This is a genomic window from Fundidesulfovibrio soli (genome assembly GCF_022808695.1).
In the GTDB taxonomy this organism is placed as follows: Bacteria; Desulfobacterota; Desulfovibrionia; order Desulfovibrionales; family Desulfovibrionaceae; genus Fundidesulfovibrio; species Fundidesulfovibrio soli.
On record NZ_JAKZKW010000018.1, the window covers coordinates 1 to 55,243 of the forward strand.

Below are 55,243 nucleotides of genomic sequence, written 5' to 3' on the forward strand. Positions count from 1 at the left end.
AAGCCGACATATCGGAAGAATATCGTCATGCGCCGCGCGGGCAGGGCCACACGGCTGACAAAGCGGTTCACGGCGGGGCACGGGGAACAAGGTCTCTCCAAGAGACTTCGATCCGGGTTGGTATCCACAGGGTTCGCGGGATGAACGTGTTGGGACGGGGTATCGCTGTCGGGCGCGAAGCTTAAAAGGGAGTCGAGAGGGAGGAACTCCCTCTCGCGGGGTCCAGGGGCGGCGCCCCTGGCCGCCGGAGGCATCCTTCAGCCTTTTATCCCTGCTTGAGGGCGTCCAGGTCGGCCCGGATGGCCGCGCTGACCTTCTCAGCGAAGGCGAGGGCGATCTTCTGGGCGTCCTCCAGGCTGGCGAATTTGTCCTTGAGGCTGCGCTGTCCCACCTGGACCTTCCAGCCCGCCGGGGTCAGCCTGTCGTAGACCACGGTGACCAGCAGGGCCTTGCCCAGGCTCATGTAGTGGGTGGTGTCGTCGTGCTTGGTCCATTCCGGGGCCATGGGTGACTCCTTGGCAGGGTGTGCTTCCGTGGGTAGCACGCCCCCGGGCGGATGGCTACCCGCGCCCGCCTGGCGCGCTCCGTACCGTTGGCGGAGGGCTGGGCCTAGTACAGGCGGGCGCTGTCGGGTTCGGCGTCAGCCTGGGAGAGGGTCCTGGTGGAGAGCTTCATGACGCCCATGTCCGCGAAGGTGGTGGCCTGCCGCAGCACGATGGAGTCCTTCTCGGTCACGGTGAAGCTCTGGCCCAGGGTCACGGGCGTGTTGGAGGCGAATACCTGGACCATGGCGGCCGGGCCGTTGCCCTGCACGTCGGCCAGTGTGTAGCGGCCCGGGGCCAGCTGCAGCGGCTTGTCCGGCGACCAGGGCACGGTGAGGCTCCTGCCATCCTGGGTGGTGAGCACGAGGGAGTGCACCACGCGGGGCTTGAGCACGATGGTGAATTTGTCCTTGGCCTGGCCGGGGGTCTCGCGGACCACCTCGCAGGTCACGTCGCCGCCCGGCTGGGGCACCAGGAACTTGGGGATGAAGCTCTTGGGGTCCAGAATGATCTCCTGCCCGGCGTCCTGCCCGTCGTTCTTGCCCACGCGGCTTACGTAGCCCTTGAGGTTGAGCACCTCATCCTTCTTGCTGCCCCACACGCCCTCCAGCACCAGCTGGTCGCCCTGCACGGCATGGATGGTGCCGCCGGCGGGCACGTGCACCAGCTTGCCGCCCAGCCAGCACACGAACTTGGCCGGCCCGGACTGCTCCGGCGCGGGCCAGGCGCCTGTCCATTGCAGGGTGGCCTTGGCCAGCACCTGGCCGTCGGAGCGCACGTCCAGGGTCTGGAAGGGGGCCAGGGGCAGGCGCGGGGCCTTGGCCAGGTTGAAGCCCGGCCGGTCGGAGGCGAACACGGCGGTGACGGGGCTCAGGCCCGCCTGGTCCTGCGAGGGCTCGCAGCGCACATCCAGGGTGGCGCCGGGGGCGAGGCTCAGGGCGGGCTTGCGCGAGTCGAGCTCACGGCCGTTGACCAGGATTTTCAGGTCGCGCGGGGGGTAGGCCTTGAGGTCCTGCGGGCGGGGCTCCGGGGCGTCCACCTCGACCCCGAACTGGCGCAGGAAGAGCACCGTGCCCTTGAGCTGGGCCGAGACCTTCCAGTTAAGGTCCGTGATGTTCTTGCTGACCTCCAGGGCCACGGCCGGGATGCCCACGCGGGAGAGGGCGTAGTAGGTGAGGGACTTGCGCTGCTCCAGGTATTTGGAGCGGTCGTTGAAGGTGTCCATGTTGAAGATCTGGAACTGGTACTCCTTGGGGGAGACGCCCTCGTTGAGCTTTGCCAGCACCTGCCTGGCCGCGCGCTCCAGGTTGGCCACGTTCTTGTAGCCCACGGCGTCGATGATCACGGACTGCCCATAGCGGTTGGGGCCGCGCAGGTCCGACACGCGGACCGGGTTGTAGAAGCCCGAGCCCTCGTGCAGGTGGATGAGCGCCTGGCTCTGGGAGACCAGGAAGCGGATCAGGCGGGCGAGCCTGTCCTCGTAGAATTCGTTGTAGTCCTGGTCGAAGCGGCGGTTGAGGTCCACGTTGATGGCGCGCTTGCGCTCGTGGATGGAGGGGGGGTTGGCCCTGGGCACGATGATGACCGTGCCCTTGCGCACCTTGGCCCTGGTGAGCAGCTGCGCCGTGAGGAAGCCCCCCGTCTCGTCGCCCTGGATGCCGCCCTGGACGAACACGGTGGGGCCGGGCTTTTCGCCGCGCAGAAAGTGCACGTCCAGCGCGTACTGGGTGCCGGGGAAGAAGGTGACCACCTCGGCCCAGACCGGCGTGCAGAGAAGCAGAGAGAAGATCAGCGCAAGGCTACTGCGTTTGAGCAAGGGGATAGGTCTCGCTGAAGATTGTTTTGCCCGTACCGTTGGCGAGCACCAGCCTGAACCCGAAGACCTGTGACGGGTCCAGTCCCTGGGGCAGGGCGGCCTGCACGGACACCTGCTTGAAGCGCTGGATGTTGAAGGTCAGCTCGTCCTTGCCGGTCTGCACGGGGAAGACGGATCCGTCGCGGCTGATGGCCAGCAATTGGCCGCCGCCCGCCTGGGGCTGGGGCATCAGGTTGGAGAGGTCGAACCCCGCCTGGATGCCCTTGGCGTCCGCCTTGGAGCGGAAGTTCTCCACGGCCACCTGGCCGAGGTCCACGCGGCCCATGATGTCCGCCAGGTCGAAGCCAGCGGGCTTCTCCACGGCGGGCGCGGGGCTGTTCTTGGCCTGATCCTTGCCTTTGGCCGGCTGCTGCGCGGCCTGGGCGGCCTGGGCGGCCTGGTTCCTGGCCGCGCTGTTGTCGATGCCCAGGCCCGCCAGCAACTGGGCGAGCTCGGTGGGGTCCGAGGTCTGCAGGAGCTTCTCGATGTTCTGCAGGCGCTCCAGCTTGAGCAGCGTCTCGGAGAGGCGCTTCTCCACGTCGCGTTTGGCCGACTGCACTTCCTGGGTGCGCCGCCAGAACTCGGCCGCGCCAAACAACCCGCCGGCGGCGATCAACAGCAGAAGCACCAGGAGGTACGTGAAGGCGCGGATCCAGCCCACGCGCAGCCGGAGCCTCCTGGCCGGTTCCTGGTCGCGGAACCAGATGACGTTGATCTTGCCGCTTGAGGCCATGCTACATCTTGCTCCAGTCCTCTTCGAGGATTGCCCAGCCGTTGCCCACCGGGCCAAGGACCAGCTTCTTGCGGCCCTTGTCCGAGTTGCCGTCCTTGCTGGCGTACTCCTGCACGAACTCCACCTGCACGCCGTCCTGGGTGAGGCTCATCTTCATGTCGCGCAGGGCCACCTTCCTGGGGGCCTTGTTGCCGTTCCAGAGCTGCTGTTTCTGCTCGCGGATGGCGGATTTGCCCCTGCGGTCGCCCTGGACCGCGTTGTCGGCGTAGTACTGCATGTAATCCGACACCTTGCCGCGCTCCCAGGCCTGGCGCCAGGCCTCGACGAGGGTGGTCACGTCGGTGCGCACGCGGGCCAGGTACTTGCCCTCCAGGCCCAGGCTCACCTCGTCGTAGTCCATGCCCACGATGACGAAGCGGCCCTTGTCGTTGCGCTGCCAGTAGAGGCGCTTGATGCCCTCGCTGCTGAGCGTGGGCGAGCGGTAGAGCTGCCCGAAGTAGGTGACCCAGTAGTCGGGGCCCTGCACGGCACGCACGTCGTCGAGCAGCACGTGGATCCAGGGCAGCTTGGCGAAGAGCTGGCGCTTGTGGCTGCGGAACTCGTCGAAGGGCTCGCCCTGGGCGATGGAGAACTTGGCCGCGTCGTGGAAGGCGAAGAAATCCTCGGTCTTGCGGGACCAGGCCTTGGCCCACTCCAGGGTGGCGGCCACCACCTCCTGGGCGTCCTTGTTGGCGGCGGGGGTGTCCTTGGACCAGTGCACCGAGTTGGCGATGACCACGGGCAGGACGCGCTTGGTGAGCATGGGGTCCAGATCCTTGACGTCGCCGTTGTTCAGCGCCACGCAGCCCCGGCTCTCGTTGGGGGTGATGGGCCTGCCGCGGCCGTGGATCCAGATGCCCGACCCCTTGCGGTTGTTGATGATGTCGATGGGGTTGGGGTAATTGAGCGTGAAGGCCAGGTCGCCGTAGAGGCCGAAATCCAGGCCGCCGCTGATGCGCTGCTTGATGAAGTAGACGCCCTCGGGGGTCTTGAGGTCGCCCTCGCGCCACTTGGTGCCAGGCTCCTGCCCTGTCGTGCAGGGCAGCTGCTTCATGGGCTGCAGCGGGCTCTTCTGTTCGAAGAACCAGAAGGTCTGGGAGGACTTGTCCACCGCCAGGAAACGCTCGGGACCGTAAGGGTCGGCCCGGAGTTCGACGGTCCAGCCGTCGTCGGCCATGGCGATGCCGGAAAGCGTAAGCAGGAACAGGGCCGCCGCGATGCAGCCGGAGGTGATGGAACGTGCGTGTGGCAAGGCCACGGTCTTGCTCCTCCTTGAGTAGACGGTGGTCTGAAAGTTCCTCAACTCCCCTTGGCGGCCACCAGGTCCGCCCGGGTGAAGATGGGAAGCAGCTCATACCCGGCGGCGGCCAGGTTCTCGCGGCCGCCTTCCTGACGGTCCAGCACGGTGAGCACGGCCACGATATCCAGGCCGGCGTCGCGCACGCGCTCGCAGGCCTTGAGCAGCGTCCCCCCGGTGGTGACCACATCCTCGAGCATGGCCACCTTCTGCCCGGGGGCGAAGTTGGCCAGGCCTTCCAGGAACTGGTTGGTGCCGTGCCCCTTGGACTGCTTGCGCACGATGAAGCCGGGCAGGGGCCGCTTGCGTATCCAGGAGACCACGGTGACGGAGCTGACCAGGGGGTCGGCGCCGAGGGTCATGCCCCCAACGCCCATGACGTCCACCGATTCGAGCATGTCGCAGAAGATGGACCCGATCAGAAACGAGCCTTCGGGGTGCAGCGCGGTGGGCTTGCAATCGAAGTAGTAGTCGCTCTTGCGGCCGGAGGTGAGGACGAACTCGCCCTCCCGGTAAGACTTTTCCAGAATCAGTTGCGCGAGCCGTTGTTTCACGATCCGAACACCCTTTTGAATATGAAATCGGCCTGTTTGAGAAAATTCGCGGGATTGAAGATTTCGTCGAGCTTGTTTTCACCCAACTTGTTGACGATGGCCCTATCACGGCGCACTTCGTCGGAAAAGAGCTTTTTTTCCGCCCAGCAGCGCATGGCCACGCCCTGCGTGAGCTCGTAGGCCTCCTGCCTGTCCATGCCCGCGTCCACCAGGGCGATGAGCACCGCCTGGGAGAAGAACAGCCCGTAGGAGCCCCAGAGGTTGCGCTCCATGTTCTCGGGGATGATGCGCAGGTTGGAGAGCAGGTTGGCCAGGCGGTAGAGCATGTAGTCCGCCAGGATGGTGGAGTCGGGCATGATCACGCGCTCCACCGAGGAGTGCGAGATGTCGCGCTCGTGCCACAGGGGCATGTTCTCCATGGAGGCCAGGCCGTTGGTGCGCAGCAGGCGGGAGAGCCCGGCCAGGTTCTCGGCCGAGATGGGGTTCTTCTTGTGGGGCATGGCCGAGGAGCCCTTCTGGCCCTTGCCGAAGCCCTCCTCGACCTCAAGCACCTCGGTGCGCTGCAGGTGCCGAAGCTCCACGCAGATGCGCTCGATGCCGCCGCCCAGGAGGCCCAGGGCCGTGAAGTACTCGGCGTGCCTGTCGCGCTGCACGATCTGGGTGGAGATGGGGTCCGGCGCGAGGCCCAGCAGCTCGCAGGTGATGGCCTCCACCTCGGGGGTCACGTAGGCGTAGGTGCCCACCGCGCCCGAAATCTTGCCTATGGCCACGCCCTGCACGGCCCGCGCGAAGCGCTCCTTGTGGCGGGAGAACTCGGCGTAGAAACCGGCCATCTTCAGCCCGAAGCTGGTGGGCTCGGCGTGAATGCCGTGGGTGCGGCCCATGCACAGCCTGTCCTTGTGGGTGTGGGCCATCTCCTTGAGCACGCTAAGCAGGCGGTCGAGCCCTTCCAGGATCTTCTCGCCCGCGCGCTTGAGCAGCACGCCGTTGGCCGTGTCCACGATGTCGGAGCTGGTGCAGCCCAGGTGGATGAACCGGGCCGAGGGGCCCACGATCTCCTCCACGCAGGTGAGGAAGGCGATGACGTCGTGGCGGGTGCGCTCCTCGATCTCGAGGATGCGGTCCACGTTGATGTCGGCCTTGTCGCGGATGGCGCGCATGTCCTCATCGGGGATGCGCCCCAGCCTGTGCCAGGCTTCGCAGACGGCGATTTCCACTTCCAGCCAGACGCGGAACCTGTTCTCCAGGCTCCAGAGGCGGGCCATTTCCGGGCGAGAGTAGCGGTCGATCATGTGTGGGGGGGTGGGGGTATGCCCGCTTTCGCGGGGCGTATAAACAGGCAAGGCAGCCGAAGCTGCCTTGCTGACCAGCACGATTCGTCAGCTGCCGGTTGCGCAGGTCGCCCCGCAGCTGCCGGCGCAGGGCGAAGGCTCCGATTTGGCCGCAGGGGCGGGTTCGCCCGCGGGCGCCTCAGTTTTTTTTTCACCCGGCTTGGAGTAGAGATCCGCATACCAGCCGCCCCCCTTCAGGACGAAGGACGTGCTGGAGATAAGCCTTTCGGCCTTGGCCCCGCAGACGGGGCAGGGCACTTGTCTTTCGGCGAAGTCCCTCTGCCACTCCTCGAAAGTCTGCTGGCATTCGTTGCAGCGGTATTCGTAGATAGGCATGGTTAGCTCCTTGGAAAACAAAAACGTAACAGCACCGGAGATAAGCATCCCCGGAGCCATTGTCAAATATGGCAAAGGCGCGGGCTAGGACTTCTTGGCGGCCTTGGCTTCGCGGATGCGCTCTTTGTTGCGCTCCTCACGGCGTTTGCGGCGGCGGTCCAGCTCTTTTTTGCGCTCGATCTTCTTGTGGGCCATGATGATTCCTCCTGGGCGATGCGAACTCGAAAAAGAGGCCCTATGCCACAGCAGCCGCACTGTCAACAACCAAGACGGCGAGAGTGGGTCGGGCAGATGCCTCCTGACGCGCAGAACCGGGACTGCGCCGGGGAGGGGCTGCCGAAACTTCCCGGACCGGGTTGCCCGCTCCCGGGGTATGCGATAGCGGATCGGGATGCCTTCAGCAGCCGACCGGATCGTGGGATTGTACCGGCGCTACGCCCGCGCCTGGGCGGACGCCCGTGGCGACCGGCTGATCGAGACCCCATGGCTGGACCGGTTCATCGGCCTCCTGCCCGAAAGCCCAACCGTGCTCGACATCGGGTGCGGACCCGGCGAACCCGTCGGGCGCTACCTGATCGACCACGGCTGCCGCCTGACCGGGGTGGATTCCGCCCCGGAAATGATTGCCCTGGCGCAGGGCAGCCTGCCGCAGGGGACCTGGCTCGTCGCGGATATGCGCTCGCTGGACCTTGGCCGAGCCTTTCACGGCATCCTGGCCTGGGACAGTTTTTTCCACCTGCGCCACGCCGATCAACGCCGCATGTTCCCCATTTTCAGAAACCATGCGGCCCCGCGCGCTGCGCTCATGTTCACCAGCGGGCCGTCGCACGGGGAGTCCATCGGCTCCTTCCAGGGCGAGCCGCTCTACCACGCCAGCCTGGCAGGATCCGAATACCGCGCCCTGCTCGACGAGAACGGTTTCGAGCTCGTGGCTCACATCGTGGAGGACCCGGCCTGCGGCCGCCATACGGTCTGGCTCGCCCAGCTCAGGTGAGCGGAGCCGCCTGCCAGCCGTCGGCTCAGCCGCTCCCGGAATCCGTACCCCCGGCCCCGTCACGCCATCAGCTTGAGGGCCTCCCTTGCGGCGGCCTCCACCAGCAGCGGACATTTCGACTTGAACAGCCCCTTGGCGGCGGCCTCCTTGACGCCCGCGTCTGTGGCCATGTCGGTGCCGAGCAGGGCGGAGCAGTCCAGGTCGCCGAACTCGCCTTTCATGGCGGCCACCAATTGCCGCACCTTGAGCTTCACCGCCTCGGGCGAGGCCCCGTCGCTGTCGCGCCCGTAGCGCATGCCCAGGGCCATCATGGCCCCGGTCACGGCCCCGCAGGTCAACCCGCTCCACATGCCCGCCGCGAAGGGGGTGGTGACGCGTGTGACCGCCTCCGGGGTCAGCCCGGCGGAAGGGCCAAGGGCCTCCAGCACCGCCTGCGTGCAGTTCCAGTGGGACAGGAAACGCTCCCGGGCGAAGCCCGGCGCGTCCGCTCCGGGCGGCGGGGCGGCGGGGGGCGAGGCTTTCAGGGATATGCCCGCCACCAGCGCGGCGCCCGCACAGCAGGCCCCGGCGACGAACATGCGACGATTCACAGCCATGAATAACCTCTGAACTGTTGTGACGAACGATTGGTAAGGCCACTTTTTCTTATATATGGTTATCTCCTGGATGGAAGTAAAGGGCTCGATGATTGCTCCTTCGCCGTGAGAGCGAAGCCTATAGCAGGTGCCAGCGGAGGCAGATCTGAAACAAAAAGCTCCCCGCGCCGATGCACGGGGAGCTTTTATTGATTGCTGAGATGAGGCGGCTACTCGGAGACGATGCGCTCCTGCGCTTCGGTCAGCATAAACTCGCCGCGCTCGATCTTGGCCTTGAGCAGCTCGGCGATCTCCAGGGAGAGGGCGTAGCTGGTCAGGGGCACGGTGCGCACGGTCTGATCGTTGACCTTGATCTCGCCGCTCTTGAGCTCCTCGAAGGTGGGCTGGGCCAGCACGTTGTTGATGCCGGCCTGGTAATCGTGCCCGTAGTCGCGCACGGGCATGGTGATGTCCGCGTCGCTGACGCCGGTGAAGAAGGCCATGTCCTCGTCCAGGATGGGGATGGGGATGCCCACGCCCACCGAGAGCGAGCAGCCGTAGCCCAGGATGGAGACGCCGCGCACCCACTTGGCGTCCATGCCCGCCTTCATGTCGCCCTTGAGCATCAGGGTGCCCGAGGCGGTCAGCGGGATGCCCCGCTCGTTGCGCGCGGGCTTGGGGTTGTGCTGCGTGCCCGCGCCGATCACCCAGCCCGTGCCGCCGCCCATCCAGATCTTGGTGCCCAGGCCTATGGTGCGCAGGTAGGGGTCGTTGAACAGGGGCGAGAGCTGGCCCGCGGTGGCGTAGTTGGCGTTGCGCATGCCGGGCTTGAGCGGGCCCATGTAGGTGTAGGCCACGGCGCTGCCCGTGTTCACGGCCACGTTGTAGCTCTGGTAGCAGTTGCGGGGGTTGAGCAGCTGGGCGTACTTGAGGTCCGCCAGGGTGACGGACTTGTCCAGCTCGCGCCTGGGATAGCAGTCCGTGCCGTAGGCCAGGGCCTTGAGGCGCACGGCCTTGCCGCGCAGCAGGTCCTCGATGACGTGGCCGCCGCCGTAGGTGAAGCGCCCGGGGTGGACCTTGTTCAGGGGGTCGTCCGCGCGGGGCTCGGTGCAGCCCAGGTAGGCGTCCACGGCGGCCAGGCCCGCATAGCAGGGCACGTCGTTGAGCCACACCTGCGAGGCCTTGATCACCGGGGGCTCCTGCCCGAAGTTGAAGAGCATTCCCGAGGAGCACATGGGCGAGAAGGTGCCCGTGGTCACCACGTCCACTTCCTTGGCCGCCGCGGTCTTGCCTTTGGAGCGCACCAGGTCCACCATCTCCTCGGCCGTGAGGATGACGGCTTTTCCCTTTTTGATGCGCTGGTTGATCTCCGCTATGGTTTTCGTAGGCTGGGCCATGCCGCTTGCCTCCATTGGAATCTTAAAATGAGGGGGGATCATGTCCAAAATCGCGACGCTTGGCAATGGCCACCGGGCGTCCGCCCGCCGGATGTTGCGGTCCGGCCGGGATTGGACTAGGGCCTAGGCGTCCCCAACGCCGCTCCCCCGGTACGCCCGTGCTCAAGAACACGCTCCGCAGCCATCTTTCGCAGTTTGTCACCGAGGCCGACCTCCAGCGCTGGTTCGACCCCTTGGAACTGCTGCACGACAAGGACTCCTCCGAAGTGGTGGTGGAGTTCCCCCACGCCTATTTCGCCCAGTGGTTCGACGCACGCGTCAAGGAACACTTCGAGAAGCAGCTCGGCCTGCTCATGGGCCAGGGCTGCGTGCTGCGCTACCGCAGCCGTACCAGGGACCAGGCGCTGGACGCCTCCATGCCCAGGCCCCAGCCCGTCAGCGTGGATTTCCCCTTCGGCCACGAATACACTTTCGAGCAGTTCTTCACCAACCACAAGAACCTGTTCCCCCTGGCCTCCGCCAAGGACATCTCCCGGACCCGCGAAGCCAAGTTCAACCCGCTCATCATCCAGGGCGAACCCGGCACGGGCAAGACCCACCTCATGCGCTGCATGGCCAACGAGGTGAGCAAGGCCGTGGACAAGAAGCTCATTTTCGTGGGCGATATGGACGAGTTGGCCGAACTGTACACCTCCGGCCACAGGCAAGGGCAGAGCGTGCGCTCCGCGCTTGCCTCCTGCCGGGCCTTCTTCCTGGACGACCTGCACCGCCTGGAGGACTACCCCCTGCTGGCTTCGGAGCTTCTGAGCCTGTTCAACGCCTTCACCAACGACAGGAGCCTCATGGTCTTCACCACGGCGGCCCCCCTGGCCGCCTGCGGTGGAATGCCCGCTGAGCTGCGCACCCGCCTCGAGAGCGGGCTCATGGTGCAGCTGGCTCCGCCCGACCTGGACGTGCGCATGAAGTACGTCCAGGACCGCTGCCAGAAGAAGCAGCTCCAGCTGAGCAAATCCCAGATGCTCACCCTGGCCCAGAGCCACCGGGACTTCCGCAGCCTGCTCGGGGTGCTCAACAAATTCCAGGCCTTCCGCGAGCTGTTGAAGCGCGACATATCGGACGCGATCTTCGAAAACATCCTGGGCCGCTCCAAGACGGCAAAGGCGGCAAAGGCCACCCCGGATTCCATCCTGGAGCTGGTGGCCGAGCGCTTCAAGGTGGACAAGCGCGACCTGCTCGGGTCCAGGCGCACCAAGGATCTGGTCCTGGCCCGGCAGATCGCCATGCTGCTCTGCCGGGAGGAGCTGGGCCTCTCCTACCCGGCCCTGGGCAAACTCTTCGGCGGGAAGGATCACTCCACGGTGCTCTACGGCGTCAAAAAAATACATAAATTACAAAACGATAGTAACGATATGAAAAATCTGGTCAACACGCTGCGGAAAAGCTGTCAGCAAACCAACGCCTGAGCGGGCTTCTGGCGTCGAAAGATGCAGGACGGTTCCTTTCGCGCACCAGAACATTCCTTTTTTTGCTGCATTATTTCGTTATGTTGGAGTGTTTTCGAACAAGTGCGACCCCTCTACAAAAGCAACTAATTTTTTCAAATCTCCTTGAGTCGTAAGAAGGAATCCCTGTTCCTTTCCCGTGGGACGGTCAGACCGGAACCCGGCACGGATTGCTCGAATAGACACCCCAAGATCGGATGCGGCCCGCGCAGGCTGGCCGGACGCAGGGCAGGGCATTCACCAGGGCTGGCAAGTTCCAGAAGAAGCCCTGCGGTCTCTTGTCCGTAGGCGGGGAGGGCGAGCTCCTGTTGAGGAATTCATACAAGCGCCTGGAAGGAGTGGGAAAATCAAGAGGGGGGCAGCCATTCCAGCCTGGCAAGGTGCCTTCAGTCCTCCGACGGGTACGTTGTCGGTTTGGATCTCCCGCAGCGACCCTAGCCGGGCAATCCGCCATGGAACCCAGGACCTGACCGAGGCCCATGAGGGAGCGTTTTATACGGCCTTTCCAGGGCCTAAGCCCTGGTGAAAACGTCGTGTTGTTTATGACATGCCTCCGGCCCGGAGAGTTCCTGAAAAGGCTCCGCGCTCCCGTTTCCGGGGCCGGGGAGGGCGGTCCGCTGGGGCCGGGGCGGGTCATCGCGACGGGCTGGGCGTGCGGCCCGCAAACCCGCACCATTACTTGATCCACAAGGGCATTGTGCTTTGGTTTTTTTTCCGTATACTCCCGCTTGCCCCAACTATGATCCAGACAATTCCCGACCATAGCCGCCCAAGGAGATGACCCCAATGTTCGTCAAGGTCACCAGAACCGATATTATCGAAGGCCTGCAGAAATCCGCCAACATCATCCCCGCCAAGACCGGTGCGGCCTTCCTGCGCACCATCTGGCTCTCAGCCGAGAACGGCGCCTTGCGGATCATGTCCACAGATTCCTCGCTCGAGTTCGTCGGCTCCTACCGCGCCGAGGTGGTGGAGCAGGGGCTGTGCGGCGTGCAAGGCCGCTCCTTCTTCGATCTGGTGCGCAAGCTGCCGGGCGGCGAGATCCAGCTCAAGCTCGACCCCACCGGCCAGACCCTGCTGGTCAGCCAGTCCGGGCGCAACTACAAGCTGCCCACCAGCGAGAAGAGCTGGTTCCAGCCCTTCGCCGAGTTCCCCCAGGGCGAGCACGTGATGTGGTCGGGCGACTTCCTGCAGGAACTGATCGACCGCGTCTTCTTCTGCGTCTCCGACGAGGACACCATGGAGGCCATGGCCTGCATGTACATGCGCGCCGTGGATGAAAAGGTGGAGGTCTGCGGCCTGAACGGCCACCAGTTCGCCATGTGCGGCTTCGTCAACGACGACGTGCGCGGCATGCTGCCGCCCGAGGGCGTGCTCATCCAGAAGAAGTACGTGCTGGAGCTCAAGAAGTGGCTCACGGCCGACGAGATCGAGCTGGCCATCAGCCAGAAGCGCCTGTTCTTCCGCACGCAGGACCAGCGGGAGACCTTCAGCCTGCCGCTCTCCTACTTCCAGTACCCCGACTACAAGAGCTTCGTTGGCAAGCTCTCCACCCCGGGCGTCTCCGAGCTGCAGGCCGAGAAGGGCGCGCTCTCCGAGGCCCTGGACCGTATTTCCATCTTCAACACCGATAACAACCGCTGCACCTACTTCCAGCTCGAGACCCCCGGCCAGCTGACCCTGCAATCGCAGGGCAACGACACCGGCGCGGCCACCGAGTCCATGGAGGCAGGGTTCGCCGGCGAGCTCAAGAAGATCGCCTTCCCCACACGCGACCTCCTGGAAATCCTGGGACACTTCCACTCCCCCAAGGTGCGCTTCACGCTCACCGGGGCGGAAGGGCCCTGCGGCATCACCGGGGAGGACGACGCGGACTACCTGGTCATCATCATGCCCATGAAGATCGTGGAGGAGACGTACTACAGCGAGGAAGCCTCTGCATGAACCAGCCTTCCCAGCCTTCCGGTCAAACGTACGACGCCGCATCCATAACCGTCCTGGAGGGGCTCTCCGCGGTACGCAAGCGCCCCGCCATGTACATAGGCTCCACGGACATCCGTGGCCTGCACCACCTCGTGTACGAGGTCATGGACAACTCCATCGACGAGGCCATGGCCGGCTATTGCGACCGCATCCGGGTGGTCATCCACCAGGACAACTCGGTCACCGTCTCCGATAACGGCCGCGGCATCCCCGTGGACATGCACCCCAAGGAGAACCGCCCGGCCGTCGAAGTGGTCATGACCGTGCTGCACGCGGGCGGCAAGTTCGACAACGACGCCTACAAGGTCTCCGGCGGCCTGCACGGCGTTGGCGTCTCCTGCGTGAACGCCCTGTCCGAGCACCTCGAGGTTCTGATCAAGCGCGGAGGCTTCCGCTACCGCCAGCGCTACGAGCGCGGCGTGCCCGTGACCCAGGTGGAGAAGCTGGGCGAGGCCGAGGGAACCGGCACCACCGTGCGCTTCCTGCCCGACGAGGAGATCTTCGAGACCGCCGATTTCAATTTCGCCACCCTGTCCAAGCGCTTCGAGGAGCTGGCCTACCTCAACTCCGGCCTGACCATCGAATTCAAGGACGAGCGCACCCAGGAGGAGGCCCAGGTTTTCCATTACGAGGGCGGCATCCGCCGCTTCGTGAAGGACCTCAACTCCGGCGAAATGGCCATCCACGAGCTCATCTCCGGCAGCGCCACCGTGGACTCCACCATGGTGGACTTCGCCCTGCAGTACAACGCGGGCTACAAGGAGCAGATGCTCACCTTCGTCAACAACATCCGCACCCAGGAGGGCGGCACCCACCTGGCGGGCTTCAAGACCGCGCTGACGAGGGCCATCAACGTCTACGTCGAGAAATCCGGGCTCATCAAGAAGCTCAAGCAGAAGCTCACCGGCGACGACGTGCGCGAAGGCCTCACCGCCGTGCTCTCCGTGAAGATTCCCCAGCCGCAGTTCGAGGGCCAGACCAAGACCAAGCTGGGCAACTCCGAGGTGGCGGGCCAGGTGGCCAAGGTGGTGTTCGACGCGCTCAACACCTACTTCGAAGAGAACCCCAAGGACGCCAAGCTCATCGTCGACAAGAGCGTTGACGCCGCCCGGGCCCGCGAGGCCGCGCGCAAGGCCAAGGATCTTGTGCGCCGCAAGGGGGCCCTCTCGGACAACGCCCTGCCCGGCAAGCTGGCGGACTGCCAGTCCAAGAGCCCGGAGCTCTCCGAACTGTTCATCGTCGAGGGCGACTCGGCAGGCGGTTCGGCCAAGCAGGGCCGCGACCCCAAGTTCCAGGCCATCCTGCCCCTGCGTGGCAAGATCCTCAACGTGGAGAAGACCCGCTTCGACAAGATGCTCGGCAACAAGGAGATCAGGGCCCTGATCACCGCCATGGGCCCTGGCATCGGCGAGAACGAGGTGGACCTGCAGAAGCTGCGCTACCACAAGATCGTCATCATGACCGACGCCGACGTGGACGGCGCGCACATCCGCACCCTGCTGCTGACCTTCTTCTACCGCCAGTACCAGGAGCTCATCGAGCGCGGCTACCTCTACATCGCCCAGCCCCCGCTCTACCGCGTGCACAAGGGCGACTGGGAGCGCTTCATCAAGGACGAGAAGGAGCTCTCCGGGTTCCTGCTCTCCCGCGTCACCGAGGATCTCTCCGTGACCTGCCAGAGCGGCGCCGTGCTCAACGACGGCCCCCTGCAGGAGATCCTGGCCAAAATCCAGCTCCTGCAGACCCGTTTCGGCGAGGCGCAGCTCTACGGCATCCCCGAGCCGCTGCTGTGGGCCTTCCTGGACCACCCCACCCGCATCCAGCCCTCCGACTTCGAGGACGCGGGCGACGGTGCGGGCATCGACGCGCTGCGCGCCTTCCTGGCCGAGCGCGAGTACACCCTTTCGCTCGACGTGGAGCAGGACGAAGCGGGCGAGAGCCGCACCTGGTGCGTGTTCGTGAACCGCAACGCCGTCAAGACCAGGCTGGCGCTGGAGTTCTTCTCCTCCAGGGTCTACCGGGCCTGCTGGAACACCCTGAACGAACTGCGCCAGACCCTGGGCGGCGAGGAATTCACCCTCACACGCAAGGAAGCCAGCCAGAGCGTGAAGGGAGTGTTCGTGCTGCTCAAGACCGTGCTGGACGAGGCCCACAAGGGCATCAACATCCAGCGCTACAAGGGCCTGGGCGAGATGAACCCGGTGCAGCTCTGGGAGACCACCATGAACCCGGACAAGCGCACCTTCCTGCGCGTCTCCATCGACGACGCCGTAGAAGCCGACGACATCTTCTCCGACCTCATGGGCGACAAGGTGGAGCCGCGGCGCGAGTTCATCGAACGCAACGCCCTCTCCGTGAAGGAGCTCGACATCTAGGGTGTGCACGGCGGAGCGGGGCGGAACGGGATGGGAGGAGCCTCCGGCGGCCAAAGGGCCTTCGGCCCTCTGGACTCCCTTTTAGGTTTTCGCTTCCCTGACTGCGCCCAGAAGATCGAAAGAACGTTGTTTTATTAAAACGGGATTCCAAAGGGCGCAGCAGGACTTCGTCCTTTGGCCGCCGGAGGCCCCTCCCAGACCTCTTTCTCAACCTCCGGCACCGAACACCATACGAGGCATCACGTGCTCGACCAGAACGCTGAAGACAACAAGAACATCTCCATCGAGGAAGAACTCAAGAAGTCCTACCTCGAATACTCCCTCTCGGTCATCGTGGGGCGCGCCATCCCGGACGTGCGCGACGGCCTCAAGCCCGTGCACAGGCGCATCCTCTTCGCCATGCACGAGCTCTCCAACGGGTGGAACAGGCCGTACAAGAAGTCCGCGCGCATCGTGGGCGACGTCATCGGTAAATACCACCCCCACGGCGATTCCGCGGTCTACGACGCCCTGGTGCGCATGGCCCAGGAATTCTCCATGCGCGACCCCCTGGTGGACGGGCAGGGCAACTTCGGCTCCATCGACGGCGACGCCGCGGCGGCCATGCGTTACACCGAAGTGCGCATGTCCCGCCTGACGAGCGAGTTCCTGGGGGACATCGAGAAGGAGACGGTCGATTTCCGGCCCAACTACGACAACTCCCTGGAAGAGCCCTCGGTGCTGCCCACCAAGGTGCCCAACTTGCTGCTCAACGGCAGCTCGGGCATCGCGGTCGGCATGGCCACCAACATCCCGCCCCACAACCTGGGCGAGCTCTGCGACGCGCTCCTGCACATCGTGGACACCCCGGACTGCTCCGTCGATTCAGTCATCGCCTACATCCACGGGCCTGACTTCCCCACCGGGGCCTCCATCTACGGCGGGCAGGGCCTGCTGGACGCCTACCGCACGGGGCGCGGCTCCATCAAGATGCGCGGCACCGTGGAGATCGAGCCCCAGAAGAAGGGCCACGAGCTGGTGGTCATCCGGGAGATTCCCTACGCGCTGAACAAATCCACCCTGGTGGAGAAGATCGCCCAGCTGATCAACGAGAAGAAGATCGACGGCGTGTCCGACCTGCGCGACGAGTCCGACCGCAAGGGCATCCGGGTCGTGCTGGAGCTCAAGCGCGGCACAATCCCGGACATCGTGATCAACAGCCTCTACAAGTTCACCCCGCTGGAGACCAGCTTCGGCATCAACATGCTGGTGGTGGCGGGCAACCGCCCGGCGCTTCTGAACATCAAGCAGATGCTCATCCACTTCCTGGACCACCGCAAGGAAGTGATCCTGCGCCGCTCCCGCTTCGACCTGCGAAAGAGCGAGGAGAGGGCCCACATCCTCGAGGGCCTGCGCATCGCCCTGGACAATATCGACGAGGTGGTGCGCCTGATCCGGGCCTCCAAGACGCCGCTCGAGGCCAAGGAGCGCCTCATGGAGCGCTTCTCCCTGTCGGAGCGCCAGTCCCAGGCTATTCTGGACATGCGCCTGCAGCGCCTGACCAACCTGGAGCGCGAGAAGCTGCTTGAGGAATACGCCGAGCTGCTCAAACTCATCGAGTACCTGCGCTCCATCCTGGAGAACGACGAGGTGCTGCGCGGCGTCATCCGCGACGAAATCAAGGACCTCAAGGAAAAGTACGCCACCCCCAGGCGCACCCAGGTGCTGGAGAGCCTCGAAGGCATCGACATCGAGGACCTCATCCCAGACGAGAACGTGGTCATCACGCTCTCCCGCCGCGGCTACATCAAGCGCACCCCGCTGGACACCTACCAGCAGCAGCGCCGGGGCGGCAAAGGCATCGCCGGGGTGCACACCTCCGGCGAGGACTTCATCCAGAGCTTCTCCATCACCACCAACCACCAGTACCTGCTGCTCTTCACCAACCTGGGCAAGATGCACCAGCTCAAGGTGCACCAGATCCCCGAGGGCTCCCGTACGGCCAAGGGCCAGCACATCGCCAACCTGCTGCCCATGGACAAGGAAGAGTTCGTGGCCACGGCCATCACTATCCGCGAATTCTCCCCCGAGCGCTTCTTCCTGTTCGTGACCCGCAAGGGCATGGTCAAGCGCACCGCGCTGGACCTGTACAAGAACGTTCGCGTGGGCGGCATCCGGGCCGTGAACCTCAACGACGGCGACGAGCTGCTGGACGTGAAGGAAGTTCCCCACAACGCCGAGATCCTGCTGGCCACCGAATACGGGCAGGGCATCCGCTTCGGGGTGGCCGACGTGAGGCCCATGGGCCGCAGCGCCACCGGCGTGAAGGGCATCGCCCTTGCCGGGAAGGACCGCGTGGCTTCGGGCGTTGTCTTCGGCGATCCCGAGCGCAACCAGGTGCTCACCGTTTCCGCCAACGGCTACGGCAAGCGCTCCGACGTGGACCTCTACCGCCTGCAGAGCCGCAGCGGCAAGGGCGTGATCAACATGAAGGTCACGGCCAAGACCGGCCATGTCATCGGGGCGGCCCCGGTCTCCGAGACGGACGACATCCTGCTGCTCACTTCGGCCAACAAGATCATCCGCACCTCGGTGGCCTCCGTGCGCAACGTGGGACGCGCGGCACAGGGCGTGACCCTGGTGGCCATGGACAATGGGGATCAGGTTGTCGGGTTCGACATCGTGGAATCCGAATCATCGCCGAGCCAGCAGCCGGAAAAACCCGATACCGTCTAAATGGGCCGGAAACTGCTCTATATCGCGTTGGCGGGCGCGGCTGGAACCCTAGCCCGTTTTTTCCTTTCAAACGCGGTACAGAGGATTTGTGGGGCCGACTTTTCCTGGGGCACCTGGGCGGTGAACGTGCTCGGGTGCTTCCTGTTCGGCCTGGTCTGGGTGCTCTCGGAGGAGAGGTTCCTGTTCTCCTCCGAAACCCGGCTCATCGTCCTGGTGGGCTTCATGGGAGCCTTCACCACCTTCTCCACCTACATCTTCGAGAGCGCCGCGTTCGGTACGGACGGGCAGGTTCTGCGCATGGCCGCGAACCTGCTCGGCCAGAACATCGCCGGGTTCGCCGCCCTTTTCCTGGGCATGGCCAGCGGGAGGATCGTCTGATGCAATGGACCACCCTTGAGCGGCTGCGCATCTACATGGGCGAGAACGACCGCCACGAAGGCAAGCCCACCCACGAGCATCTGGTCCGCCGGGCCTCGGAGTCTGGCCTGGCCGGAGCCACCGTGCTGCGCGGGATGATGGGCTACGGCGGGCACAAGCAGATCCACACGGCCAAGATCCTGGTTCTTTCTGGCGAGATGCCCGTGATCGTTGAGATCATCGACAGGGCCGGCAAGCTGGAAGATTTCTGCCGGGAGAACGAAGCCGCGCTTTCAACTGTGCTCGTTACGCGCGACAGCGTCTCGGCCTGGGTGCGTGAGCAGTCGGGGGACTAAGTATCGCCGGATGTGCGCTGATCCCTCCCGAAGCGCACTTTCATGGCCATGATGGCCAATGTGAGCACGAGGCTCACGCCGTTGGCGGCCATGACCGCGATCGAGTCGATGACCACCCCGTAGAGGAGCCAGAGCGCCACCCCGGAACAGAGCAGAACGTACATCCGCAGGGAGATGTCCGACACGGAGCGCGAACGCCAGGTGTGCAGCACCTGCGGCAAATATGACGCGGTGGTCAGACAACCCGCCGCGATGCCCAACCCCTCCTGAAACAGCTTTTCCACCGACAACCTCCCCTTTGACAGCTCTTCCAACCTCATTCATGATCGGCCCATGCTGCCACACCATCTGAAATTCACCGTGCATCACGGCGAGCGCGTGCACCTGGGAGTAACCGGGAGCATCGCAGCGTACAAGTCCCTTGAGCTGCTGCGCATCCTGGGCGAGCTGGAACTCATCGTGAGCGTGACGCTCACTGAGGCGGCCACGCGCTTCATCACCCCGCTGAGTTTCGAATCCCTGGGCGCGAGCCATGTCTATTCCGGCATGTGGAACGGGTCCGACAGCGCCTTCGGCCATCTGGAGCCCTCCCAGGAGGCCCGGTGCATGGTCATCGCCCCGGCCACCGCGAACACCATCGCCAAGCTGGCCCACGGGCTCGCCGACGAGCTCCTCTCCACGCAGGCCCTGGCTTTCGCCGGGCCCATGCTGGTAGCCCCGGCCATGAACCCGCGCCTCTGGGACGCCAAGCCCACCCAGCATAACCTGGCCATGTTGCGGGACCGCGGCGTGACCGTCATCGAGCCCGAGTGCGGCCAGATGGCTTGCGGCGAAACGGGCAAAGGGCGCATGCCCAACCCCCACGACATCGCCGCGCAGGTGCTCAAGGCCATGACCAATCCCGACATGGCGGGCTCCCGCGTGCTGGTTTCGCTTGGGCCCACGCGCGAATTCTTCGACCCCGCCAGATACTGGTCCAACCCCTCCACCGGGCTCATGGGCGCCGCCCTGGCCATGGCCGCCTGGCTTCGCGGCGCGGACGTCACAGTCGTGCACGGGCCAGTGGACATCTGGCTGCCCGGCAGCATCAGGCGCATCGCCGTGCGGACCGCGCAGGAGATGTTCGATGCCTGCACAGGCATCTGGAGCCGGCAGGACTACGGCATCATGACCGCGGCGGTCTCCGATTTCTCGCCTGTTCCCTACGGCAATGAGAAGTTCAAAAAGCGCAGCATGGAATCTGACGAGATCATGATCCCCTTCAGGACCAATCCCGACATCCTGCGCACCCTCGGGGCCAACAAGGCGGAGGGGCAGAGGCTGATGGGCTTCTGCGCCGAGACCTCGGACCTGGCCCGCTACGCCTCCATGAAGCTCAAGGAGAAAAACTGCGACATGATGGTGGCCAACTCCATCGCTGTCACGGGCCCTGACGCTTCCAGCGGCTTCGCCGCCAAGACCAATCAGGTGCTCGTGGTGGATTCCGTCGGCCGCAGCGAGCAGTGGCCCACACTGACCAAGACGGAAGTTGCCTGGAGGCTCCTGGAATGGATGACACAACTTTTGCCCTGAGCGGCCCTTATCGGGTGCTGCACCAGGCAGGCATCCGGTACCTGCTGCCAGGGCAGCCGCCTCAAAAGACGCCCGTCGCATCCCCTGAATCTGTGTCCGACAATGATGTTCGGCCTAATGCGCCTTCCGCTCAGACCGTGCCTTTCGAGTCGCCTTGGACCGAGCTGCTGGCCAAAGTACCGCCTTCCCCCGTCTTTTTGTTCACCTACAAGACCCTCGGCTCCGATTTGACCGGAAGTGGCTCTACCCAGCGCTCGTCCCTGTGGCGCTCCCTGATAGGCGCCTTGAGCCTGCCGCGCGGGAGCGTTGGTTTCTGGCCATGCCTGCTCCCCGGAATGGAGGGGGCGGATGCCCCTGCGCCCCAGTTCGCCGAAGGCCTGCGCCGCATCGCACCGAGGTTTCTTGTTGAATTCGCCCCGGAAGGGGAGGGCGGGTTCACGCGCTGCAGCCTGTCGGATCCCAACGCTGCTTCGGGGTTGAACATTTCATATTTCCTGGCGCCTTCCCCGGAAGAGCTGTTGCTTTCCGGCCCTGAGGGCTGCAACACCATGGCCCGTCAACTTCTGGAGCTCATGCAAGCAGGCTGACAGCCCAAGGCTTGACAAACCCGCACCCCCCTCATTACCAGCACTGCATTCCACAAGAACTGCAAAAGGCCCATTCGCTCACGCACACGCCACGCCATATCACACCGAAGGATCGTTCATGAAATTCCTCATTACCGGAGCGGCCGGATTCATTGGTTTCCATCTTTCCCGGCGGCTTCTCGGCATGGGACACACGGTTGTCGGGCTGGACAATCTCAATCCCTACTATTCGGTGGCCCTGAAGAAGGACCGCCTGAAGATCCTCCAGCAATCCGAACAATTCACCTTCGTGAAGGCGGACCTCTCCGACCAGGAAGCCATCAGCTCCCTGTTCTCCACCAACCAGTTCACCCATGTGGTCAACCTGGCTGCCCAGGCGGGCGTGCGCTACAGCCTTGAGAACCCCATGGCCTACGTGCAGTCCAACATCGTGGGCTTCACCAACCTGCTGGAAGGCTGCCGCCACAACAACGTGAAGCACTTCGTGTTCGCCTCCTCCAGCTCGGTGTACGGGCTGAACACGAACATGCCGTTCTCGGTGCACAACAACGTGGACCACCCCATCAGCCTGTACGCGGCCTCCAAAAAGTCCAACGAGCTGATGGCCCACTCCTACAGCTACCTGTACGGGCTGCCCTGCACCGGCCTGCGCTTCTTCACCGTGTACGGCCCCTGGGGCCGCCCGGACATGGCCCTGTTCCTCTTCACCAAGGCAATCCTTGAGGACCAGCCCATCCAGGTTTTCAACCACGGCAAGATGCGCCGGGACTTCACCTACATCGACGACATCGTGGAAGGCGTGGTGCGCGTCACGCAGCACATCCCCACCGCCAACCCCAAGTGGGACAGCAACAACCCTGATCCCGGCACCAGCGTCTGCCCCTACAAGATCTACAACATCGGCAACAACAACATCGTCGAGCTGTCCGCCTATATCGAGGCCATCGAGAAGGCGCTCGGCAAACAGGCCAAGAAGATCATGCTCCCCATGCAGCCCGGCGATGTTCCCGCCACGTTCGCCAATGTGGACGACCTCATCGAGGACGTGGACTTCCGTCCCTCTACGAGCATTGAATACGGCATTTCTCGATTCATTGAGTGGTACAGGGAGTACTACAAGGCCTGATTCTATTGACAGCGTGGCGTGCGTTCCTTACGACTTCAAAGAATTTCAACTCACCCCCCAACGACCACAATAAAGGTAATGGAGATGGATTTCAGCGCGTTGAAAGCCTCGATGGATGAGACCTTTCAGAAAATTCTGGATTTGACCCAGGACGGGCAGATGCCCGACGAAAAACTCGCCAATCAGTTCGCCCGCCTCACCACCCAGTTGCACATGCAGGCTGACGAAGCCTGGGCTGGTGAAGCTGAAGATTTCGCCCATCTTGCCAACCAACTGCTCCAGGCCGTGAAAAAGGGCAAACGCGAAGATTCTATCCGCCTTGTGGATTCCCTTCAGGACGCCCAGGACTACTGCCATCGGACCTACAAATCCTAGATTGTTTCACGTGAAACAATCCGGGTGACTACCGGAGGATCGGTGCTATGGCCCGATGCATTGTGATCGCCAACCAGAAGGGTGGGGTGGGTAAGACCACTACGGCCGTCAATCTGGCCGCGGCCCTGGCGGTGATGGAAAAAAAAACCCTGCTGATCGACTGCGATCCGCAGGGTAACGCTTCCAGCGGTCTGGGCATCTACCCGGACGACTTCACCGAGAACCTCTATTCCGTCCTGTACGAGCCGTCCAAGGCAAGGGAAGCGGTCTACGAGACCTCCTTCCCCTATCTGCACGTGCTGCCATCCACCTCCGATCTTGTGGCGGCCGACATCGAGCTGGTGGACAAGCCCGGCCGAGAAATCTTCCTGCGCAACCTCGTGGGGGAGCTGGGCTCGGACTACGAGTTCATCCTGCTCGATTGCCCCCCGTCCCTGGGACTTGTGACGCTCAACGCCCTGTGCGCCGCAGGCGAGCTCCTGGTGCCCCTGCAGTGCGAGTACTACGCACTGGAAGGCGTGGCCCAGCTGCTCAAAACCTTCGAGCTGGTGCGCAAGCGCTTCAACACGGGGTTGCAGCTCCTGGGCGTGGTCATGACCATGTACGACGGGCGCAACAAGCTCAATCGGCACGTGAAGCGCGAAATCTGGAAGTGCTTCCCCAAGCACCACTTCGAGACGCTCATCCCGCGCAACGTGCGCGTGTCGGAAGCCCCGAGCTACGGCATGTCCGTCATCGGCTACGACGTGAAGTCCAAGGGTGCGGAGGCCTATCTGGCCCTGGCCAAGGAAGTGTTGTGCAGGGTCCCCGCCTGAGCGGGGAAGGAAAGTGAAATCAAGGGCAGGAGCCGGGTGGCTCCTGCCTTTTTATTTTTCGACGAAGGGGCGGCACTCCACGTCCACGTGCTTCTTGAAGTGCTTCTTGATGATGCGGGCCTTGCATTCCTGGCACTGGAAGTTGACCATCCCGCCCATGCTAGCCGAGCGCAGCCTGAAAATGCGGGGTTCATCCTTTTGCCAGTCGTCGGTATGGGAGCCGCACAGTTCGCAGCTGACGTCGGTAGGCATGGGGTAGTTGAAATCCCAGAACTGGGACAGGGCTTCCCAATCCTTGATGGGTTCGGGCTGCTCCTTGACGGTCTCGGGGGAGAGGGCCTCAAGGGCTTTGTCGATGGCGGGGGAAAGGATCGCCTCGGCCTTGCGCCAGAGTTCGGGGCTCAGCCAGATGCCTACCAGGTTGCGATCCTGGTCGTAGAGGGGTTCGAAATGGTTTTTAATTCCGGTCACGTCATCCTCCAGGAAAAAGACGGTTAGAGTCGGGTGGTTGCGGTTGCGTTTGGTTCAGGCTTGAGGGTAAGGAGTTCGAAGATGATGTCAAGAAGTGCGCATAATGCGGCGAAGGGGGGGCCTATGGCCGGAGCGAAAGGGTTGGGACGCGGGCTCGACGTCCTGCTCAAGGGCATGGCGGTGGATCGGGATCATCCTGAAGTGACGGTGCTCAAACTGGAGGACATCGTCCCCAACCCGCGCCAGCCCAGGCTCGAATTCGATCCCCAGGCCTTGAAGGATTTGGCCAGCTCCATCAAGGAGCAGGGCGTGCTCCAGCCCATCCTGGTGCGCCCGCTCAAGGGCGCTGCCCACGGCTACGAACTGGTGGCGGGCGAACGCAGGCTGCGCGCCAGCAAACTGGCCGAGCTGACCGAGATTCCCGCCATCGTGCGGGAGGTCAGCGAGGAGCAGAGCCTGGCCCTGGCCCTCATCGAGAACCTGCAGCGCGAAAACCTCAACGCCCTGGAAGAGGCCAAAGGCCTGGACCAGCTGCTCAACGCCTTCGGCCTGAGCCAGGAGGCCCTGGCCCAGCGCGTGGGCAAGAGCCGTTCGGCCGTGGCCAACAGCCTGCGCCTCCTGCAGCTGCCGCAGGCCATCCAGGACAGCCTCTTCCAGGACGGCATCAGCGCCGGCCATGCCCGGGCGCTGCTCTCCATCACGGACCCCGCCGTGCAGGAGGCCCTGTGGAGCCGCATCGTGGAGCGGGGCCTCTCGGTGCGCGAAACCGAGGACATGGCCGCCCACTGGAAACAGCACGGCGTGCTCCCCGACGTGCTGCCCGGCCCTGTTGAGCCCAAACCCCGGGGCGCCGCCAGGAAGCGTCCGGCCCTGCCGGAGGAGCTGGCGGGCATCCAGGGCCGCCTGCAGGAAAAATTCAAGCCCAAGGTGAAGATCAGCGGAGACCAGGGGCGCGGCAAGATCACCTTCAGCTACGCCTCCCCGCAGGAACTCCAGGCGCTGCTTGACGAGTGGGGGCTTGCCGATGGCTGAGATTCCGGGCCCGCCGCTGATCGCTGACCCGCGGGCTCTCGCCGCGGCCGTGGACCGGCTGGCCGGGGTTCCGGTGCTGGTGGTGGGCGACGTCATGCTCGACCATTATCTTTCCGGCGATGCGGAGCGCATCTCGCCGGAAGCTCCCGTGCCCGTGGTGCAGGTCACCGGGGAGCGCCATATCCTGGGCGGGGCGGGCAACGTGGTGCGCAACATCGCGGCCCTGGGCGGCAGGCCCGAACTGGTGAGCGTTGTGGGGGCGGACGACCCCGGCCGCGCCATCCAGGATCTGTTGGGCCGCGAGGGGGTCTCCTGCCACCTGGTGGCCGAGAAGAACCGCAAGACCACCATCAAGACCCGCGTCATCGTGCGCAACCAGCAAATGGTGCGCGTGGACAGGGAGGACACCGCCCCCCTGGCCGGGCAGAGCCTGGCGGCACTGGAGTCCATCCTGCGGGATGTGGCGGGCTCCCAAGGCATTGTAGTGGTCTCGGACTACGGCAAGGGCGTGGTCAGCGAGACCGTGATGCGCGTGCTGCGCTCCCTCAAGGAGGAGCGCGGGGGTGGCCTCACCGTGCTGGTGGACCCGAAGGTGGTCAACACAGGGTTGTATACCGGGGTGGACTTGCTCACGCCCAACGCCAAGGAAGCAGGAGAAATGGCGGGAATAGCCGCCAAGGGCCGTGAAGGCGTGATTCGCGCCGGGCTCGCCATCTTCAAGAAGCTGCGCTGTGCCCAGCTCTGCGTTACGCTGGGCCCGGATGGGATGGCCGTGTTCACCCGGCCGGGTTCGGTGCTGCACGTGCCCACCGTGGCGCGCCAGGTCTTCGACGTGACCGGCGCTGGCGACACGGTCATGGCGGTGCTTGCCCTGGCCCTGGGTGCCGGCATGGAGCTGCCGGAGGCGAGCATTCTGGCCAATTACGCGGCCGGTTACGTGGTGGGGCAGGTGGGCACGGCAACCGTGGGGCCGCAGGAACTTCGCGAGGCGCTCACGACGCTTCGCCAGCCTGAAGTGGAGCGGTGGCTGGAAATACAATGAAGGTGGTTCGTCATGTCCGATGAACAACAGACGCCCTGGACAGCCACGGCCGACCCCGCGACAGGTTCGGCACGCATTGAAGGCGAGATGGATTTCACCAATTCCCTTGCCGTGCGGGACTGGCTGAAGGATTTCTGCTCCAAGACCACCGGTGAGCTGAAACTGGACCTGGAGGGCCTGCGCTACATCGACAGCTCCGGGCTGGCCATCCTCATCGAGATACGCAAGTTCCTGGTCGCCCGGCAGCGCAGCGTACGCATCCTCAAGGTGTCCTCCCAGGTGAGCAAGCTCTTTTCCCTGACCCAGATCGGCGAACTCTTCGGGATATAGGACGCCACCATGACGAGCGATTTCGAAAAGTTTATCTGGCTCGTCAACCGTCTCCTGGGCTGCCTGCGCCGTCCTTTCACGGGCAAGCCCTACATGCGCTGGCAGACCTGGCGTCATTTCTCCTGGATCGGCGCCGACTCCCTCCCCATCGTCAGCATCATCGCATCCTGCACCGGCATCATCCTGGCCCTGCAATCCGCAGCGCAACTCGAGAAGGTGGGCGCGCTCTCATACGTGGCCAATTTGGTGGGCATCAGCATCGTCATGGAGCTGGGACCGCTGCTCACGGCGCTCATCCTGGCGGGCAGGGCGGGGGCTGCCTTTACGGCCGAGATCGCCACCATGAAGATCTCGGAGGAGATCGACGCGCTGGAGGTCATGGGGCTGGACAGCGTGCGCTATCTGGTCTGGCCCAAATGCGTGGCCATGTTCCTGATGATGCCCCTGCTCACGCTCTGGGCCGACTTCACCGGCATCATGGCGGGCGGGCTGTTCTCCACCTTTGTCCTGGGGCTCTCAGGCCCGGGCTACTACGAACAGACCGCGAGCTTCATCAGCATGCGCAACTTGTTTTCAGGCCTGATCAAGAGTTTCGCTTTCGGCCAGGCTATCACGCTCATCGGCTGCTGGCAGGGGTTTCTGGCCCGCGAGGGGGCGCTGGACGTCGGCACAAGGACCACGCGCTCCGTGGTGCAGTCCATCTTCCTGATCGTCCTGCTGGACCTGTTCTTCACCGCGCTGACCTACATGGTTACCTGAGATGGATGAAGACTGGCTGACAGGACACGGTGCCCCGGACGTCACCCTGGAGGGGGTCAGCGCGGGCTACAACGGCAGGATGATATTGCAGGATATCAACACGGTGCTGCCCCAGGGGCGTATTTCCGTCATCCTGGGCGGGTCCGGGGGCGGCAAGTCCACGCTGCTCAAGACGATTCTGGGCCTGTTGCCCCCAACGGAAGGGCGCGTGCTCATAGGCGGGCAGGATCTCTACGGCCCGGAGGGGGCCTCCCTGCGGGACATCCGCCGCCGGATGGGCGTGCTGTTCCAGGACGGGGCCTTGCTCGGCTCGCTGCCGCTCGACGAGAACGTGGCCCTGCCCCTGCGCGAGCATACGTCCCTGGACGAGGAGACCATCGAGACGGTGGTCGCGCTCAAGCTGCGGCTGGTGGGGCTGGAGCCCTTCGCGGGGTATTTTCCCGCGGAGCTTTCGGGCGGAATGCGCAAGCGGGCGGGGCTGGCCAGGGCCTTGGCCATGGACCCGCGCATCCTGCTGTGCGACGAGCCGACATCCGGGCTGGACCCCATCACGGCGGCCGACCTGGACCAGATGATCCTTGAGCTCAAGGAGGCCTTCAACATGACCGTGGTCGTGGTTTCCCACGATCTGCAGAGCGTGTTCCGCATCGCGGACAACGTCGTCATGCTCAACAAGGGCCGCACCGTGTTCCAGGGCGGCGTCCAGGCCCTGCGCGACAGCACGGACCCGTTCCTCAGGCAGTTTCTCGACCGTCAGCCATCCAAGCGCCTGCCGGCGCAGGAAAAACAATAGGAGCAGTCACGGTGTTCTCCAAGACAGCTCACGGCCGGAACACGGCCAAGGCCTTCGCCGCCATCGCCCTGTGCCTCGCGATCCTGGGGGCCTTCAGCGTCGTTCTCGGCGGCTTCCGCTTCTGGGAAAAGCTCGAAATCTACAACTTGCGCTTCCGCAGCGTGAAGGACCTCTCCGCGGGCAGGCCCGTGAAGTACGGCGGCCTGGATGTGGGGCGAATCCTCTCCATCGGGGTGGACCCGGAAGACCCGCGCCTGATCCGCGTGGTCATCGGCCTGAGCTCGCCGGTGCCGATCCGTGAGGGCGTGGTGGCCAGGATCGCCCAGAAGGGATTGGTGGGCGATTATTACGTGTTCCTAGACCCGCAGGGCACCCTGGGCGAGGTGCAGCCCCCAGGATCCTTCATCAAGACCATGGAGACGGTGGACGTGGCCCAACTGGCGGGCATGGCGGGGGAGATACTCTCCGAACTCAGGCCCCGTCTGGAGCGCATCGCGGCGCACATGGAAGACGTCCTCAGCAGCGAAAATACAGCCAATATCAAGGAATTAATGGAGAAAGCGCCGAAGCTCGTGGAGGAGCTCAACCGCACGGCCATGCAGGTGCGCAACGATTTCAGCACCTTCGCCACCAGCGGAAAGGGCACGGCGGAGCAGGCTACCAAGGCCCTGAAAACATTCGATGATACGTTGCGATCCATCCAGGTGGAGGTCGACAAGACCCTCGTCAGCATGCGCGGGGAGATCCACGCCGTGGGGGCTTTGACCAGTACCGTGCACAAGGCCGTGGCGCACGATCAGGCCCAGCTGGAGGATATCCTGGCCAATATCGAGCGGATGAGCGAAGACGTGAAGCAACTGGCATCCCGTCTGCGGGAGAGGCCCTGGGAGCTTTTGCAGAAGCCGCAGGAGGTGAGGAAATGAAGCGCCATCCGATGATGTGGCTCGTGCTGCTGGCTGCCCTGAGCGGATGCATGGGCAAGCCCGGCCCGGCGGAGCAGTATCTGCGCGTGCTGGGGCATGAACCCGAGTGCGCCAAGGCGGGGGCGCAGCCCACGGCGCAAGGGAAGCACACGCCGGTGCTGGCGATACGTTCCTTCAAGACCCTGGACGCGCTGGACAGGCAGGGCGTGATGGTGGCCGAGGGCAAGGTCATGCAGGCCAGCCAGCGCTGGTACTGGGAGGCTGCCCCCGGCAAGCTGGTGGAGCAGTCCGTGGTGCGAGCCGCCTGTGGAGAGGGCCTCTCGCCCGCGTGGCCGGTACGTTCGACAACTGAGGCCAGCCTGTGGCTCACTGGTCTGGTGAGCGATTTTTCGGTGCATGCCAGGGAAATGAGCGTGGTCCTGATTGTGGAGTGCCAGCTCTGGGACTCATCCGGCGGGGCGGTGCTGGGCAGCGGAACCTTCAAGGCGCGAGCTCCCTTGCCGGTGTTGGACGCCGGGGCCGTGGCCGACGCCGGTGAAAAAGCCCTGGCCGACGTGGCGGCCCAGATCGCCCGGTGGGCGCGGCAGTCGCTGCCCACGGTTGCTGCCCTGGGGGGCGGCCCCAAGGCGGGCAAGTGATGTTCAAGGCCATCGCGATGGTTGCGGAGGAGCGCATCCGCACGGCCATGGAGCGGGGGGAGTTCGACAACCTCAGCTGCGCGGGCCAACCCCTGGACCTCGACGATGACGCCCACGTGCCGCCTGAGCTGCGCATGGCTTACCGCCTGCTCAAGAACGGCGGCTACCTGGACGACGACGCGCGCCTCGAGCGCGAGATCAGTGACGTGGAGTCGCTGATGCCTAGGGATGGCGCGGAGCGGACCAAATTGCGCCAGATGCGCAAACTGCAGGTTATCGAATCCAGGTTCCAGGACCGTGCGGGCCGCTGCCTGCGCGTAAAAGATGACGATCCGTATTACGAGCAGGTCGTGGACGCCGTCAGCGTGAACATACCCAAGGAGCGGCCATGAGCATGGACAAGGACAGCCCGAAATGCCCGCCCGGCCTCATCAAAAGGCTGGGAGCCATACCCTTCGTGCGGTTCACGCCCGAGGGCGACCTAGTGATACCTTCCGCGAGGCTGGACGATTTCGTGCGCAGGTACCTGGAGCTGACCGACAACCGGGAGCACATGGAGCACCTCATCGCATACGTGCGCGATGACCGGCGGAACGACCCCTCAGGCTCGATGGACTAGTCCGTGATGGACTTGCGCCTGGGTATTTTAGTCGGCTCCCTGCTGGCCTGGGGTCTGTTGTCGTCAGGTCACGCCCCGGCCTGGGCGCAGAACTGCGACAACCCGGCCACTGACCAGGACATGGCCGAGTGCGCCGGGTTGCGTCTGCGCGCCGCCGAGCGCGATATGGCCGTTTTGTTGGACAGGCTGGAGCAGTCCGAGGACAAGGAGCTGGTGGAGGCCCTGCGCGGCGCTCAGCAGGCCTGGACGGCCTGGAGGGAGGCCGAAGGGAGATTGGCTTCGGTGGGGGCCAGGGACCCCGTGCTCAAGCTCTACGCGCGCAAGAAGCAGGAAGCCCAGATGACGGAAGACCGCGTGAAGGACCTCAAGAGCCTGGCCGAATGATCTCGGCGGCCGTTCTGGCCGCCGTTCCTAGCGTTTCCTGAACGAACATCCCCACATGGCCTCGCGCAGCGGCAGCCCGGGCTGCGGCTCGGCCGAGCCGATCCGCTCCCACCCCGCCTTCTCCAGAAATGCGGCCTGGGCCTCGTTCTCGCCCTTGGTCATGGTGCAGGTGGCGTAGACCAGGTCCGCGCCGGAAGGCAGGAACTGGGAGAGCTGCTCCAGGATGGTGCGCTGCACCTTGGCCAGGTTGCGCACGTCGGCCAGGGTGCGCTTCCATTTGGAGTCGGGCCTGCGGCTCAGCACGCCGAGCCCGCTGCAAGGCGCGTCCACAAGCACGGTGCCGGGCTTGGAGCGCAGCGGCGGCCTGGAGGCGTCGGCCAGGAACACCAACGGTTTGTTCAAGCCCAACCTGAGGATTTCCCTGTCCAGCCCGCGCAGCCTGCGCATGTTGGAATCGGACGCCCACACGACTTCATGTCCCGCTTCAAGAAGCGCGGTGGTCTTGCCGCCGCGACCCGCGCAGCAATCCCAAACCGGCCCCTTCCAGGCGGGGGCGCCAAGCTTGGCCAGCAGATAACCCGCGGAAACAGTCTGGCGCGAGAGCCTGCCCTGGGCCTCGGCCTCAAGCAGCCCGGGGTCGGCTGCGGAAAGGGAGGAGGGCAGGGCCGCGAAGAAGGGGAAGGCACCGGCGGCCCACTCGTAGGTCCCTTCGATCTTGGCGTAGAATTCGCGCGCGTCGGGCTTGGCTGCGTTGACGCGCAGCCCGGTCAGCGGCGGCAGCAGCTGGGCCTGCATGAGCTCCTCGGCCCGCTTGTGACCGTAATCGTCCATCCAGAGCTTCACCAGCCATTCCGGCAAGGAGTACCAGGCCGCCAAGGACTGCGTATTACGATTGGCGTCCGTAACGTAGTACTCGCGTTTCATGGCGTCGGGGCCAAGGGCCTGGATGCGGCGCAGCACGGCGTTGGCCAGGTTGGCCTGGGTCTGGCCCAGACGGGCCTTCACCGCGTTCACGGCCCAGGAGAGCGTGGCGTGGGGCGGGATGCCGTCCAGGAAGAGCAGCTCGTAGATGGCCACGCCGAGCACCCGCATGATGAGCGGGTGCGTGCGCTCGGGCTTGGAGAGGTGTTTGGCCGCCAGGTGCTCCATGCGGCCCTTGTAGCGCAGGTAGCCGTAGACCAGCTCCGTTGCCAGGGCCTTGTCCCTGGGGTCGGGTGAGAGCGAGCGGAGGGTGGCGTCCAGGCCGGCCTGAAGGTCCTGGCCGGAGCCGCCGCCAACGGGAAGGATGCGCTCCAGGGAGGCCAGCGCGGCCATCCTGGAGGGGGGAAGAATCTGTTCGGCGGGCATCAGGCCTCTCCGTGTTTGCTGTCGAGTATGGAGCCGGGCTTGGGAGCAAGCCTGGGGATCACGGGGGCGGGTGCGGCCTTGGAGCCGAGGAAGTGACGCAGGGTATTCTCCAGTACGGTCAGGGGGACCAGGGTGTCGAGGCATGGGCCTTGGGGGCGTTCGTTGAGCACCCCGAAGACGGGCAGGGGGTAGGCGTCCTGGATGCCGCTGGCCAGGTCGCGCTCGCAGGCGACGGCTATGATGAGCCGGGGCCGGGTCTGCACCACGATGCGCCGGGCGATGGTGCCGCCGGTGGCGATGGCCATGTGCACGCCGTAGGCCTCGGTCAGGGCCAGCAGGCCGTGCACGGGGCACTGGCCGCAGCGCTTGCAGTTGAAGATGTCGTAGGTCAGGCGCACGGAGCAGCGCGAGGACTGCAGGCAGTGCGGCAGGAGCAGGAGCACCTGCCCGGGCTCGTAGCGTTTGCCCTCGGCCAGCACCAGCTCGTTGTTGACCTTGATGAAGGAGTTGCGGACCCGCTCCTTGGAGATGCCGAAGATGCGGGCGATGATGATCATCAAAGGCAGGAAGAGCTTGATGGTCAGGCCGCGCATGCGCCGGGTGAAGGGCAGGTGCCGCCCCATGGCCACGGAGAAGGTCAGCCCCAGGCAGGCCCAGAGCACCAGCAGGATGGCCACGCCCATGACAGCGCCCCAGACGGGCACTGCCATCGGGTGGATCTGGGAGAGGCCGATGGTCGGCACGATCCACAAGAGGGCCAGCACGCAGCACACCACCAGGGTGCTGGCGCTGATCAGCCCGATGAACAGGCGCTTGCGGGAGCTTTCGGCGATTTCCATGTGGACTCAGACTAATTGGTTTGCGGGGAAAAGCAACATCCCGCCGGTATAGCCGCGAGCGGGCAGGGGAACTTCAGGAGAGGAGGTCCGCCGGGGGAGGGCACACCGGAGGCATGGACGGGTCCATCTTGCTCAGGTAGCCGCAGGCGAATGCGGTGGCGTCCATGAATTTTTTGCCCGCCGGCTGCACCGATGGAATATAATAAGTTCCATTGGCGCAGGCTATGGCAAGCCGCCCCGACACAAGCCCCAGGACGCATCCTGGAGGGGTTCCGGGGGGCAAGTCATGCGAATAGCTGCCAGGGGCCGCCAGAAGGCGAATCTGGCGATTTTCGCCCTGTACGGGCAGCATGAAGGCGGCACCCGGCCGGGGGGACATGGCGCGGATGCGGTTGTGCACCGCCTCCACGGTTTCGTCCCAGCGGATGAGGGCGTCCTCGCGCGTTATCTTGGCCGCGTAGGTGGCCAGACCGCCGTCCTGCGGTTCGGGATTGACCGGGCCGCTCGCGAGCAGGTCCAGGGCCTCCACGGCCATCTCGCCGCCCAGGTCGGCCAGTCGGTCGTGCAGGCTGCCCGCGGTTTCGTCGGGTCCCACGGGAATGACGCGCTTGGTGAGCATGGGGCCGGTATCCAGGCCCGTCTCCATGCGCATGATGGTGATGCCCGTCTCGGTGCAGCCGTCCATGATGCAGCGCTGGATGGGCGCGGCCCCCCTGTAGCGCGGAAGAATGGAGCCGTGCACGTTCCAGGGGCCCAGCGCGGGGATGTCCAGCACGGACTTGGGCAGGATCAGCCCGTACGCGGCCACCAGCAGCACGTCGGGATTGTAGGAGGCCAGCTCGGCAACGTGCTCATGGCACTTGAAGTTGAGCGGCTGGAGCACCTCGATGCCGTTCTCAAGCGCCAGAACCTTCACGGGGCCGGGCACGCACTTGTGGCCCCGGCCGCAGGGCCGGTCGGGCTGGCAGTAGACCGCCACGACCTCGTGGCGGCCCGACTCCAGCACCCGGCGCAGCACGGTGGCCGCGAAGTCCGGGGTGCCCATGAAGACGGTCTTCAATTTCAACCCTCGGCCTTCCGGGCCTTGAGCCACTTCTTGACCTTGTTGTCGTACATGGCCCGCTTGAGGCGGCTGACGTGGTCGATGAACAGCACGCCGTCCAGGTGGTCGATCTCGTGCTGCAGGCAGATGGCCAGGATGCCGTCCGCCGGGATCTCCACGGGCTTGCCGTCCAGGTCGGTGGCCTTGACCACCACCTTTTCGGAGCGGCGCACCTTGGAGCGGAAGTTGGCCACGGAGAGGCAGCCTTCCTCATCGTCCACCTGGCCCTCGCGGGAGACGATCTCCGGGTTGACCAGGAACATCAGGTCCGTGCGCTCGTCAGGGCCGGAGACGTCCACGGCGATCAGCCGGCAGCACTCGCCCACCTGGGGGGCGGCCAGGCCAACGCCGCGCTTCTCGTACATGGTCTCGGCCATCTCCTCGGCCAACTGGCGGATCTCCGGGGTGATCTCGCAGATGGGTTCGGCCCGCTGGCACAGGATCGGGTCGGGGTACTTGAGTATCTTTCTGGCCATGGCTCAGGACGCTTCCTTCTCGCCGCTTTCCTTGGCGGCGGCTTCCTTGGCAACGTTTTCGCGCAGCTTGATGCCCAGTTCGCGAAGCTGCTTGGCCGCGACCGGGCTCGGGGCCTCGGTCATCAGGCAGGTGGCCTTCTGGGTCTTGGGGAAGGCGATGACGTCGCGGATGGATTTGGCCCCGCTCATGAGCATCACCAGGCGGTCCAGGCCGAAGGCGATGCCGCCGTGCGGGGGCGCGCCGTACTGCAGGGCGTTCAGCAGGAAGCTGAACTTCTCCTCGGCATCGGCCGGGTCGAAGCCCAGGGCCTCGAACATGGCGTTCTGCTTCTCCAGCGTGTGGTTGCGGATGGAGCCGCCGCCGATCTCGTTGCCGTTGAGCACCAGGTCGTAGGCTCGGGCCAGGGCCCCGGCCGGGTCGGTCTTCAGAAGCTCCAGGTGGCCGTCCTTGGGCGAGGTGAAGGGGTGGTGCTTGGCCACCCAGCGCTTCTCCTCGGGGTCGTGCTCCAGCAGGGGGAAGTCCGTGACCCAGAGGGGCTTGAACTGGGTCTCGTCGATGAGGCCCAGGCGCTCGCCCAGCTGCACGCGCAGGTTGCCCAGGGCCGCGTTGACCATGTCCGCCGCGCCGGCCTGGAAGAACACGATGTCGCCCACTTCGAGGCCCAGGCGCTCGGCCAGGGCGGCGCGCTCGGCGTCGGAGAAGAACTTGGCGATGGGGGACTGCCACTCGTTCTCGCGGATCTTGATCCAGGCCAGGCCCTGCGCGCCGTAGATCTTCACGAACTCGGTGAGCTCGTCGATCTCCTTGCGGGTCATGGTCTCGCCGCCGGGCACCTTGAGGCCCTTGACCAGCTCGGCCTTGGCGAACACGCGCAGCTCGCAGCCGCGCACGATGTCCGAGACGTCGGTGAGCTTGAGGCCGAAGCGCACGTCGGGCTTGTCCACGCCGTAGTCGCGCATGGCGTCGGCGTAGGTCATGCGGGGGAAGGGGCTCGGCAGCTCCACGTCCAGGCATTCGGAGAACAGGGTGCGGATCATGGTCTCGGCCATGCCCATGACCTGCTCCTCGTCCACGAAGCTCATCTCGATATCGATCTGGGTGAACTCGGGCTGGCGGTCGGCGCGCAGGTCCTCGTCGCGGAAGCATTTGACGATCTGGTAGTAGCGGTCCATCCCGGCCACCATGAGCAGCTGCTTGAACAGCTGGGGCGACTGGGGCAGGGCGAAGAACTGGCCCTGGTTCACGCGGCTGGGCACCAGGAAGTCGCGCGCGCCCTCGGGGGTGGACTTGGTGAGGATCGGGGTCTCCACCTCCAGGAAGCCCAGGCCGTCCAGGTAGCGGCGCACGCTCTGGGCGGCCTGGGAGCGCAGGATGAAGTTCTGGGCCAGCTTGGGGCGGCGCAGGTCCAGGTAGCGGTACTTCAGGCGCAGGGCCTCGCCCGCGTCCTGGCGGTCCTCGATGGTGAAGGGCGGGGTCTTGGAGGTGTTCAGGAGCTTCCAGTCGTTGACGACGATCTCCACCTCGCCCGTGACCATGTTGGGGTTGGCCATGCCCTCGGGGCGGGGGCGCACGGTGCCCTTGATGGCCAGCACGTACTCGGAGCGCACCACGTGGGCGCGGGCGTGGGCCTCGGGCGCGTGGTCAGGGCTGAACACGACCTGGGTCAGGCCCTCGCGGTCGCGCAGGTCCACGAAGATGAGGCCGCCGTGGTCGCGGCGGAACTGCACCCAGCCCATGAGGCAGACGTCCTGCCCGATGTCGGCGGCGGTGAGCTTGCAGCAGCTGTGCGTGCGGCGCCAGTCGCCCAGGGCGTCGGTGGCGCGGGGTGTCTCGTCGGGGGAGGTGATCTGGTCCATGAGGCGTATGCTCCGCTGCCCGCTAGGGGGCTATGATGTCCAAAAGGGTGTCTTGGGAAACGGTTTCCTGGGTTCCGGCCAGCATGTTCTTGACCACGACGGTCCCCTCGGCCAGCTCGGATTCGCCGAGGATCAGGCAGTAGCGCGCACCGGACTTGCCCGCCTGGCGCATCTGGGCCTTGGCGGACTTGGCCGCCAGGGCGCACTCGCCGGAGAGCCCGGCGGCGCGCAGCTTCTGCGCCAGCAGGAGCCCGGCGTCCAGGCCCTGGGCGCCGAGCACGGCCAGGTGGAAGTCGGGCGCCGCGGCTCCGGCGTCGCCCATGAGCAGGGCCAGGCGCTCCATGCCGCAGGCGAAGCCCACGCCGGGCAGGTCCGGCCCGCCGAGGTTCCTGACCAGGCCGTCGTAGCGGCCGCCGCCGGCGACCGCGGACTGGGCCCCGATCTTGCCGGAGGTGACCTCGAAGGTGGTGCGCACGTAGTAGTCCAGCCCGCGCACCAGCCTGGGGCTCAGCGTGTACTCGAAGCCCGCCGCGTCCAGGACGCCGGTGACCGTGGCGAAGTGGGTGCGGCAATCGTCGCAGAGGTAGTCGGAGATGAGCGGCGCGCCCTTGGTCAGCTCCTTGCAGCTGGGCACCTTGCAGTCCAGCACGCGCAGGGGGTTGGTCAGTTTGCGGCGAAGGCAGTCCTCGCAGAGCTGGCCGCCGTCGAAGCCCTTGAAATAGTCGTTGAGGGCCTGCTGGTAGGCGGGGCGGCAGTCGGGGCAGCCCAGGGAGTTGAGCTCGAAGTTGAGCTCGCCGATGCCGATCTCCGTGAGGAAGTGGCCCAGCATGAAGAGCATCTCGGCGTCCAGGTGGGCCGAGGGCGAGCCGAAGGCCTCCACGTCCAACTGGTGGAACTGGCGCATGCGGCCCTTCTGCGGCCGCTCGTAGCGGAACATGGGGCCGTAGGTGAAGAGCTTGGTCAGCTCCTCCTGGGCGTGCAGGGCGTTCTCCACGTAGGCGCGGACCATGCCCGCCGTGGCCTCGGGGCGCATGGTCAGGGAGCGGCCCTTGCGGTCGGGGAAGGTGTACATCTCCTTCTGGACCACGTCCGTCTCCTCGCCGATGGAGCGGGAGAACAATTCGGTGCGCTCCAGCACGGGGACGCGGGCTTCCTTGTAGCCGTATTGGCCAAAAACCCTGCGCGCGGCGCTCTCGAGGCGTTCGAAGACGGCGGCCTGATCCGCGAGCAGATCGGCGAAACCTTTGATTTTCTGGATTTTTTCCATGGAGGACCCCAGGGCGGCGTGCGCCCGGCAAAAGAGGGCTGTTAGCCCCAACACCTCGGGTTGTCAAAAACTCTTTGTGGGCTGCGCCCCCGCGAAGGAGAGCAGCGGCGTCAGCGGCGGCTCCGCGGTGAGGTCCGCCGCGCAGACGCAGTAGGCCCCAACCGGCAGGTGCAGCACCATCTTGCCAAGGCCCCACAGGGGCGGGCCGTCGCGCCAGGTGCACTCCGGGAAGGGCAGCACGCTGGCCTCCCTGACCGGAGCCAGGCCCAGGGCCTCCCGCAGCATGCGGTGCATGGCCCAGGGGGTGAACCACCGGGCCTTGGCCAGCAGCCTGTGCCTACGGGCAGAGAGCCGGTAGAGCGAGAAGGCGTTCACGTAGCCCACGATCACCCCGCGCCGGGCCACCCGCGCCGCCTCGCGCAGGGCCAGCTCCGGGTCCTCGATGTACTCGAGCACGGTGAGCAGGGCCACGTAGTCGAAGCTGTCCGGGTCGTAGGGCAGGTGCAGGGCGTTGGCCACCGAGCACTCCACCCGGTCGCCCAGGCGGTGGCGGGAGGCGGCCACCATCACCGGGGAGGCGTCGCAGCCGGTGACGTCGAACCCGGCCCGGTGGAAGAACTCAAGGAACATACCCGGCCCGCAGCCGATCTCCAGGAGCGTGCGCCCCCGCCTGGGCCAGCAGGCGGTGAGCTTTTCGATCAGGCGGCATTCCTGGGCGAAGGCGTACGCGCCGCGCGGGGTGGTCAGCCAGCGCTCGTAGAGCTCAAGGTCGCTTCGGTCCCAGTACATGATCTCATTCCATACGTGGAAACGCGGGGCGCGCAAGCGGCTTGTAGTGCCTGGAGAGGGGGCGGGGGATACCACCCCCCCTGAAATCAGCCTTTCTTCTCCTGCCGCGCCCAGGAGTCGCGCAGGCCCACGCTGCGGTTGAACACCAGCCTGTCCGGCCCGTGGTCGCGGCGGTCGGCCACGAAATAGCCCAGGCGCTCGAACTGGAAGAAGTCCTCGGGCTTGGCCTGGGCCAGGCTCGGCTCCACCGGGCAGGCCGGGAGCGTCTTCAGGGCCTCGGGGTTGATGTAGTCCTTGAAATCCTTGCCTTCCTCCACGTCCATGGGGTCGGCCTTGACGAAGGCCCGGTCGTAGAGGCGCACCTCGGCCCAGGCGGCGTGCCCGGCCGAGACCCAGTGCAGCGTGCCCTTGACCTTGCGACCGTCGTCGGACCAGCCGCCCCTGGTCTTGGGGTCGTACTCGCAGACGATCTCAGTGACTTCACCGGTCTTGGGGTCCTTCACCACGTCCACGCAGGTGACGTAGTAGGCGTGGCGCAGGCGCACCTCCTTGCCGGGGGAGAGGCGGTGGTAGCCCTTGGGCGGCACTTCCTTGAAGTCGTCGCGCTCGATGTAGAGCTCGCGCGAGAAGGGGATGCTGCGCGTGCCCAGCTCGGGCTTGTCCTGGTGGTTGGGGCACTCGAAGGTTTCGGTCTGGCCCTCGGGGTAGTTGCGGATGACCACCTTCACCGGGTCGAGCACGGCGAAGGCCCTGGGGGCGCGGTCGTTCAAATCCTCGCGCAGGCAGGCCTCCAGCATCTCGATCTCGACGGTGTTGGCCGCGCGGGCCACGCCGATGCGCTCCGCGAACATGCGCAGGGATTCGGGCGTGTAGCCCCGGCGGCGCATGCCCTGCAGGGTGGACATGCGGGGGTCGTCCCAGCCGGTGACGTAGCCCTCCTCCACCAGCTGGATCAGCCTGCGCTTGCTCATGACCATGTAGGTCAGGTTCAGGCGCGCGAACTCGTACTGCCGGGGCCGGGCGGGCACGGGCAGGTTGTCCAGCACCCAGTCGTAGAGTTCGCGGTTGTTCTCGAACTCCAGGGTGCAGATGGAGTGGGTGATGCCCTCCAGGGCGTCGGAGATGCAGTGGGTGTAGTCGTACATCGGGTAGATGCACCACTCGTCGCCGGTGCGGTGGTGGTGCGCGTGGCGGATGCGGTAGAGCGTGGGGTCGCGCATGACGATGTTGGGGGAGGCCATGTCGATCTTGGCCCTGAGCACCCGCGCCCCGTCGGGGAACTCGCCCGCGCGCATCCGGCGGAAGAGGTCCAGGTTCTCGTCCACGGTGCGGTCGCGCCAGGGGCTGTTCAGGCCCGGCTGGGTGAGGGTTCCGCGCGTCTCGCGGATCTGCTCGGCGGTCTGGTCGTCAACGTAGGCCAGGCCTTTCTTGATGAGCAGCTCGGCGTACTCGTAGAGCTTCCCGAAGTAGTCGGAAGCGAAATACATGCGGTCGTCCCAGGTGAAGCCCAGCCAGCGCACGTCGGCCTGGATGGCGTCCACATACTCCTGCTCTTCCTTGGTGGGGTTGGTGTCGTCGAAGCGCAGGTTGCAGGTGCCGCCGTATTCCTTGGCGACGCCGAAGTTGAGGCAGATGGACTTGGCGTGGCCGATGTGCAGGTAGCCGTTGGGCTCCGGGGGGAAGCGGGTGGCCACGGCGGTATGCTTGCCCGAGGCCAGGTCCTCGGAGACGATGGTGCGGATGAAGTCCAGATGCTCTTTGGCGTTGTCGCTCATACGTGCGTCCTTTTCACCTTTTGGGTTAACCAGGAGGCAATAGGGAAAAAGGCGCGTGCGGTCAAACGCCGCGCCGACGGGGCTTCGGGGCCGGATGCCTTGCCGGGCGGACGGCCCGGATGGAATGGGGCGGGTGGCGCGTGGTAAGCGCCTCCTGCCCGGGCAGGGTTGCCGGGGCTTGGCGCAGCAACTGGGCGCGGGCGGAGCGGGGCGGTTCCGGGTGCGCCCGGGGCTCCCGATCCGATGGAGACCCCGGGCGGAAGATCAGTCCTTCTTGGGCAACTGGTCCGTGCCGTGGACTTCGTAGACTTCCTTCTGGGCAAGCTTGAACTCGTCTATGTCGAAGTCGTAGCCGCTCTCGCGGATGAAGGCCCAGTTGCACTCGGGGTCCTCGCACTGGTTGACCTGGCGCCGGAAATCCGGGTCGTCGCGCATGCGCTGCATGTATGCCTTGGCGGATTCGATGCTCATGGAACGCTCCTTTGCTTCTGTGCCGTGTAAAATAAGCTGTTTGCCAAAAATGGCAAGAATCGTTCTTTTTGATCGAAAATCTTGATGATAGCCGCATCAATGTATAGGTTGAGTCCATGAAGCTGAACACCCAGCAGCGCCAGCGCATCGCAGCGACCCTGGACGAGAAGTACCGCTCCGTGGCCTCGGCCCCGGAGGGTCAGTTCCAGTACCCCACCGGCCAATCCGGGCTGGACGGCCTGGGCTACGAGCCGGGCTGGTACGCCCACATCCCGGAGCGGGTGCGCCGCTTCTTCTGCGGCGTGGGCAACCCCTTCAAGGCGGGTCTGCCCGCTTCGGGCCAGCGCGTGCTGGACGTGGGCTGCGGCGCGGGCGTGGACACGCTGGTGGCTGCCGCCATGGTCGGCCCTGAGGGCCTGGCCTGCGGGGTGGAGCGGTCGTTCCCCATGCTGACGCGAGCCTGCCGCAACCGCGAGGCCTGCGGGCCGGAACTTGGCCATTTCGTGAGCAGCGTGGCCGAGGCCCTGCCCTTCGCGGACGCGAGCTTCGACTTGGTGATCTCCAGCGGGGTCTACAACCTTGTGGTGGACAAGCGCGAGGCGCTCCAGGAGGCGTTGCGGGTGCTCAAACCCGGCGGCAGGCTCCAGGTGGCCGACCAGATGCTGGTGGGGCCGCCGCCCGCAAACGAGGAGGAGGCCGCGCTCTCCTGGTTCAGGTGACAGGGCGGCGCCATACCGGGAACGGAGTTCCTGGCCATGCTTGGTGAGATCGGGTTCGAGGGGGCTGTCAGCCTGGGCGAGAGCGGGTTCAAGAGCTCCAGGGTGACGATGGGGATGGTGTTTGCGGCGGTGAAGCCGAAGAGCTGAATATCAGATCGAGAGGGCGCTGCCCTCTCGGACTCTCCCGCCAAAGGGGTTCCCCCTTTGGAATCCATTTTCGCTTCGCGTCGATCTCCCAAGAGACGTCGCTCGATCGCAAACCCTTCGCCGGGGTCCGGGGGGAGGCACTCCCCCCGGCGGGGGCCTGGGGGCAGCGCCCCCTTCCTGCCGACTTTCAAGCTTTCCTAGTCGTCGCCGCGTTCGCTCGCCGTCACCAGCTGCCCGCAAGCGGCGAATATATCCTTCCCCTTGCTCTTGCGCAGGGTCACCGTCACTGACTTATCCCACAGAATCTTCTGGAACGCCTCCACGTCCGCCGGGTCCGGGGCCTCGTAGGGCAGCCCGGGCGACGGGTTGTAGGCGATCAGGTTCACCTTGCCCTTCACGTGGGACATGAGCCGCACCAGCTCTCTGGCGTGCTCCGGCCTGTCATTCACCCCGCCCAACAAAACATATTCGAAGGTCAGCTTCTCGCGGTGGGCCAGGGGGTACTGCCGCAGCACCTCCATGAGCTTGTCCAGCGGCAGGCGGGCGGCCTTTGGCATGAGTCTGGCCCGCAGCTCCTGCGTGGGGGCGTGCAGCGACACGGCAAGCGACCCCAGGCCCGTGCGCCCGAATTCCAGGATGCCCGGCACGATGCCCACGGTGGAGACGGTGATGCGCCGCGAGGAGATGTCCAGCCCCTGCGGGTGGCGCAGCGATTCCAGGGAGTTGACCAGGTTCTCGAGGTTGAGCAGGGGCTCGCCCATGCCCATGAACACCAGGTTGCGCAGCCTGAGCGCGTTGCCCGAGGCCTCCAGGTCGGCCCGGGCAACGAGGATCTGGCCCAGGATCTCCCCGTGGGTCAGGTTGCGCTTGAGCCCCATGGTGCCCGTGCTGCAGAAGGTGCAGCCCATGGCGCACCCGGCCTGGCTGGAGAGGCACTGGGTGACGTGGGTCTTCTCCGGGATGAGCACAGTCTCGACCTGCTCGCCGTCGTCCAGCTCCAGCAGGAACTTCACCGTGCCGTCGGAGCTTTGCAGGCGCTTGGCCACCTTGGGCAGCACGATGCGGGAGGACTCCTCCAGGCGGGCGCGCAGATCCTTGGAGATGTTGGTCATCTCCTGGGGCGAGGCCACGGCGTTCTGCCAGAGCCACTGCCAGACTTGTCGGGCCCGGAAAGGTTTCTCCCCGAGCCCGACGATGAAGTCTTCAAGCTGGTGGAAGTTCAAATCGAGAAGATTCGGCTTCCCTTGGGTTCCGGTCATCCTTTGAGCTGCTCCCGGGCGGTGTACTTCTTCACGAAGTCCACGGCCTGCTCCACGGTGGCCACGTCGCCCATGACCTGGGCCTTGAGCAACGCGTCGCGGATGATGCCCACGCCGGGTCCGGGAGGCATGGAGAGGATGGTCATGATCTCGTTGCCGTTGAGCAGCGGCTCGAGCTCCTCCTCGCGGACCTCCGTGCGGTCGAGCATCTTGAGGTTGTGGTTGAATTCCTTGTAGTTGCCGTTGCGGGCCTTGATGTCGGCGCGGGCCAGCTCGATCAGGCGCGGGTACTCGTCCAGGCTCTTGAAGCGGCGGATGCCCTTGTCCGTGAGCATGAAGTGGAAGCGCATGTGCTGGCGCACCAGGTGGCAGATCAGCTCCATCTCGTCAGGGGCCATGCACAGGCGGGAGAGGATCTTGCGCACAACCTTGGCGCCCACGCGGTGGTGCTGGTGGAAGGTCCAGGCCCCGTCCACGATTTCGGCGGTGTAGAGCTTGCCCACGTCGTGGAAGAGGCAGGCCAGGGTGCCGAACCAGTCGTAGGGCAGCTCCTCGGGGTAGTGGCGCATGACCTCCACGGTGTGGTCGAACACGGATTCGTCCTCGGTCTCGTTCTTCTTCTGCTTGATGCGCGCCAGGGCGGCCACCTCGGGCAGCAGGGCGTGCAGGATCATGGATTCGTAGAGCAGGCGGACGAAAACGTGCATGTTCTCGGCCTCGACCTTGCGCCACTCGTTCATGATCTCGGAGACGGGCACGTAGTCCAGCACGCGCTGGCCGCCACGCAGGATGGCCATCCAGGTATTGGGGCCGATGGGCAGCCCGAAGTTGGCGGAAAAGCGCATGGCGCGCACGGCGCGCAGGTAGTCCTGCTTGAGGGTCTGGTCCTGGATGCCCTTGAAGCGCACGATGCCCTCGGAGAAGTCCGCGAAGCCGTCGTGCGGGTCTTCCACGGTGGGCATGTAGGGGCAGGCGAAGTAGTCGGGCATGTTCTCGCGCTCGGCCAGGGTCTTGGCCAGGCGCGGGGTCAGGCGGACCAGGCACTCCTCGGGGTGGGAGGCGTCGGCGTTGTTGGACTGGTAGAAATGCAGGACCGTGTCGCCCTCGACCACGCGGGCGAAGCTGTCGCCTGTGTCGCGCTCCACGTTGGGGATCAGCTTCTGCAATTCGTCGAAGGCCACGTCGGTGCAGATGTCCAACTCGGGCTGGGCGTCGGCGGTCAGCAGGCTCTTCTGGAGCTTGGCGTTGATGACGTAGGCGTCGTACCCGTTACGGATGATGGCCTTGCAGATAGCGACGGCGTCTTTGAACGGCTGGCTCATGAACACTCCGGATGTTACGAAACGTGTTTGCCCGCCACGTAGAGCGCTTTGACCACGCCGGTCAGCTCGCGCCCCAGGAGCGGGGTGTTCTTGCCCTTGGAGAGAAGCGCCTGGGGCGTGACCTTCCAGCGGGCGTTGGGGTCGAAAAGGATGAAGTCCGCCGGGTCGCCGGGCTGGAAGCGGTTCAGCGGCAGGCCGAAGATCTCGGCCGGGCGCTGGCACCAGGCGCGGATCAGGGCCTCGACTGACAGCTCGCCGCGCGCGGCCAGCTCCCAGGTGACGGAGAGGGCCGTCTCAAGCCCGGAGATGCCGTTGGGCGCCTCGTCGAAGGGGGTCTCCTTCTCGTGGGCGGCGTGGGGGGCGTGGTCCGTGGCCAGGGCGTCGATGGTCCCGTCCTCCAGGGCGGCAAGCAGGGCCTGCCTGTCCTCCCCGGTGCGCAAGGGCGGGTTGACCTTGGCGTTGGTGTTGTACCCCTCGCAGGCCTCCTCGGTGAGGATGAGGTAGTGCGGGCAGGTCTCGGCGGTCACGGGCGCACCCTTGGCCTTGGCCGCGCGGATGACATCCACGCTGCGCTTGGAGCTGATGTGCGCCAGGTGCACCGGCACGTTCAGGTATTCGGCCAGCAGGCAGTCGCGCGCGGCCTGGATGGCCTCGCTGATGTCGGGGTTGCCGCGCAGGCCCAGGCGGGCGCTGACCACGCCCTCGTTGATTCCGGTGGCCGGCGCCAGCCAGGGGTCCTCGCAGTGGTCGATGACCGGCACGCCCAGGTCGGAGGCATATTCGAGGGCCCGGCGGAACAGCTCGGAGTCGGACACGGGGCGGCCGTCGTTGGAGAAGGCCTTGCAGCCCGCGGTTTTCAGCTCCTCCATGGGAGCCAGTATCTTGCCCTCAAGGCCCATGGTGAGCGCGCCCACGGGGTAGAGCCTCGGCCCGCGCGGGTGGGAGCGGGCGGCCTTGTCCAGCATGGTTTCGGTGATGGGAGCCTGGTCGTTGACGGGGTCGGTGTTGGCCATGCACATCACGCTGCCGAAGCCGCCCTTGGCCGCGGCGGCCAGGCCGGTGGCGATGGTCTCCTTCCATTCCTGGCCGGGTTCGCGCAGGTGCACGTGCACGTCGGTGAGGGAGGGCAGCAGCAGAAGCCCCTCGGCCTCCACCACCTTGGCCCCCTCGGGAGCGGCCTGCGAGCCGGAGGGGAACACGCCCAGCACGCGGCCCTTGGCCACGAACAGGTCCACATAGTCCTGGGGGGCCTGCGCAAGCGCCGCCCGGCGCACCACGAGATCAGCTTGGGACACGGGCTACTCCTTGCGTTCCTTGCGGGTGAGATAGAGGTGGAGCAGCGCCATGCGCACGTCCACGCCCGAGGACACCTGGTCCAGGATGAGGCTCTCGGGGGCGTCGGCCATGTCCGAGGCGATCTCCCAGCCGCGGTTGATGGGGCCGGGGTGCAGCACCACGCAGTTCTTGGCCGCCTTGGCCAGGCGCGGCATGTTCATGCAGTAGCGCCGGGAGTATTCACGCACGTCGGGCAAGAGCCCCGCCTGCTGGCGCTCCAGCTGGAGGCGCAGGCACATGACGGCGTCCACGCCGCGCACGGCTTCGTCCAGGTCGTTGAAAACGGGCACGTTCCAGCTTTTCACGGCGTGTGGCATGAGCGTGCGCGGGCCGCACAGGCGCACGTTCGCGCCCAGCAGCCGCAGCAGGTGCACGTTGGAGCGGGCCACCCGGCTGTGGGCCACGTCGCCCAGGATGAGCACGGTCTTGCCCTCCAGCCCGCCCCAGCGCTCCGTGAGGGTGAAGGCGTCCAGCAGGGCCTGGGTGGGATGGGCGTGCCAGCCGTCGCCGGCGTTGATCACCGCGCAGTCGAGCCGCTCGGCGATGAACTGGGCCGCGCCGCTCATGTTGTGGCGCATGACGATGCCGTCGGGCTTCATGGCCTGCAGGGTGAGCACCGTATCCTTGAGGGACTCGCCCTTGACCAGCGAGCTGCCGCTCTTGGCCAGGGAGAAGGTGTCCGCCGAGAGGCGCTTGCCCGCCACGTCGAAGCTGGTCTTGGTCCGTGTGGACGGCTCGGCGAAAAAAAGGATGACGGACTTGCCCTTGAGGATGGGCACCTTCTTCACGGGCCGTGAGTTGATCTCCTGGAAGGACTTGGCCGCCCTCAGGATTTCAAGGGCATCGGCCCTGGAAAGCTGGGTGACGTCGAGAAGATCCTTGTGTGGCCAGGTCATAGGGCTCCTTGGGGATGGTGGGGGTGGCCGAGATTCGCACCCGCCATTTTCCATAGGATTCGCCCGGGCGTCAATCGCGCAGTGCTCCTTCCAGCGACGCGGGCAAAACGGCGACGCGCGCGGCTTTGCCGGGCTCGAGCGTGCCCAGGCGGGCGAAACCGAGCACCCGGGCGGCGTTGGCCGAGAGCATGGCCCCGGCCTCCCGCAGGGTCAGGGGGCAGAATTCAAGCAGCGCCGCGAGTTCCGCCCATAGGTCCAGGTCAGGGGCGGAAGCCAGGGAGTCGGAGCCCAGGCAGCAGGGCACGCCCGCGTCCAGGAGCGTGCGAACCGGAGCGCGGCCCACCCCGATGACCGAGTTGGAGCGGGGGCAGAGGCAGACCGTGGCCCGGCTGGCGGCCATCAGGGCGATGTCCTGCCCGGAGAGGTGCACGGCGTGCACGGCCAGGGTACTCTCGTCCAGCAGGCCCAGTTCGGCGGCCCAGGCAACAGGGCTCATCCCGGGCGCGGCGAAGCCCGGGGGCAGGATGCGCTGGCGCACGAAGTCCGCGAAGTGGCCCGCCCCCCCCGCCAGCAGTTCGACCTCTCCGGCGTGCTCGGCAAGGTGCATGGAGAAGGCCTTGTCGTGGGCCTTGTCCCAGGCCTTGGCCCGGCGCAGGGCTTCCGGGTCGGTGGAGTAGAGCGCGTGCCCGGCCAGGCTGCCGCCAGGGACGGGCGTGAATGACGAATCGTCGTACGTATAGCCGAACACTTCGTGCTGGATAACGTAATCAAGCGTTGCGTTTTCCAGCACGGCAGCCACCTCGGCGCCCTTGCGCGTGGCGATGTCCGCCACGGCGGCCGTGCCGCTGGCCTCCATCTGGGCCACGGCGGCGCGCACCGCGGCCGGGGAGAACTCGGCAACTGGCTGGGCGATGAGCCAGCGCACCCACTCCAGGAAACCCGCCCCGAGGAAGGGAGGCAGGCCCAGGTGGGAGAGCTCCAGGTGGCAGTGGGCGTTGACGGGCGCGGGCAGCAGGGTGGCTTCGCCCATGTCGCGCACGGCGGCCGGAGCCTGGGCCTTGATCGAACGCCAGGGTCCTGCCTCGGCCACGCGGCCGCCGCGAACGATGATGGCGCCGTCCTCGATGGCCGGGGCGTCCGGTGAGACCAGCACGCGCCGGGCGCGCAGTACGTAGGTGTCGGTATCAGTCATCTCGCACGTCCAGTTGGAAATCGTCCCTGTCCTCGAAGCGCACGCGGTCGCGCTCCAGGCCCAGGGCTGCGTAGGGGGCGGCCAGCTCACGGGCGTGGCCCCAGAATCCGCCGCTGACGGCGGCCGGGGCGCGCAGCCCTGCGGCGCGCCTGTCGCCGAGCAGCTCCGCGACAAATAGGTGCAGGGCCAAGGCCCGCACCCTCATGCCCAAGGCGGGGTGCGTCGGCCCGGCCAGCACGGCGGCCTCAAGGTCCGGCTCGTGGGCCAGGCCGATGCGCGTCACGGCCACGCCGGCGCGCCAGAGGCGCAGCACCGCCGGGGCCAGGGCCTTGATGGTCCGCTCCAGGCTCCAGGGCTCATACCCGCCCGAGCGCCAGAGCTGCTCCAGCCCCGTGCCTGCCAGCACCAGGCAGGGGTGCAGACGGACAGCCTCCGGCGCGAGGGCCGCGGCCTGCTCAACGTCCCGTGCGAAATCCTCCGGTGTGTGCCCGGGCAGGCCTGGCAGCAGGTGCAGGCTCAGGCCCAGCCCCGCCTCGCGAACGGCCAAGCAGGCCTCGAGCGAGGCATCCGCCCCGTGGCCGCGCTCTGCCAAACGCAAAACACGCTCGCAGAAGGTTTGCACGCCCAGTTCCACCCTGTCCAGCCCTTGAGCGGCCAGCTCGCGCAGCAGCCCGGCCTGGGCGCGGTCCGGCCGGGTGGAGCAGCGCACGCCGCTGACCACGCCGCGTTCCCGGTGGCGGCTGGCCGTGGCCATGAAGCGATCCCTCCAGGCGCGGGGCAGGGCGGTGAAGGTGCCGCCGTAGAAGCCCACCTCCAGGGGGGCGTCCGGCCGGGCCGCTTCCAGGCAGCGCTCCAGGAAGTCGTGCGACTGCTCCAGCGAGGTCGTCTTCACGCCGGTCTGGGCGTGCTGCGCGCAGAAAAGGCAACGCCCCGGACAACCAGCCAAAGGCAGGAATACCGGCAGGATGCGAGGCCTGGCCTTGCTTGGGGCGGGGTGGGCGAACCTCAGGGAGGCCCCACGAGGGCACTTGTTTTGATTTCCCTCTTGCAAAAAAAAATCTCCCAAGCTACCAAATGGTTATAGTGCTGGTGGAACGCCAGCGGCTTCGATTCGAGGTGCCCATGTCTGCCGATTGCCTCTTTTGTAAGATCATACGCGGGGAAATTCCCTGCGCCAAGGTCTACGAGAACGACGCGGTTCTCGCCTTCCTGGATATCGCCCCCGTGAACAAGGGCCACACGCTGGTGATACCCAAGGCGCACCACGCCGACATCTACGATCTGCCCCCCGCCCTGGGCGCGCAGCTGCTCGAGGCCGTGCAGGCCGTGGGCGCTTCGTTCAAGGGGGCGCTCGGGGCGACCGGCATGAACCTGGGCATGAACAACGGTGCCTCCGCCGGGCAGATGGTTTTTCACGCCCACTGGCACCTGATTCCCCGCTTCGAGGGCGACGGGCTGAGCCTGTGGCCCCAGAAGAGCTACGCGAGCATCGACGAGATGAGCGAATTGGCCCGGAAGATAGCGTCTTATATCCGATAACCCCTCGACGCCCTTGGAGGACGCCATGAGCGGGAAGACCCTCACGAAAGCTGAAATCGTGGATTACATCTACGAAAAGACCGAAAAGAACCGGGCGGAAGTGAAAGTCCTGGTGGACAACCTGCTCGAGATCATGAAGCAGGCCATCAAGCGGGACAACTCCCTGCTGATCTCCGGCTTCGGCAAGTTCGACGCCTATGACAAGCGCGCCCGCAAAGGCCGCAACCCCCAGACCAGCGACTCCATCGTGCTGCCGCCGCGCAAGGTGGTGGTTTTCCGCCTTTCGCGCAAGTTCCGGGCTGAACTCAACCCGGACGAAGAGCTCTAGTCCGGTCCGGCGAAGCCTTCCATGCAGGCGGTCCCCTATGGGGCCGCCCGCGCCCCCTTGCCCGTTGCCGATACACGCACGCCCCGGTGCGCGCCCTTGAGGTGCGCCCTGGCGGTGCGGCCGTGATGCCCGTCATGGCCGATCCGGGCTCTATCGCGTCGCCCTCATGCCCTGCCCAGCCGCTGGAGTTCTTCCGTCTAGCGAAGCACCTGCCGTAATGTCAGGAGTTGCTCCTCAGGAGCGGATCCATATGGGTGTCCAGAGGGGCGAAGCTCCTTTGGCCGCCGGAGGCCCTCTTTGAACACGCGGATGCGCCCCGGGGTACAAGCCTCCGGCGGCCAAAGGGCTTCGCCCATTGGAATCCCTTTCCGGGATGCTTGGGGCGTAAGGAATCCTTGTCTGATGCGGTCCCGGCAGGGGAGCCGTCCCCTCGGGGGAGAATGCGCTTTATCCTGTCCCAAGGGCCGGGACGCTCCGCTCCCTCGGCCTCACGGCGTTGCTCCTTATGCCCCGGCTGGCCGCTCAGTCCCTGGCGAGCACGAAACAGTCGGGGAAATCGGCCAGGAGCCGCTCCTGCGCGGCCTGGGCCTCGGACAGGGTAGGGAAGGAGCCGGCCTGCACGCGCCAGAGCATCACACCGGTCTGGTCGCCCTGCTGGATGCGCGTGTCGGGGTAGCCGCGCGCGATCATGCGCGCCCTGAGCCGCTCCGCGTTGGCTGTCACCGCGAAGGCCCCCACCTGCACGGTGAAGGGGCCGGGCAGCTGGCCATCCTTCATGCCGGGCACGTCGCCCTCGGTGCTCAGCCGCACGCGGGCGGTGCCCCTGCCGTGGAAGCCCAGGGCCTTGGCCCCGGCCGGGGTCAGGTCCACGCAGCGCCCGGCCACGAAGGGCCCCCGGTCGTTGACCCGCACCACCACCGAGCGGGAGTTCTCCAGGTTGGTCACGCGCAGCATGGTGTTGATGGGCAGCACTTTGTGGGCGCAGGTCAGGTCGCCCGCGTGCAGGCGCTCGCCGTTGGCCGTGGTCTTGCCGGAGAACCAGCCCGGCTCGTACCAGGAGGCTAGGCCCTCCTCCTGGTAGCCTTCCGCGCTGGCCAGGGGCCGGTAGGTCTGCCCCTTGATGGTGTAGGGCCGCTGGGTGCCCTTGCCGGCGGGCTTGGGCGCGTGTGAGGCGCAGCCGATGAGGGCCAACGCCAGCGCGAGGCCCGTGACCAGCGGGAGAAGCCGCCGCAGGGCGCGGGTATCGTGCGATTTTTGCGTTGTGGACATGCCCGGAGGCTAGGGGAAACAAAAAATGTGCGCAAGAGTGTTGACATTCCGGGGCGAGCGGAATAGGAACGCTTCTCCGCCGCGCTGGGGGATCGTCTAGCGGCAGGACTATGGACTCTGACTCCATCAACCTAGGTTCGAATCCTAGTCCCCCAGCCAACTTACATAGCGCGTCCCCATCGTCTAGCCTGGTCCAGGACGACGGCCTTTCACGCCGTTAACAGGGGTTCAAATCCCCTTGGGGACGCCACGAAAATCAGCGGCTTACGCCACGAGCGTAAGCCGCTTTTTCTTTTGCCCAAACCCATTCCGCTTCCCCGCGCCCCCGCCGTTGGGCCGTAACCGGGGGCCTGCCGTTTATTTCGCCTTGCGGTAGGTGCCGCCGAAATAGCCCGACATGCCGCATTCGCCGCCCTTGGACTCGGCGTCCACCAGGGCGGTGTCCCCCTTGAAGGAGATGGTGAACTTGATGCCGTCGTCCTTGGTGCCGCCCTTGGCCGGGAGGTCGTCGTCCACGCGGCCCCCGCCTTCGTCCATAGGGGTCTCGAAGGTCTCGAAGTCGCACATCTGGCCGTTGCTCAAGCTGGTGGTCTTGAACTTGAAGACGAAACCCGGCCCCATGCGCGAGATCGTCATGGTGCCCTTGTAGCCGCGCTCGTTGTAGACGTAGCGCCCGGTCACGTCCCTGGCCTGGCATTCGCCGGCCAGCGACAGGCCCAGGCCCGCCAGGGCCAGGCAGGCGATCAGAATCCCTTTGCCCATGCGTACGCTCCTTTGCGATCGTTTGTGCGCCCCACGGCGGAACGCGAGCGGGATGATACGATGGGGAGCCGGCCGAGTCTGTAGGGGGAATTCCGGATAGGGTGTCCAGACCGCAGGACGGCTCCGGGCGGTTTCCGCGTTCAATCTCTTCCGATCAATGCCGAGTCCGGGGCGCATCGGCTGCGCCTGCCCGATGGCGGCCGCCGGGCGTGGCCCGGCGCGCACCCTTATTGAGGCTTTTCGCCGTTTTTCCTCATGTGCTCCAGCATGATCCGCCTCACCTCGCGGATGGCCAGCGGGTTTTCGTGCGCGCCGTGGCCCGACTTCACGATCAGCTCCGTCTGCGCCCCGTCCAGGTGGGAGCTCCAGTAGGGCACCACGCCGTCCGTCCCACCGGCCACCCCGGCCTTGTCCTCGTTGCCGATGATGGAGTGAAAGGGCACGGCCACCGGCATGGCGGCAGTGGTCGTCAGCATGGGGTTCTTGGGGGAGAGGCTGTCGATGCCCGTGGGCAGGCCCTCCAGGGCGATGCCGGATTTGGGCGTCCCGATGGATTGCAGCAGCGTGGCCCCGGCCTTGGCCAGGGTCAGGGGCAGGGTCACCAGCGCCCTGCCGATGCTGCCGATGGTGCCGAGCGCCATGCCCGAGCCCCTGTGCGGCGTGCTGATGAACACCGCCTCGCTGATGAAGGGCAGCGGCTTGAAGAAGAAGGACTTGTTCAGCAGCTCGCGCACGTCCTGCGGCAGATTCAGCTCGGAGGGCTGCTTGTTGGTGAGCAGGTTCCAGAGCCTGTCCCCGCTGTCCTGCACCATGGCCTTGCTCAGGAGCCCGCCCATGCTGTGGCCCACGATGAGCATGTTGTTGAAGGCGGGATTCCTGCCCTCGGGGTCGTAGGTGCGGCGCACGTGCTCCAGGGAGTCGCGCAGCAGCGAGGCCGAGTAGAACACCGGGTTGCCCGTGGGGTAGGAGAAGTACCAGAACTGGTAGCGCTCCCGAAGCTCCGGGTCGCCCATGAGGCCGTTGATCATGGGCAGCCAGGTCATGGGCGAGCTGATGAGCCCGTGCACGAACACCACCGGGATCTTGTCCGCCTGGTAGGGCTGGAGCATGTACAGGCCCTGGGCCGCCTTCATGGCCTCGGGGTCCATGAGGCCCTTGATGCCGCCCTGCGGCTTGGCGTGGGCCGCCATCCAGGCCAGGGGGGTCGTGGTGTCGGACTCCAGCGGCACGTTCGTCGACCCCACCTGCACGGTGCTGGCCCGCATGGGGTCGTAGAACTCCAGGCTGCACCGGTAGACGGCCCCGCCGCCTGAATCCGGGCCGGACTCCCGCCCGGGCCCCATCCCAGGCTCGGGGTCGATGCGCAGGAAGAGGGTGGCCGCGACCACTTGGCGCACCTTGGGCAGGAAGCGGTCCTCGGGGCGATCGTCCCTGGCCGAGCCGTCGCGCACCAGGATGAGCGGCACGCCGAGCCCGGGCAGCGAGTACGTGACGTCCAGCCCGGAGACGGCGAATTCGAAGGCCAGATGCATGTCGGAGATTTCCTCCGGGGCGAAGGGCAGCCCGCTGCGCCGCTCCTCCAGCAGCAGGGACCCGGCGGCCAGGGGCAGGCTCATCCCCTTCTGGAAGCGGATGCCCGCGGCGCGGGCGCGAAGCAGGTAGCGCGACAGGGAGCGGTTGTGGAACTCGGCGGCCAGGCGCGTGTTGGGGCGCAGGTAGTCCATTGTCGCGGCGACCCTGGGGTCGAACAGGAACAGGTAGGCGTAGAGCGCGCAGGAGAGGTCGTAGCGGGCGGCTTTGTCCGGCTCCGAGGCCAGGCTCTTGGCCTGCAGGTGCGAGAGCTCCACCAGGGCGAACAGCGTGCCCGGGCCCGGGGCGGCGTGGTACTTTTCGTCCAGGCGGGCGATGAGGCCCTCGGGGTCGCTCTCCCACTGCGCGGCCAGGTCGCGCTGCTTGAGGAAGGCCAGGGTCAGCTCGCTGGGCCTGGAGGAGTTGATGGCGCTGCGGTCCAGGGCGTCGAAGCGCTGGGAAATGGGGCTGGGCTTGACCGAGACCCCGGCGCAGCCCGACAGGGCCGCCGCCAGCATCAGCAGGGCCAGAAGCACGGTGAGCGCGCGAAGCGCCTGGGTGTGGGAACCCTTCCTGGGCCGGGAATCGGGGATGTTCATGCTCCGCCTTGTCGTCTGGTGTTGGTGTTGGGGCCGACGCCACGGCGAACTGAACCGGTGGCAAACGCGTCCATTCGTAGGATAAAGCACACCCGGCGTCGAGCGGCTATTGCGCGGCGGAACGGGCGGACGGCCGGAGCATCCGGCGTTCGGTTCGAACGCGGCCTGCTGAACCCATACCCAATACCGGATCGGAATGGGAGGATTCGACTCCTCGTCTTCCTGGACGCAGCGCCAGGCCGCAGCGATGCATAACGGACGCTTCATCACGGATATAACGGGGCAAAACACACGTCGTGCGCAAGACATACTTTGAAGGGAGGAATGAACGCTGAGCCGCGCTGGTGATTGGCGCAGCCGCAATATTGAGGTAGGCTCGCGCAAGAATCCATCCAATGCCGGGATACCCCGGAAACGGAGCCGCCCATGCGCCTTCTCCCGCCGCCGCCCGGGCCTTGCCTGGCCCTGCTGTTGATCGCCTCGCTCCTGGCCGCCTGCGGCCGCGAAGCCCCGCCCCCATCCGTCAGGACAGTCACGGCCCGCACCGGCGTGGTCAGCGTGGAGGAGGCCGTGGAGTGCCGCTCCTTCCCGGCCCAGGTGGAGTCGCGCAACAGCGTCACCCTGGCCAGCAAGCTCTCCGGCGCGGTGGTCGAGGTCATGGCCCGCGAGGGCGCGGCCCTCAAGGCGGGCGACCCCGTCATGCGCATCGACGACAAGGACCTGCAGAGCCGCGCCCAGGGGCTCGCAGCCTCCGCCGGCCAGGCCTCCTCGGAGCGCGAGGCCCTGGAGGCCCGGGCCGCGCACGCCAAGGCCAATCTGGAGCGGCTCACGAAGCTGTTGGCCCAGAAGGTCATCAGCCAGGACGACTTCGAAAAGGCCAGGACGGAATACCTGGCCCTGGCCCGCGAGGTGGAGGCCATCGCATCACGCGGGAAGGCCGTGGCCGCCCAGAAGGAGGAGCTCAAGTCCCTGGGGGCGTACACGCGCATCACGGCGCCGTTCGACGGCGTGCTGGCCCGGCGCTATGTGGACCTGGGGGCCTTCGTGAACGCGGGGCAGCCCCTGGCCATGATCGACGACGTGGCCAGCGGGTTCGACCTGGTGGCCCAGGTGGACGAAAGCCTGCTGCCCGGGCTCGCGCTGGGCCAGCAGATTGTGGGGGCCTTGCCCGCGCTGGGGCCGGAGCCCTTCGCGGCCAAAGTGAGCGCCGTGGTGGGCCGGGTGGACCCGGCCACCCGCACCTTCAAGCTCAAGGCGGAGCTTCCCCGGGCCGGCGCGGCCCAACCCAAGGCGGGCATGTACGGCCGGGTGTTCCTGCCGGTGCGGACCTCGAAGAAGCTGCTGCTGCCGCTTGATTGCCTGCGCATGCGCGGCGACCTTCCGGCGGTGTTCGTGGTTGGCCCCTCCGGCACGGCTGAGTTCCGGGTGATCAAGCCGGGCGGACATTTCGTGAAGGTGCTGCTGGATGGCAAGCCTTTCCTCACGGATTCCGAGGCCTTCGATTCGCCAGGCGCACCCGGCTACGTGGAGGTGCTCTCCGGGCTCTCCGGCGGCGAACGTGTGGTCTGCTCCGCCACAGAAACGCTGCGCCAGGGCGACCGCATCGCCGAGGCGGGCCAATGAGCGCCCCCGAGCCCCCCAAGCCCCACGGCCACGACGCCCTCTCGCGCATAACCGCCTATTTCGTGGACTCCAAGCTGGTGCCGCTGGTCATCCTGGCGGCGCTGCTGCTCGGCGTTTTCGCCGTGACCGGCACCCCCAGCGAGGAGGAGCCCCAGATCGTCGTGCCCATGATCGACATCCACGTCTCCATGCCCGGGGCCGGGCCCAGGGAGGTAGAGAGCCGCGTGGTGGCACCCATGGAGAAGCTGCTCTGGGAGATACCCGGGGTGGAGTACGTCTATTCCACCGCCCAGGACGGTTCGGCGCTGACCGTGGTGCGCTTCAAGGTGGGCGAGGACGCCGAGAAGAGCACGA

At 65.9% G+C, this 55,243-nt stretch carries 56 protein-coding genes and 2 tRNA genes (1 of these 58 cut by a window edge); 29 read left to right on the forward strand and 29 right to left on the reverse strand.

The window, feature by feature from the left end; genetic code table 11:
• Positions 1-265: 265 nt before the first annotated feature.
• The 7 genes from MLE18_RS13875 to MLE18_RS13905 all read right to left on the reverse strand — a co-directional run bounded on the left by MLE18_RS13875 (position 266) and on the right by MLE18_RS13905 (position 6,687).
• Positions 266-505: a hypothetical protein gene (locus MLE18_RS13875; RefSeq protein ID WP_243439400.1), complete on the reverse strand. Its 240-nt coding sequence runs from the start codon at positions 503-505 to the stop codon at positions 266-268.
• A gap of 104 nt (positions 506-609) precedes the next feature.
• Entirely contained in the window at positions 610-2,358 is a 1,749-nt protein-coding gene (locus MLE18_RS13880; RefSeq protein WP_243439401.1) for a M99 family carboxypeptidase catalytic domain-containing protein, read from the reverse strand.
• On the reverse strand, positions 2,342-3,130 hold the full coding sequence (locus MLE18_RS13885; protein ID WP_243439402.1) for a hypothetical protein: 789 nt from the start codon (positions 3,128-3,130) through the stop codon (positions 2,342-2,344). Before MLE18_RS13885 ends, MLE18_RS13880 begins: the two co-directional genes overlap by 17 nt.
• A gap of 1 nt (position 3,131) precedes the next feature.
• Positions 3,132-4,427: a L,D-transpeptidase family protein gene (locus MLE18_RS13890; RefSeq protein ID WP_243439403.1), complete on the reverse strand. Its 1,296-nt coding sequence runs from the start codon at positions 4,425-4,427 to the stop codon at positions 3,132-3,134.
• Between the two features lie 41 nt (positions 4,428-4,468).
• Positions 4,469-5,020 (reverse strand): orotate phosphoribosyltransferase, encoded by a 552-nt coding sequence (gene pyrE, locus MLE18_RS13895; protein WP_243439404.1) that lies wholly within the window; start codon positions 5,018-5,020, stop codon positions 4,469-4,471.
• The gene (purB, locus tag MLE18_RS13900; RefSeq protein ID WP_243439405.1) at positions 5,017-6,312 is read right to left on the reverse strand and encodes an adenylosuccinate lyase; all 1,296 of its coding nucleotides are present in this window, start codon (positions 6,310-6,312) and stop codon (positions 5,017-5,019) included. Before purB ends, pyrE begins: the two co-directional genes overlap by 4 nt.
• Positions 6,313-6,399: 87 nt before the next feature.
• Positions 6,400-6,687: an FmdB family zinc ribbon protein gene (locus MLE18_RS13905; protein WP_243439406.1), complete on the reverse strand. Its 288-nt coding sequence runs from the start codon at positions 6,685-6,687 to the stop codon at positions 6,400-6,402.
• A 391-nt stretch (positions 6,688-7,078) separates the two neighbouring features.
• On the opposite strand from MLE18_RS13905, the gene MLE18_RS13910 reads away from it, so the two are divergent.
• Entirely contained in the window at positions 7,079-7,681 is a 603-nt protein-coding gene (locus MLE18_RS13910) for a class I SAM-dependent DNA methyltransferase (protein WP_243439407.1), read from the forward strand.
• A 59-nt stretch (positions 7,682-7,740) separates the two neighbouring features.
• Here MLE18_RS13910 and MLE18_RS13915 read toward each other — a convergent pair whose 3' ends face one another.
• Together MLE18_RS13915 and MLE18_RS13920 are read right to left on the reverse strand one after the other, a co-directional pair.
• On the reverse strand, positions 7,741-8,277 hold the full coding sequence (locus tag MLE18_RS13915; protein ID WP_243439408.1) for a C-GCAxxG-C-C family protein: 537 nt from the start codon (positions 8,275-8,277) through the stop codon (positions 7,741-7,743).
• A 209-nt stretch (positions 8,278-8,486) separates the two neighbouring features.
• Positions 8,487-9,653 (reverse strand): homocysteine biosynthesis protein, encoded by a 1,167-nt coding sequence (locus tag MLE18_RS13920; RefSeq protein WP_243439409.1) that lies wholly within the window; start codon positions 9,651-9,653, stop codon positions 8,487-8,489.
• A gap of 158 nt (positions 9,654-9,811) precedes the next feature.
• Here MLE18_RS13920 and MLE18_RS13925 point away from each other — a divergent pair, with 158 nt between their 5' ends.
• The 6 genes from MLE18_RS13925 to MLE18_RS13950 all read left to right on the forward strand — a co-directional run bounded on the left by MLE18_RS13925 (position 9,812) and on the right by MLE18_RS13950 (position 18,941).
• Complete coding sequence (locus tag MLE18_RS13925; RefSeq protein ID WP_243439410.1) at positions 9,812-11,116, forward strand: helix-turn-helix domain-containing protein; 1,305 nt, start codon at positions 9,812-9,814, stop codon at positions 11,114-11,116.
• Between the two features lie 825 nt (positions 11,117-11,941).
• Positions 11,942-13,099, forward strand: a complete 1,158-nt coding sequence (dnaN, locus tag MLE18_RS13930; RefSeq protein WP_243439411.1) for a DNA polymerase III subunit beta — start codon at positions 11,942-11,944, stop codon at positions 13,097-13,099.
• Positions 13,096-15,513 (forward strand): DNA topoisomerase (ATP-hydrolyzing) subunit B, encoded by a 2,418-nt coding sequence (gene gyrB, locus MLE18_RS13935; protein ID WP_243439412.1) that lies wholly within the window; start codon positions 13,096-13,098, stop codon positions 15,511-15,513. The genes dnaN and gyrB overlap by 4 nt, the downstream gene beginning before the upstream one ends.
• Before the next feature lie 243 nt (positions 15,514-15,756).
• Entirely contained in the window at positions 15,757-18,228 is a 2,472-nt protein-coding gene (gene gyrA, locus MLE18_RS13940; protein WP_243439413.1) for a DNA gyrase subunit A, read from the forward strand.
• On the forward strand, positions 18,229-18,606 hold the full coding sequence (locus tag MLE18_RS13945) for a fluoride efflux transporter FluC (RefSeq protein ID WP_243439414.1): 378 nt from the start codon (positions 18,229-18,231) through the stop codon (positions 18,604-18,606).
• Positions 18,606-18,941: a DUF190 domain-containing protein gene (locus MLE18_RS13950; RefSeq protein WP_243439415.1), complete on the forward strand. Its 336-nt coding sequence runs from the start codon at positions 18,606-18,608 to the stop codon at positions 18,939-18,941. Before MLE18_RS13945 ends, MLE18_RS13950 begins: the two co-directional genes overlap by 1 nt.
• Here MLE18_RS13950 and MLE18_RS13955 read toward each other — a convergent pair.
• Positions 18,938-19,225, reverse strand: coding sequence for a SemiSWEET family sugar transporter (locus MLE18_RS13955; protein WP_243439416.1), 288 nt, complete (start codon positions 19,223-19,225; stop codon positions 18,938-18,940). The two genes, MLE18_RS13950 and MLE18_RS13955, sit on opposite strands and share 4 nt — an antisense overlap.
• Before the next feature lie 49 nt (positions 19,226-19,274).
• Between MLE18_RS13955 and coaBC the strand changes: the two genes are divergently transcribed.
• From coaBC to MLE18_RS13980, 5 genes are all read left to right on the forward strand, one after another.
• Positions 19,275-20,513, forward strand: coding sequence for a bifunctional phosphopantothenoylcysteine decarboxylase/phosphopantothenate--cysteine ligase CoaBC (gene coaBC, locus MLE18_RS13960; protein ID WP_243439417.1), 1,239 nt, complete (start codon positions 19,275-19,277; stop codon positions 20,511-20,513).
• Positions 20,489-21,100: a hypothetical protein gene (locus MLE18_RS13965; RefSeq protein ID WP_243439418.1), complete on the forward strand. Its 612-nt coding sequence runs from the start codon at positions 20,489-20,491 to the stop codon at positions 21,098-21,100. The genes coaBC and MLE18_RS13965 overlap by 25 nt, the downstream gene beginning before the upstream one ends.
• A 118-nt stretch (positions 21,101-21,218) precedes the next feature.
• Positions 21,219-22,226 carry an NAD-dependent epimerase gene (locus MLE18_RS13970; protein ID WP_243439419.1) on the forward strand — a complete coding sequence of 336 codons (1,008 nt, stop codon included), beginning with the start codon at positions 21,219-21,221 and terminating at the stop codon, positions 22,224-22,226.
• An 84-nt stretch (positions 22,227-22,310) separates the two neighbouring features.
• Positions 22,311-22,601, forward strand: coding sequence for a GAK system XXXCH domain-containing protein (locus MLE18_RS13975; RefSeq protein ID WP_243310818.1), 291 nt, complete (start codon positions 22,311-22,313; stop codon positions 22,599-22,601).
• Positions 22,602-22,648: 47 nt separating this feature from the next.
• Entirely contained in the window at positions 22,649-23,416 is a 768-nt protein-coding gene (locus MLE18_RS13980) for a ParA family protein (protein WP_243439420.1), read from the forward strand.
• A gap of 51 nt (positions 23,417-23,467) precedes the next feature.
• Here the strand turns inward: MLE18_RS13980 and MLE18_RS13985 are convergent, their stop codons facing one another.
• Positions 23,468-23,887 carry a hypothetical protein gene (locus MLE18_RS13985; RefSeq protein WP_243439421.1) on the reverse strand — a complete coding sequence of 140 codons (420 nt, stop codon included), beginning with the start codon at positions 23,885-23,887 and terminating at the stop codon, positions 23,468-23,470.
• 123 nt (positions 23,888-24,010) lie between these two features.
• Here MLE18_RS13985 and MLE18_RS13990 point away from each other — a divergent pair, with 123 nt between their 5' ends.
• Genes MLE18_RS13990 through MLE18_RS14035 form a run of 10 tightly spaced genes read left to right on the forward strand, consistent with a single transcriptional unit; the run spans position 24,011 to position 30,407 of the window.
• Positions 24,011-24,919 carry a ParB/RepB/Spo0J family partition protein gene (locus MLE18_RS13990; protein ID WP_243439422.1) on the forward strand — a complete coding sequence of 303 codons (909 nt, stop codon included), beginning with the start codon at positions 24,011-24,013 and terminating at the stop codon, positions 24,917-24,919.
• Complete coding sequence (locus MLE18_RS13995; protein WP_243439423.1) at positions 24,912-25,961, forward strand: bifunctional heptose 7-phosphate kinase/heptose 1-phosphate adenyltransferase; 1,050 nt, start codon at positions 24,912-24,914, stop codon at positions 25,959-25,961. Before MLE18_RS13990 ends, MLE18_RS13995 begins: the two co-directional genes overlap by 8 nt.
• 12 nt (positions 25,962-25,973) lie before the next feature.
• Complete coding sequence (locus MLE18_RS14000; RefSeq protein WP_243439424.1) at positions 25,974-26,291, forward strand: STAS domain-containing protein; 318 nt, start codon at positions 25,974-25,976, stop codon at positions 26,289-26,291.
• Between the two features lie 9 nt (positions 26,292-26,300).
• Complete coding sequence (locus MLE18_RS14005; RefSeq protein WP_243439425.1) at positions 26,301-27,050, forward strand: MlaE family ABC transporter permease; 750 nt, start codon at positions 26,301-26,303, stop codon at positions 27,048-27,050.
• A gap of 1 nt (position 27,051) precedes the next feature.
• Positions 27,052-27,843, forward strand: coding sequence for an ABC transporter ATP-binding protein (locus MLE18_RS14010; protein WP_243439426.1), 792 nt, complete (start codon positions 27,052-27,054; stop codon positions 27,841-27,843).
• 11 nt (positions 27,844-27,854) lie between these two features.
• A complete protein-coding gene (locus tag MLE18_RS14015) occupies positions 27,855-28,766 on the forward strand; it encodes an MlaD family protein (RefSeq protein WP_243439427.1) in 912 nt (303 codons plus the stop codon).
• Positions 28,763-29,404 carry an ABC-type transport auxiliary lipoprotein family protein gene (locus tag MLE18_RS14020; protein WP_243439428.1) on the forward strand — a complete coding sequence of 214 codons (642 nt, stop codon included), beginning with the start codon at positions 28,763-28,765 and terminating at the stop codon, positions 29,402-29,404. Before MLE18_RS14015 ends, MLE18_RS14020 begins: the two co-directional genes overlap by 4 nt.
• Entirely contained in the window at positions 29,404-29,796 is a 393-nt protein-coding gene (locus MLE18_RS14025; RefSeq protein WP_243439429.1) for a DnaJ family domain-containing protein, read from the forward strand. Before MLE18_RS14020 ends, MLE18_RS14025 begins: the two co-directional genes overlap by 1 nt.
• Positions 29,793-30,023 (forward strand): hypothetical protein, encoded by a 231-nt coding sequence (locus tag MLE18_RS14030; RefSeq protein WP_243439430.1) that lies wholly within the window; start codon positions 29,793-29,795, stop codon positions 30,021-30,023. The genes MLE18_RS14025 and MLE18_RS14030 overlap by 4 nt, the downstream gene beginning before the upstream one ends.
• 6 nt (positions 30,024-30,029) lie before the next feature.
• Positions 30,030-30,407, forward strand: a complete 378-nt coding sequence (locus MLE18_RS14035) for a lysozyme inhibitor LprI family protein (RefSeq protein WP_243439469.1) — start codon at positions 30,030-30,032, stop codon at positions 30,405-30,407.
• Between the two features lie 27 nt (positions 30,408-30,434).
• Here MLE18_RS14035 and MLE18_RS14040 read toward each other — a convergent pair whose 3' ends face one another.
• From MLE18_RS14040 to MLE18_RS14080, 9 genes are all read right to left on the reverse strand, one after another.
• The gene (locus tag MLE18_RS14040) at positions 30,435-31,754 is read right to left on the reverse strand and encodes a transcription antitermination factor NusB (protein WP_243439431.1); all 1,320 of its coding nucleotides are present in this window, start codon (positions 31,752-31,754) and stop codon (positions 30,435-30,437) included.
• A complete protein-coding gene (locus MLE18_RS14045; RefSeq protein WP_243439432.1) occupies positions 31,754-32,593 on the reverse strand; it encodes a DUF116 domain-containing protein in 840 nt (279 codons plus the stop codon). The genes MLE18_RS14040 and MLE18_RS14045 overlap by 1 nt, the downstream gene beginning before the upstream one ends.
• A gap of 73 nt (positions 32,594-32,666) precedes the next feature.
• On the reverse strand, positions 32,667-33,659 hold the full coding sequence (gene fmt / locus MLE18_RS14050; RefSeq protein WP_336605585.1) for a methionyl-tRNA formyltransferase: 993 nt from the start codon (positions 33,657-33,659) through the stop codon (positions 32,667-32,669).
• Positions 33,656-34,171 (reverse strand): peptide deformylase, encoded by a 516-nt coding sequence (gene def, locus MLE18_RS14055; protein ID WP_243439433.1) that lies wholly within the window; start codon positions 34,169-34,171, stop codon positions 33,656-33,658. The genes fmt and def overlap by 4 nt, the downstream gene beginning before the upstream one ends.
• A 3-nt stretch (positions 34,172-34,174) precedes the next feature.
• Positions 34,175-36,028, reverse strand: coding sequence for an aspartate--tRNA ligase (gene aspS / locus MLE18_RS14060; protein WP_243439434.1), 1,854 nt, complete (start codon positions 36,026-36,028; stop codon positions 34,175-34,177).
• 22 nt (positions 36,029-36,050) lie between these two features.
• Entirely contained in the window at positions 36,051-37,295 is a 1,245-nt protein-coding gene (gene hisS, locus MLE18_RS14065; protein ID WP_243439435.1) for a histidine--tRNA ligase, read from the reverse strand.
• Between the two features lie 63 nt (positions 37,296-37,358).
• Positions 37,359-38,084 carry a class I SAM-dependent methyltransferase gene (locus MLE18_RS14070; RefSeq protein ID WP_243439436.1) on the reverse strand — a complete coding sequence of 242 codons (726 nt, stop codon included), beginning with the start codon at positions 38,082-38,084 and terminating at the stop codon, positions 37,359-37,361.
• Positions 38,085-38,170: 86 nt separating this feature from the next.
• Complete coding sequence (locus tag MLE18_RS14075) at positions 38,171-39,859, reverse strand: glutamine--tRNA ligase/YqeY domain fusion protein (RefSeq protein WP_243439437.1); 1,689 nt, start codon at positions 39,857-39,859, stop codon at positions 38,171-38,173.
• 264 nt (positions 39,860-40,123) lie between these two features.
• Entirely contained in the window at positions 40,124-40,330 is a 207-nt protein-coding gene (locus MLE18_RS14080) for a Nif11-like leader peptide family natural product precursor (protein WP_243439438.1), read from the reverse strand.
• A 116-nt stretch (positions 40,331-40,446) separates the two neighbouring features.
• Between MLE18_RS14080 and MLE18_RS14085 the strand changes: the two genes are divergently transcribed.
• A complete protein-coding gene (locus MLE18_RS14085; RefSeq protein ID WP_272483573.1) occupies positions 40,447-41,196 on the forward strand; it encodes a methyltransferase domain-containing protein in 750 nt (249 codons plus the stop codon).
• 197 nt (positions 41,197-41,393) lie between these two features.
• On the opposite strand, the gene rlmN is transcribed toward MLE18_RS14085, so the two are convergent.
• The 6 genes from rlmN to MLE18_RS14115 form a co-directional block, all read right to left on the reverse strand.
• Positions 41,394-42,455: a dual-specificity RNA methyltransferase RlmN gene (gene rlmN / locus MLE18_RS14090; RefSeq protein WP_243439440.1), complete on the reverse strand. Its 1,062-nt coding sequence runs from the start codon at positions 42,453-42,455 to the stop codon at positions 41,394-41,396.
• Positions 42,452-43,777: an HD domain-containing protein gene (locus MLE18_RS14095; RefSeq protein ID WP_243439441.1), complete on the reverse strand. Its 1,326-nt coding sequence runs from the start codon at positions 43,775-43,777 to the stop codon at positions 42,452-42,454. The genes rlmN and MLE18_RS14095 overlap by 4 nt, the downstream gene beginning before the upstream one ends.
• A 14-nt stretch (positions 43,778-43,791) precedes the next feature.
• On the reverse strand, positions 43,792-45,072 hold the full coding sequence (locus MLE18_RS14100; protein WP_243439442.1) for a dihydroorotase: 1,281 nt from the start codon (positions 45,070-45,072) through the stop codon (positions 43,792-43,794).
• A 3-nt stretch (positions 45,073-45,075) separates the two neighbouring features.
• The gene (locus tag MLE18_RS14105; protein WP_243439443.1) at positions 45,076-46,008 is read right to left on the reverse strand and encodes an aspartate carbamoyltransferase catalytic subunit; all 933 of its coding nucleotides are present in this window, start codon (positions 46,006-46,008) and stop codon (positions 45,076-45,078) included.
• 70 nt (positions 46,009-46,078) lie between these two features.
• Positions 46,079-47,200 carry an amidohydrolase family protein gene (locus MLE18_RS14110; RefSeq protein WP_243439444.1) on the reverse strand — a complete coding sequence of 374 codons (1,122 nt, stop codon included), beginning with the start codon at positions 47,198-47,200 and terminating at the stop codon, positions 46,079-46,081.
• Positions 47,193-48,266, reverse strand: a complete 1,074-nt coding sequence (locus MLE18_RS14115; RefSeq protein WP_336605586.1) for an elongator complex protein 3 — start codon at positions 48,264-48,266, stop codon at positions 47,193-47,195. The genes MLE18_RS14110 and MLE18_RS14115 overlap by 8 nt, the downstream gene beginning before the upstream one ends.
• Before the next feature lie 56 nt (positions 48,267-48,322).
• On the opposite strand from MLE18_RS14115, the gene MLE18_RS14120 reads away from it, so the two are divergent.
• Both MLE18_RS14120 and MLE18_RS14125 read left to right on the forward strand, forming a co-directional pair.
• The gene (locus MLE18_RS14120) at positions 48,323-48,739 is read left to right on the forward strand and encodes an HIT family protein (RefSeq protein ID WP_243439446.1); all 417 of its coding nucleotides are present in this window, start codon (positions 48,323-48,325) and stop codon (positions 48,737-48,739) included.
• Positions 48,740-48,764: 25 nt separating this feature from the next.
• Positions 48,765-49,067, forward strand: coding sequence for an integration host factor subunit alpha (locus tag MLE18_RS14125; RefSeq protein WP_243310849.1), 303 nt, complete (start codon positions 48,765-48,767; stop codon positions 49,065-49,067).
• 522 nt (positions 49,068-49,589) lie between these two features.
• Here the strand turns inward: MLE18_RS14125 and MLE18_RS14130 are convergent.
• Positions 49,590-50,336, reverse strand: coding sequence for an SPOR domain-containing protein (locus MLE18_RS14130; RefSeq protein ID WP_243439447.1), 747 nt, complete (start codon positions 50,334-50,336; stop codon positions 49,590-49,592).
• An 85-nt stretch (positions 50,337-50,421) separates the two neighbouring features.
• Here MLE18_RS14130 and MLE18_RS14135 point away from each other — a divergent pair.
• A tRNA-Gln gene (locus MLE18_RS14135) sits at positions 50,422-50,495 on the forward strand.
• 13 nt (positions 50,496-50,508) lie between these two features.
• A tRNA-Glu gene (locus MLE18_RS14140) sits at positions 50,509-50,586 on the forward strand.
• Between the two features lie 107 nt (positions 50,587-50,693).
• Here MLE18_RS14140 and MLE18_RS14145 read toward each other — a convergent pair.
• Complete coding sequence (locus tag MLE18_RS14145) at positions 50,694-51,098, reverse strand: hypothetical protein (RefSeq protein WP_243439448.1); 405 nt, start codon at positions 51,096-51,098, stop codon at positions 50,694-50,696.
• Positions 51,099-51,325: 227 nt separating this feature from the next.
• Positions 51,326-53,266, reverse strand: a complete 1,941-nt coding sequence (locus MLE18_RS14150) for an esterase/lipase family protein (protein WP_243439449.1) — start codon at positions 53,264-53,266, stop codon at positions 51,326-51,328.
• Positions 53,267-53,692: 426 nt separating this feature from the next.
• Here MLE18_RS14150 and MLE18_RS14155 point away from each other — a divergent pair, with 426 nt between their 5' ends.
• On the forward strand, positions 53,693-54,889 hold the full coding sequence (locus MLE18_RS14155) for an efflux RND transporter periplasmic adaptor subunit (protein ID WP_243439450.1): 1,197 nt from the start codon (positions 53,693-53,695) through the stop codon (positions 54,887-54,889).
• Positions 54,886-55,243 carry the beginning of an efflux RND transporter permease subunit gene (locus tag MLE18_RS14160; RefSeq protein ID WP_243439451.1) on the forward strand. Its footprint extends 2,888 nt past the window's final position, so only the first 358 of its 3,246 coding nucleotides appear in the window; it begins with the start codon at positions 54,886-54,888; its stop codon lies beyond the right edge, outside the window. The genes MLE18_RS14155 and MLE18_RS14160 overlap by 4 nt, the downstream gene beginning before the upstream one ends.

Excerpts from the sequence above, each read along its gene's own strand:
- MLE18_RS14150 (WP_243439449.1), bottom strand. The coding sequence starts at position 53,266 with ATGAACATCCCCGATTCCCGGCCCAGGAAGGGTTCCCACACCCAGGCG.
- MLE18_RS13995 (WP_243439423.1), top strand. The coding sequence starts at position 24,912 with ATGGCTGAGATTCCGGGCCCGCCGCTGATCGCTGACCCGCGGGCTCTC.
- MLE18_RS14070 (WP_243439436.1), bottom strand. The coding sequence starts at position 38,084 with ATGTACTGGGACCGAAGCGACCTTGAGCTCTACGAGCGCTGGCTGACC.
- MLE18_RS13990 (WP_243439422.1), top strand. The coding sequence starts at position 24,011 with ATGGCCGGAGCGAAAGGGTTGGGACGCGGGCTCGACGTCCTGCTCAAG.
- MLE18_RS14010 (WP_243439426.1), top strand. The coding sequence starts at position 27,052 with ATGGATGAAGACTGGCTGACAGGACACGGTGCCCCGGACGTCACCCTG.
- MLE18_RS14080 (WP_243439438.1), bottom strand. The coding sequence starts at position 40,330 with ATGAGCATCGAATCCGCCAAGGCATACATGCAGCGCATGCGCGACGAC.
- MLE18_RS14045 (WP_243439432.1), bottom strand. The coding sequence starts at position 32,593 with ATGGAAATCGCCGAAAGCTCCCGCAAGCGCCTGTTCATCGGGCTGATC.
- MLE18_RS14110 (WP_243439444.1), bottom strand. The coding sequence starts at position 47,200 with ATGACTGATACCGACACCTACGTACTGCGCGCCCGGCGCGTGCTGGTC.
- MLE18_RS14075 (WP_243439437.1), bottom strand. The coding sequence starts at position 39,859 with ATGAGCGACAACGCCAAAGAGCATCTGGACTTCATCCGCACCATCGTC.
- MLE18_RS14025 (WP_243439429.1), top strand. The coding sequence starts at position 29,404 with ATGTTCAAGGCCATCGCGATGGTTGCGGAGGAGCGCATCCGCACGGCC.
- purB (WP_243439405.1), bottom strand. The coding sequence starts at position 6,312 with ATGATCGACCGCTACTCTCGCCCGGAAATGGCCCGCCTCTGGAGCCTG.
- MLE18_RS14095 (WP_243439441.1), bottom strand. The coding sequence starts at position 43,777 with ATGAGCCAGCCGTTCAAAGACGCCGTCGCTATCTGCAAGGCCATCATC.
- MLE18_RS13910 (WP_243439407.1), top strand. The coding sequence starts at position 7,079 with ATGCCTTCAGCAGCCGACCGGATCGTGGGATTGTACCGGCGCTACGCC.
- MLE18_RS14035 (WP_243439469.1), top strand. The coding sequence starts at position 30,030 with ATGGACTTGCGCCTGGGTATTTTAGTCGGCTCCCTGCTGGCCTGGGGT.
- MLE18_RS13875 (WP_243439400.1), bottom strand. The coding sequence starts at position 505 with ATGGCCCCGGAATGGACCAAGCACGACGACACCACCCACTACATGAGC.
- dnaN (WP_243439411.1), top strand. The coding sequence starts at position 11,942 with ATGTTCGTCAAGGTCACCAGAACCGATATTATCGAAGGCCTGCAGAAA.
- MLE18_RS14155 (WP_243439450.1), top strand. The coding sequence starts at position 53,693 with ATGCGCCTTCTCCCGCCGCCGCCCGGGCCTTGCCTGGCCCTGCTGTTG.
- MLE18_RS13950 (WP_243439415.1), top strand. The coding sequence starts at position 18,606 with ATGCAATGGACCACCCTTGAGCGGCTGCGCATCTACATGGGCGAGAAC.
- MLE18_RS13975 (WP_243310818.1), top strand. The coding sequence starts at position 22,311 with ATGGATTTCAGCGCGTTGAAAGCCTCGATGGATGAGACCTTTCAGAAA.
- MLE18_RS13920 (WP_243439409.1), bottom strand. The coding sequence starts at position 9,653 with ATGGCCCAGCCTACGAAAACCATAGCGGAGATCAACCAGCGCATCAAA.
- MLE18_RS13905 (WP_243439406.1), bottom strand. The coding sequence starts at position 6,687 with ATGCCTATCTACGAATACCGCTGCAACGAATGCCAGCAGACTTTCGAG.
- rlmN (WP_243439440.1), bottom strand. The coding sequence starts at position 42,455 with ATGACCGGAACCCAAGGGAAGCCGAATCTTCTCGATTTGAACTTCCAC.
- MLE18_RS14020 (WP_243439428.1), top strand. The coding sequence starts at position 28,763 with ATGAAGCGCCATCCGATGATGTGGCTCGTGCTGCTGGCTGCCCTGAGC.
- MLE18_RS14105 (WP_243439443.1), bottom strand. The coding sequence starts at position 46,008 with ATGACCTGGCCACACAAGGATCTTCTCGACGTCACCCAGCTTTCCAGG.
- def (WP_243439433.1), bottom strand. The coding sequence starts at position 34,171 with ATGGCCAGAAAGATACTCAAGTACCCCGACCCGATCCTGTGCCAGCGG.
- MLE18_RS13945 (WP_243439414.1), top strand. The coding sequence starts at position 18,229 with ATGGGCCGGAAACTGCTCTATATCGCGTTGGCGGGCGCGGCTGGAACC.
- aspS (WP_243439434.1), bottom strand. The coding sequence starts at position 36,028 with ATGGACCAGATCACCTCCCCCGACGAGACACCCCGCGCCACCGACGCC.
- gyrB (WP_243439412.1), top strand. The coding sequence starts at position 13,096 with ATGAACCAGCCTTCCCAGCCTTCCGGTCAAACGTACGACGCCGCATCC.
- MLE18_RS14000 (WP_243439424.1), top strand. The coding sequence starts at position 25,974 with ATGTCCGATGAACAACAGACGCCCTGGACAGCCACGGCCGACCCCGCG.
- MLE18_RS13915 (WP_243439408.1), bottom strand. The coding sequence starts at position 8,277 with ATGGCTGTGAATCGTCGCATGTTCGTCGCCGGGGCCTGCTGTGCGGGC.
- MLE18_RS13980 (WP_243439420.1), top strand. The coding sequence starts at position 22,649 with ATGGCCCGATGCATTGTGATCGCCAACCAGAAGGGTGGGGTGGGTAAG.
- MLE18_RS14145 (WP_243439448.1), bottom strand. The coding sequence starts at position 51,098 with ATGGGCAAAGGGATTCTGATCGCCTGCCTGGCCCTGGCGGGCCTGGGC.
- MLE18_RS13970 (WP_243439419.1), top strand. The coding sequence starts at position 21,219 with ATGAAATTCCTCATTACCGGAGCGGCCGGATTCATTGGTTTCCATCTT.
- MLE18_RS14130 (WP_243439447.1), bottom strand. The coding sequence starts at position 50,336 with ATGTCCACAACGCAAAAATCGCACGATACCCGCGCCCTGCGGCGGCTT.
- coaBC (WP_243439417.1), top strand. The coding sequence starts at position 19,275 with ATGCTGCCACACCATCTGAAATTCACCGTGCATCACGGCGAGCGCGTG.
- MLE18_RS14030 (WP_243439430.1), top strand. The coding sequence starts at position 29,793 with ATGAGCATGGACAAGGACAGCCCGAAATGCCCGCCCGGCCTCATCAAA.
- MLE18_RS13965 (WP_243439418.1), top strand. The coding sequence starts at position 20,489 with ATGGATGACACAACTTTTGCCCTGAGCGGCCCTTATCGGGTGCTGCAC.
- hisS (WP_243439435.1), bottom strand. The coding sequence starts at position 37,295 with ATGGAAAAAATCCAGAAAATCAAAGGTTTCGCCGATCTGCTCGCGGAT.
- MLE18_RS14120 (WP_243439446.1), top strand. The coding sequence starts at position 48,323 with ATGTCTGCCGATTGCCTCTTTTGTAAGATCATACGCGGGGAAATTCCC.
- MLE18_RS13885 (WP_243439402.1), bottom strand. The coding sequence starts at position 3,130 with ATGGCCTCAAGCGGCAAGATCAACGTCATCTGGTTCCGCGACCAGGAA.
- MLE18_RS14125 (WP_243310849.1), top strand. The coding sequence starts at position 48,765 with ATGAGCGGGAAGACCCTCACGAAAGCTGAAATCGTGGATTACATCTAC.
- MLE18_RS14005 (WP_243439425.1), top strand. The coding sequence starts at position 26,301 with ATGACGAGCGATTTCGAAAAGTTTATCTGGCTCGTCAACCGTCTCCTG.
- MLE18_RS14040 (WP_243439431.1), bottom strand. The coding sequence starts at position 31,754 with ATGCCCGCCGAACAGATTCTTCCCCCCTCCAGGATGGCCGCGCTGGCC.